Here is a 57,671-nt window from a genome sequence, read left to right as displayed (position 1 = left end):
TTCCATTTCGTTTGGATTGGCTTTTTAGGGGTTGCAAGAGTAAAGACAATCAATCAATATTTCTTTATTTTTCCTTTCCTACTAACGCCTTTGATGCTGCCGCTGCTCAATTTTTTTGGCTTGACAGATTCGCTTTGGCTTTATGTTTTTCCCTTTCAAGCCTGCCTGCTGCTTTTTCAAGCCGCCTTCGAGCCGCTCCAAACTTGGCAGTGGCTCTATGCCCTACTTTACCTCCCTTTGAGTACGGCTTTGATTTATTACGCGGCTGAAATTTTTTATACAAAATATCTTTTAAAATAAAAACAAAAAATCAAGATGCAACATCTTCAAACAATTTTTGCCCTACTCAAACTCGATAACCTCAATATTCTGCGCGATAAAACGCTGCTGATGATGCTTTTTTTGCCCTTTTTGCTTATGTTTGGCTTAAAGTTGGGGATAGATTCTTTACTCGGGCTTGTTCCCCAAATGGAAACGTACTTACCGCTGACGGCGGCGGTATTGGCTACCACAACGGGGCTGCTGGGCGGCTATGTTGTCGCTTTTGTGATGTTGGACGAAAAAGACGAAAATACCTTTGTCGTGATTCGGGTCATGCCCCTCCCTACGTGGCTTTTTTTGCTTTATCGCCTGCTCTATGCTTGGGTGTGGGCATTTGCCTTTACCCTGCTGACCTTCTTGGTTTTTGATGTGTTGGATTATACTTGGGTGCAAAAAGTTTCCGCTGCCTGCCTTTGCGCCCAAACTGCGCCGCTGGCTTTTTTGCTTGTCGTTACTTTTGCAAAAAACAAAATAGAGGGTATGACTTTTATCAAGGGCATCAATTTTATCGTGATGCTGCCTGCGGTGGCGTTTTTTGTTGGTGAAATGTTACAACCTATCTTTTTTATTTTTCCTCATTTCTGGACTTTTCTAAGCCTACAAAAGCCAAATGGGGTTGCGGTGTTTGCTTCAATAATGACACACCTATTGAGTGGGGTTTTTCTTTTTCGCCTTTTTGCTAAAAAAAATAGGTAAAAAGGGCGCGATTTTCTCAAATTCCCTACTTTTATGTAGGGAAAAGCGCACTACTTTTGGGGCTTTTTAATGACAATCTTCTATACTTGTCGGATTTGCCAAAATATTGAGGTAAGATTGATAACCAATATACATCAGCCAAAGCCCCAAGCCTACGAAGGCGAAAGGATAAATTTGGCGAAGCCTTTTGCGCCACTGCTGCGAAAGGCGATTGCCCAGAAAAAAGGCGGTCATCATCAGCGGGAAAGTGCCTAAGCCAAAAAAGAGCATGTAGAGTGCGCCCTGCGTGCTATCGCCTGCCGCTACCGCACCCATCAGCCCCATATACACCAAACCACAAGGCAGAAAGCCATTTAAAACTCCCAGAAAAAGGAAAGAAAAGAGTTGTGTTTTTTGTTTTAAAACTGCGCCGATTCCCTTTTGCACCTGTGCAAAGAGGTAGCGCATGAGGCTCAATTTGGCAACCCAAGTATCTAAATTGATAGAAAAAATGCCAATCAGCACCATCAGCAAGCCCATTAAAACTGCAACATAGGGCTGCCATTCGGCAAAAAGCACCGCTTTTCCTATCCAGCCTACTACCAGCCCCATGCTTGTGTAGGTCAGGAGACGACCTAAATTGTAAAGTAGATTAGAAAAAATACCATTTTGGTTGTTAGATTTGCCAAAAGCAAGTACCAAAGGCGCACACATGCCTAAACAATGCGTGCTGCCCAAGAGTCCTAATAAAAATGCAGACCAAATGACCATCAATTAGTTCTGTTCTTTTTGAATGTCCTTTTCCAATGCTGCCATATAGACGGCATCTACGGCTTCTTCTATGGTGGGTAAAATGGTTAGCACATTGTCTAATTTTGAAATCTTAACTAATTTCAAAACATGTTCGCTAACACCTGCCATCACCAAAGAGCCTTCTACTTGTTCGGAAAGGCGTTTGGCTACCAGAATGGCACTCAAACCCGAAGAATCGACATATTTGACCATCGACATATCCAAAATGAGATTCACCATGCCCGTTTGGTAGAGGGTAAAGAATTCGGTCTTCAACTTTGGTGCGATTGTCGTGTCTAACTTTTCTTCATGAATATGAAAGAGTGTGTATTTATCCTGCTTATCTATGAGATACTTCATTTTTTTGCTTTTTTTGGTTTGATTTTTTTGAATATTTGAGGGGTATAATAGGCTATAAAAAAGAAGGAAATTCGAGGGAACAAAGCAAATTTCTTATGTAGTGCAAGATACAAAAAAAATCATACTCTCGCGCTTTTTTCTCTCGAATTGCGTAATTTTATTTTTTTTTAAACCCAAGAAGCCTCATGTATTACACCGACTCGATTGGACACACTTGCCGGATTGCTACGCCGCCGCAGAAGATTATTTCCTTAGTGCCTTCTCAAACCGAATTGCTTTTTGACTTAGGTTTGGAAGAGCGTGTAGCTGCCCTGACCAAATATTGTATTCACCCGAAGGAAAAAGTGCGGAAAAAGCCAAAAATAGGCGGCACTAAAGATTTTAATATCGACAAAATTTTAAGTTTCAAACCCGACCTTGTCATTGCCAACAAAGAAGAAAACACCAAAGAAGGTATCGCCGCACTCCAAAAGCAAGTTCCCATCTGGACAAGCGACATTTTTAAGCTCGAAGAGGCTCTAAAAATGATAATAGAAATAGGAAAAATTACAAATACAGTAGAAAAAAGCGAAATTTTAAAAAAAGAAATACAAACTAATTTTGAAAATTTGGCACGAAAAATTCCCAAAGAAAAGCCTAAATTGCGCGTTTTGTACCTGATATGGAAAGAACCTTACATGGCGGCAGGTAGCCAAAATTTTATAGATGATATGATTAAAAGGGCAGGATTTGAAAATGCCCTCACTGCGCCGCGCTACCCCATCTTAGAACTATCTGATATAGAGGCACTTAGACCCGATTTGTTGTTTCTTTCCACTGAACCTTATCCTTTCAAAGCCGTTCATTTTGAGGCACTTCACAAGATTCTGCCCTATACCAATTTAGCAACAGATTTCCATTTGGTAGATGGCGAATTGTTTTCTTGGTATGGCAGTCGCCTTTTGAAAAGCCCCGCTTATTTTGCGGAGCTATTTCAAAAAATAAGCTCAAATAGAAGTTAAGAAATTAAAAATATATTTCACAATTTGGCAAAAGCTCACGAATTTTCTCCTTTTCTGCTTCAGAAAAGTTGTTGGACTTTTTCTTATCAGATTCCAGAAATTTGCTATTGCTCAAATGCAAGACCCTTAACTTTTCAAGTCCCAAAACTGCCGTTGGCAGCGTATCAAGCCCCAAATTTCCTAAATGAAGCTCCTCTAATTGTGGCAAAAGGACAAGGGTTTGATTGAGGGCTTCGAGCGGAAGGGGGTTCGCGCTCAAAACAAGGTAGGTAAGATTTTTCAGTTCTCCCATTTCTTTTGGTAGGCTGCTTAGTTGATTATTTCCCAAGCCAAGTGAAGTTAAGTTTTTCAGCTCGCCGATTGCTTTGGGCAGTTGGCTAAATTGATTTGTTCCTAAACTAAGCGAAGTTAGGTTTCTTAATTCCCCAATTTCTTCGGGCAAACTACTTAGCCGATTGCTCCCCAAATTAAGAGTCGTTAAATTTTTCAACTCGCCAATTTCTTTGGGTAAATTATTTAATTGATTTCCATACACATAAAGAATCTTTAAATCTTGTAATGCGCCAATTTGAGTGGGCAGACTGCTTAATTTATTGCTATATAAATAAAGCAATTTTAAGTTTTTTAATTCCCCTATCTCTTTTGGTAGCTCGCTTAGGTGGTTTCCGCCCAAGCCAAGAAACTGCAAATTTTTCAAGTCTTTGATTTCACTCGATAGGCTATGAAATTGATTCCAACCCAAATCAAGCCAAGTTAGGTTTTTCAATTCACTCAATTTTTTAGGCAAACTATTAAATTGATTGAAACTTATATCCAGTTTTTCTAAAAAGTTAAGGTCGCTTATTGCGTTAGGTAGGTGATTGATTTGAGAGTAACGCAACTGCAAAACCTTCAAATTTTTTAGTTGAGCGATTTTGGCAGGCAGAATTTTGAAGTCGTTGTATTTAAGATAGTTGCCATTTAACATCAAAATTTCTAATTGCTGACGTTCTAAAATTTCATCGGGAAAGGCTTTGAATTGTGTATCTGTGAGGTCTAAAGCCTTTGTTTGGGTGCTAAGGTCGGCAATTTGGTAGGCTGCGCTATAGCGATTGCCAGCAGTATCCAAAAGAAAATCTTGGTGGTGGTGCTTCACTTTTGCAAAGCCATATATAAACTGTTCGACTTTGCTCCACTCGCCTAATTTTTCTATTCTCTCGCCTTTTTTATCAATGAAATAAAACTTATCAGAACCGTTTATATAACTGTAAGCTATTGCAAAATTTTCATACGTGAAGTAAATTTTATCCACTAACTTATTTTTTTCACGCAAATCATTTTCAAGTTGATTTTTTTTACGATTTAATTCTTCAAAAATAGCCATAATCCTGACTTGCGCTTGGGGGGCTTTTTCCGAACAATCTGCAAGGGCGGCTAAGTAGGCAGAAATAGCTTCTTGATAGTTTTTGGCATGGTGGTCTTTTTCGCCTTTTTGCATCAGGGCTTCAAAATGCTCGCAGGGTTTGGATTGTCCGAATAGAAAGGCGGTGAAAAATAGGAAGGGGAGGGCAAAAAGTAGTGTTTTCATAAAAGTCTATTGTTTTTTGTTTTGTAAAGGGGATTTGATAAAATTAATCTTTGAAATGAAATAGTAGAAAACAGGGTAAGATTTAAAAAAGGCGTATGATTTTGAAAGTTTGCAGAGAGGCGGACTGATTTAGAAAAAAAGTAAGAGGGAGGTACTGCCATCTTGCTTTTCGTCCTTATTTCTTGTCCTTATTTTTTGTCATTACTTCCTGCCCAACTATCTTAATTTTACTCAAAAAAAGTAAAATGCGGTACTGAAAAGGAAATCAATTAGGCAAATAGAAAGAAAAGCCGTATTTTTGTCTGAATTTAGCCCTTGTAGCTTTCCAAACCTTCACCTTTCTCTCAAAATCTGAATTTTTGCCCGATTTCATACCTCTATATTATGGACAAATTCTCTTATCTCTCTAATGCGGAAGTAGGCTACATAGACCAACTATACCGCAGCTACCAACAAAATCCGCACTCCGTAGAAGAGAGCTGGCGCAATTTTTTCGAAGGCTTTGAGTTTTCACAAGCCGACTATGACGCGGAAAATGGCACACTTGTAGCCAACGGTAGCCCTAAAACAACCTTTGCCAATGGCAGCGCAGTGGGCATAGATGAAGATATGCTCAAAAAAGAGATTTCGGTCAAAAAGCTCATCGACGGCTACCGCTTGCGCGGACACTTGCAAGCCAAAACAAACCCTGTGCGCCCCCGTCGCGACCGAAAGGCGCGTTTGGCGTTGGCAGACTTTGGCTTATCAGAAGCCGACTTAGACACGTCTTTTCGTGCAGGGAATGAAATTGGATTGGGCAAAGCCACACTACGCCAAATCATCGACCACCTCAAAAAGATATACGAGGGCGCAATCGGCTTCGAATTTATGGGGATTCGCGACCCTGATATTCGCTATTGGTTTAGAAAAAAAGTAGAAACAGAATATCCTGCTTTCCAACTTTCTACCCAAGAGAAAGAACGCATCTTGCGCAAACTCAATGAATCTACGATTTTTGAGAACTTCTTACATACCAAGTTTATCGGTCAGAAACGCTTTTCTTTGGAAGGAGGCGAATCTACCATTCCTGCCTTAGACGAAATTATTACCACTGCCGCCGAACAAGGGGTAGAGGAGGTAGTCATTGGCATGGCGCACCGCGGACGTTTGAACGTCTTAGCAAACATCATGCAAAAAACTTACGAGCATATTTTTACCGAGTTTGAAGGGTATGTTTCCGAAGAGAGTTTGGGCTTAGGTGATGGTGATGTGAAGTACCACATGGGCTTTTCTTCTTTGGTAGAAACGCCAAAAGGGAAAAAAGTACATCTCAAACTTGCGCCAAATCCTTCACACTTAGAGGCTGTAAATCCTGTGGTGCAGGGTTTTGTGCGTGCCAAAATAGACCACAATTATAGCCGAAACCCGAAGCGTGCGCTGCCTATTCTTATTCATGGTGATGCCGCCTTAGCAGGGCAGGGAATTGTCTATGAAATTGCGCAGATGTCCGAACTGCCTGCCTATCAGGTTGGGGGTACAATTCATTTTGTCATCAATAATCAGGTAGGTTTCACCACCGACTTTGACGAGGCGCGTTCTTCAAATTATTGTACCGATATTTCGCAACTCACCGAAGCTCCCGAAATTCACGTCAATGGCGACGACCCCGAAGCGGTAGTTTTTGCCGTCCGCTTGGCTACCGAATTTAGACAGCAATTTGGCAAAGACGTGTATATAGATTTGGTCTGTTATCGCAAGCATGGGCATAACGAGTCAGACGAACCCAAATTTACGCAGCCTTTGCTCTACAATCTTATTTCGAAGCACCCCAATACGCGCCAAATCTATATCAATAGGCTCAAAAATGAAAATGCAGCCATGGCGGAGCTTGCCGATAAGATGGAAAAAGAGTTTAAGGCAATGCTGCAAGACCGTTTAGATGATGTTCGTCAGAAGGCACTGCCCTACAAGTATCAGGATTTGGAGCAAGATTGGAAAGCCCTTCGCCGTGCCACACCCGCAGATTTTGAAACTTCGCCCGATACCAGCATTTCGGCAGAGATGATAGAAAAAGTAGGAACAGCCCTCACTACTTTGCCCGAAGGCTTCAAACCTTTGCGACAGATAGAAAAACTCCTTTCCGAGCGCAAGGAACGCTTCTTCGAAACCAAAAAATTGGCTTGGCCTGATGCCGAACTTTTGGCTTATGGTTCTTTGCTTTTAGAGGGAAGCCCTGTTCGTATGAGCGGACAAGATGTGCGTCGAGGCACGTTTTCACATCGCCACGCCGTTTTGGTAGATGCCGAAAAGAATCAGCAGTACAATAGCCTCAATGCTCTTAGTACGGGCAATTTGCCTACTTTCGAAATTTACAATTCCTTGCTTTCCGAGTATGGCGTTTTAGGCTTCGAATTTGGTTATAGCATGGCAAATCCCAACGCCCTTGTGATTTGGGAAGCCCAATTTGGCGACTTTGCCAATGGCGCACAGGTGATGATAGACCAATTTATCAGCAGCACAGAAAGCAAGTGGAACAGAATGAACGGCGTTACGCTTTTGCTGCCACATGGCTATGAAGGACAAGGACCCGAACATTCGAGCGCACGTTTGGAGCGTTTCTTACAGCTTTCGGCGGAATACAACATGGTAGTAGCCAATCTTACTTCGGCGGCAAACCTCTTTCACTTGCTTCGCCGTCAGGTGAAGTGGGAGTTTCGCAAGCCTTGCGTCGTGATGTCGCCTAAGTCATTTTTGCGTCGTGAAGAGTTTTATTCGGATATGACCGAATTTACACAAGGCAAATTTGAAGAAATTTATGGCGATACCTATGCGGAGGCTAAAAAGGTGAAGCGCGTTTTGGTCTGTTCGGGAAAGGTCTATTACGATTTAGACAAAAAACGACAAGAAGACGGGCGAAAAGATGTGGCTATCCTGCGTCTGGAGCAGCTTCACCCTTTCCCCAAAAAGCGTTTCTATGAAGAATTGGCAAAATACAAGAAAAATGTCGAGGTCGTTTGGGTACAGGAAGAACCCGAAAATATGGGCGGCTGGGAGTTTTTCTTGCGTATGCTCTACAAAGAGTGGGAAGGTAGTAAGTTGAAAGTTATCTCACGCAAAGCCAGTGCCTCGCCTGCCACAGGGTATTACAAGGTACACAACAAAGAGCAGGAAACTATCGTCAATACTGCCTTTGCTGAAACCATTTAAACCCAATCGCTTTTCTGATACCCCCAATAGGCGGTGAGCTTATTGGGGGATTTTGAAGTTTTTTGGCTATACTATTCTACCAGAGTTTTACACAATGCAAATCAACGCTACCATAACGGGACTACAATACCAAGTATTTCTTGCCAACGAATTGGAAACAATTAATGGCAAAGATTTTGATATAAATACTTGTCCAACTTCCTGCATTTATTCTGAAAAGAAACTAAATTTTGCGATTTCAAAATGGGTTTCGCCCAAGCGAACAAGGTCGTATCCTTATGAAAGAGTGTATAATACTTTGGCAAATGGCAAGAAAATTACTGTTATTCCTGTGGTGAAAGATGAAGGTTTTGATGGTGATAGGGATTTTATTCAGTGGGATACAGTTTCTATGATGTCCTTGCTTGATGTGTATGTAATTTTAGCGTATTACGACAAAGCAGAAAAAAATGATAATTATGACAACAAAATTACCAACCAAGCGTTTGATAATCAGTATGTTTTAGCCAAAATTCAAGAAATTTCAGTCTATCATAGTTCCGCTCTACACTGGAATTTGCAGGAGTTAAATGATAATTTTTCGGATATAATCGGCAAAGTAAAAAGTAGTTATGCTAAAATAAGCAAGAAAGCAAAAGTGCAAATGCACAGCGAAAAAGGCATAGACGATTTTGCGACAATGATTAGCAAAAGTGCCAAAGAATTTATGGAGTTTTCACGCCAAAAAGCAAAAGACGCACAGAACAGAGAATTTGTAACCCTGCAACCCAAAGAAGTTTTAGAAACTTTGACAAAGGCAAAAATTACGATTACAAACTATTTAGGCGGACAATATTTTTTGACAGTTGATGAAATAAGAATAGACAACAAAGATGTTTATTTAATAGAAGGAAAACACTCAAAATCAAGCCTTCTGCCGAGCAAAAGCGACATTAAAGACGGTTTGCTCAAAATGATTTTATATACCAATTTGAAAAATACAGAAGTAAATGGAAAAGCAAAAAATGCAAGTCCTGTTTTACTTTTGACTTCCTCTAAACTAAAATCAGAAATCAATTCAAATGCTGAAAATGCAAAGCTAGACAAATTTTTCACCAAAAACAAGTTTAAAGACACACAAAAAGAATTAATTACGAATCTATTTGAAGAAGCACAAATAAACAATTTTTTGGTAATTTTAAAAAAAGCATAAAATTATGATAAAAAGCCCACTAAGATACCCTGGCGGAAAAAGTAAAGCATTAGAGCAAATTTTGCCCTTAATTCCTCATTTTGAAGAATTTAGAGAGCCTTTTGTGGGTGGTGCTTCAGTTTTTTTGGCATTAAAACAACTTTATCCTGATAAAAGATATTGGATAAATGATTTATATTTTGAATTATATAAATTTTGGGAGTACGCACAAAAAGACTTACAAAGTGTTGTAAATCAGGTAAATATTTGGAAAAATGAATTTGAAAATGGTAAAGAGTTACATAAATTTTTAGGTAAAAATATCGATACTTTTGATGATATAAAAAAAGCAAGTGCTTTTTTTGTGTTTAATAGAATTACCTTTTCAGGTACGACCGAAGCAGGAGGTTTTTCAGAGCAAGCCTTTCAAAAACGATTTACAGAAAGCAGTATTCAACGTTTAGGACTTTTAAAAAATGTAGTTAAAAATACAAAAATCACCAACTTAGACTACGAAAAAGTTGTAAAAACAGAAGGGGAAAACGTATTTATTTTTCTTGACCCACCTTATTTTTCTGCCACTAAATCAGCACTTTACGGCAAAAATGGAAAATTGCATAAAGGTTTTGACCACGAAAGATTTGCAGAAGTGATGAAAAATTGTCATCATAAATGGTTGATAACTTACGATAATTGCGACTATATCAAAGATTTATTTTCTTTTGCCAATATTACCGAATGGAACTTAATGTATGGTATGCGAAACGTAAATTCGGCAAAGCCAAACCAAGCAGAAAATTCAGACCAATTAGGAAAAGAGGTTTTTATAGCAAACTTTGAACTAAATAATTCGAAGATAGTAACGAAAAAATGCACCGCGCCTAACCTTATCTTTAAATGATAGACCAACAAAGTCTAACCTTGTTAGAGGCGTTTCTTACTACAAAAAATAGCTAAAATATAAAAAATTAGACAAGAGCAAAAAACTTACCCTTGTCTAATTAAACTATGCAGCATTAAATCTGTATTTTTCAAATAAGCATTTATTTCCCTTCTAAAGCCCAATCTTCCATTTTTTCCTCTTTTGCCGAGGGGGTATCGTCGTCTAAATTTGAGGGCTTGGCAAGTGAAAATTTGAGTATGAAATATCCTATTAGACCTGCAATAAAGGAAGCAGATAGGATTCCGATTTTGGCTTGTAGGATATAAGTTTCGTTTTCAAAAGCCAATGAGGTAATAAAAAGCGACATGGTAAAGCCGATGGCGGCTAAAAAAGCAACGCCTATCAGGTGCAAATAGGTCAGGCTTTTGGGCAGTTTGACAATTTTTAGCTTTTCGAAAAGAAAGACGAAGCCTACAATTCCTACCACCTTTCCCAAAATGAGTCCAAACATTACGCCCAAAGCCACAGGGCTTTTAAAGGCAGCTCCAATATCGCCTGAAAGGGCAACCCCAGCATTGGCGAGGGCAAAAATGGGCATCACGACAAAAGCCACTAAGGGGTGCATGGCGTGTTCGAGCTTTTGTAGGGGCGGAATGGCGGAATCGGTTGTGATTTTGATGTCGTCTAAAACCTCCTGCATCTGTGGCGTTATCATCGAGCTTGAAGTAGGGGGGCAGGCTTCAAAACGCGCCAACAGAAATTTCATCTTTTGCTCATACGCCACTTTGGAAATGCGCACCGAGGCGGGAATGGTGAAGGCTGCCAAGACCGCCGCAATGGTCGCATGCACGCCCGAAAGCAAAAACGCCAACCACAAGCCGCCAATACCCAGCACGCCATAGACCAAAACATGGCGAATCCCCAGACGATTTGCCCCAAACATCAGACCCAAAAAGAGCAAGCCAATGCCCACATGTAGGAGTGAAATTTTTGAAGTATAAAAAATAGCAATCACCAAGACTGCACCCAAATCGTCTATTATCGCTAAGGCAGTGAGAAATATTTTGAGAGAAAGTGGCACGCGCTTGCCCAAAAGGAAAAGCACGCCCAAAGCAAAGGCAATATCGGTAGCCATTGGGATACCCCAGCCACTTATTGATTCAAAATTCGCATTAAAACGCCAATAAATCAGGGCAGGCATCAGCATGCCACCTATGCCCGCCACGATAGGCAACAGCGCGTTGCGTGGGCGCGAAAGCTCGCCTTCCAAGATTTCACGCTTCAATTCTAAGCCTACCACAAAAAAGAACATCGACATCAAGCCATCATTTATCCAATACAAAAGCGGCTTGCTCAATTTAAAAGCCCCAATGCCAATGGTAAATTTGGTCTGCCAAAGTAAAGCAAATGTTTCAGATAAAAAACTATTTGCGATAAGCAAGGACAGCAAGGCACTGATAAAAAGCACAATGCCACTAGCCGAAGAGCTATTGATAAACTGTTTTATCGGATTCGTAACCCGACCCACAGCAGGGAAGGAAGCGTTCATGAAAACAAGGGTTTAGGTAGAAAGAAAATGTCAGGAGTAGAGCGCAGTCTTAAAAGTAAAACTTTTTAAAAAGAAAAGTAGTGCGTATTTTTTGGATAGTGTTGCTATCAAAACAAAGGAGAGCAAAAAATGTTTTCTTAAAAAAGTATAAAAAAGTGCCACCGCAAAAAGCCCAAACTACTTTGTATTTAGGCTTTCAGTGTAGATTTTGATGCTTATTATTGAATACTGATAAGAGATTGCTACGAAAGTTTGAAAATAAATTTCAAATAGCTTTTACTTTTTACAATACTGCCCCTATTCCCAACAAAAGGGCAAAAAATAGCGTGCTAAGTGCCAACTTTTTAAGCAAGGGGTCTAAATTTTGTGGTTCGGCGGCTTTGCCAACTGCTATGAGATTGAAAATGAAAAAAGGAAAAGCCAATAGAAAAAGCCACTGCGTCCATTTTTGCGCTTCGAATAGGGCAAAAATAAGGGTGCTGCCCATGCCTGCTATCAAAATGACGTAGTGATAAATCTTACCATTTTCATAGCCCAAGCGGACAGGAATAGACCGCTTGCCTGCTTTTTGGTCGGACTCTATATCGCGCAAATTGTTTAGATTCAGCACGCCAACGGCAAAAAGCCCCAAACTAAGGGCAGGAAGCAAAAGGTTTGGAATAAATTTTCCTACTAATAAAAAATTTGTACCACAAACGCCTACAATTCCGAAAAAAAACAAAACCGAAATGTCGCCTAAGCCATAGTAGCCATAAGGCAAACTGCCTGCGGTGTAGGTAATGGCGGCGGCAATCGCAAAAATGCCCAAGACTAAAAACAAGACCAAGGCTTCCCAACCCCAACGGTATGCCGAAAAGAGGAGCAAACTTAGACCCGTAAAAAAGGATAAGGCGGCGAACAACCAAACGGCGCGTTTCATTTGTGCCGAAGAAATCAGCCCCTGCTGCACAGCCCTTTTAGGACCTTTGCGCTCGCTGCTATCTGCGCCGTGAATACTATCGCCATAGTCGTTTGCAAAATTGGAAAGCACCTGCAAAAAAATCGCCGTCAGGATAATAAGCACGAAGGGCAAGACCTCGAAAGCGGGGTCGGGCATTGCCAGTAAGCCGCCTGCCAAGATAGAGGAAAGCGCAAGAGGGAGCGTCCGCAAACGTGCTGCCGCTACCCAATGTTGTAGAGATGGTTTCAAAGTGATTCTGAAAAATAAGGCAAATGATACAAAATGATTCAAAACAAAACGCTATTTTTAGACTCTGTGCATCAGGCGCACGATGGAGGATTTATCCAGACGGTACTCTTCCATTGTCAGCATCAGAATTTCGAAAGATGTTTCGTATTCGTCTGCAATCACTTCGTCTGCACCTGCTTTGATAAGTTCCTCCGTTTCTTCTTGTAATTGCGTCCTGCCGACAATCAAAATGTCCTTGTTTTCGCCTCTAATTTTTTGCACCACAAGTTTATTTTGCTCCAAATCTACCCCTGTTAGGGCAACTACTCGCGCCTTTTTGATATTGACGTATTCCAAAACTTCGGTATTAGAGGCATCTCCATAGACAACGTGATGGTCTTTATCGTCTAAGGCTACCTGTGCGCTCGATTCTACGATAACATATTGCAAGCCCGTCTGTTTTGCGCCTTCTGCCAATCTGCGCCCCACGATACCAAATCCGACAATGACCAGATGGTCGTTGTATTTCTTTTCCTCACCTGCCAAAAGAGCTAAGGCTTTTGAATTGTTGGCAATGAGTTTTTTGCGCCAAGATTCGGGAAGCGGTGTTTTGAGTAGGATAAAATTGGTAATGGCGCGTGAATATTTGAGCAAAATCGGGGTGAGTATCATCGTGATGATGGCTACGGCTAAAAAGTATTGATAGACCTCGATGGGTAGAATCCCCATATCCATGCCCTGTTTTGCCAATACCAAAGAAAATTCGCCCACCTGACAAACGGCAAAAGCTACCATCAAGATTGTTTTGAAAGGAACGCCCAAAATGCCTGCTGCCAAGCCGCCAATAAGTGCCTTTACTACCAAGACAATCGCCGTTAGTATTAAAATTTCTACCCACTGCTCCATAAGAAAGCTCAAATCTAAGAGCATGCCCACCGAAATAAAGAAGATGCTCGTGAAAATTTCTTTGAAAGGTAGGATATAACCTGCTGCCTCATGGCTATACTTCGATTCGGAAATGATAAGACCTGCCAAAAAAGCACCCAAAGCCAAAGAAAGACCTGCCACAGAGGTAATCGCACCAATGGCAAAGCACATCACCAGCGTAAAGGTGATAAAAAGTTCCTTGCTTTTGGTCTTGACTACCAATTTGAAAATGCGCGGCACAATAAATTTCGTCGCTACCACTAAAAAGAGTAAGACCAGAGCCAATTTCCAACCCAAATCAAAAAGGTCTGCGCCCAAATTTTCCGTACTGCCGATAAGAATAGGGATAGAAAGCATCATGGGTACAACGGCAATATCCTGAAAGATAAGGATTGCTAAAATTATCTGACCATACGCCGTTCCTACCTCGCCTGTTATTTGCATTAATTTTAAGACAATCGCGGTACTACTTAAAGCAAAGAGATAGCCGATAAAAATCGCAATCGGCAAGTAATCATAGCTATAATAGTAGGCTAAGGCGGTAAAGACGGCTATGGTGAGAAAGACTTGTATCGAGCCGCCAAAAAAGACTGCCTTCCATATTTTCATCAGTTTGCCCAAAGAAAACTCTATGCCGATGGAAAAAAGAAGCAAAATCACCCCTATTTCTGCCAACATCTCTACGTCATGGTCGGCTTTAATCAGACTAAAACCATGAGGACCTACGATAACGCCGCTTATCAGAAAGCCGATAATGGTAGGCAATTTAAGGTAGTGCAGCACAATGATAACCAAGATAGAAACCCCTAAGACGACGGTGAGGTCTAAAAGTAAAGGCATTTGTACAGATAGGAGCATAGGCAGGGCGTTTTTTCAGATGGTTTAATAGGGTAAGAATAGAAAAAGTGTAAGCATTGAAACAGTCCCCTATTTCAACGAAAAAAAAGGAAAAGGTATTGTTAGGGCAAGATAAAGTCTTGACAAAGTTTTGATAAAGAAATTATCGCCACAAGTGCAGGCAAGTCATGTTTTTATTGAGGTTGTAGGGCGGCAGTATTATTTTCTGGTAGGTTGTATTTTTTCTGATACCCCTCTATTGCCCAACGGAGCGTTTCTGGAAAGGGGGTGAAGGAAAAGCCCAATTTTTCTATTTTTTTGCTGCTATAAGCGTGCATTTTTCGCGTATTGCGCACCAAATCGGCAGTAATGCGCGGTTCTTGCCCCGTAAAAAAGCTACGCACTGCTTCAAATCGCCATGCCAAACTGCCCAACAAGGGCGTAAGCGCACGTGAAGGCGCACGCTTGCCAAAGCCCAACGATAAGGCTGATAGCAATTCCGAATAAGGCAGATGCGCCCCATTGAGGATAAAACGCTCGCCCTCTATCGAACTTTCCAAAAGAAAAGCCACTGCACGCGCAACGTCGCGCACATCGACACAATTTGCGTACCCTTCGGGATAAAAACGCTTCTGCTCATAGACGTACTTAAAAATAGAACTGCTACTTTTTTCCCAATCGCCCACTCCCAACACAAAAGAGGGATTGACTATCACGACTGAAAGCCCTTCGGCTGCGGCACGCCACACTTCGCGCTCGGCAAAGTGCTTGCTTGTGGCATAACTTGTATGATAAACGCCATTGTCCCAGGTTTGTTTCTCATCTACTTGCAAAATCGCCCGCTTTTCCCCAGCAAGTGGCGTATAGCCCAAGGCGGCTACCGAACTGATAAAGCAAAACTTTTTGGGGGGGTAGGCTAAGGCTACGTGCAGCAGGTGGCGCGTTCCCTCTATATTGGTCTTCAACATCTGTTTTTGCCGCTTGGGAGCAAAACTGACCATCGCCGCCGCATGAATGACATAATCGATGCCTGCTTCAAAGAGCGATTCCAAGAAGACAATATCGTGCAAATCGCCCTCTGCCCAATCTATTTGATGGGCAATATCGGCAACCAAACTCATATCACTATCGGCGCGACGCAGACCCAAAGGGCGAAAACCCTTTTCTACTAAAAGACGAGCGCAGTAGCTGCCCACTAAGCCTGTCGTTCCCGTAATCAAATAACGCATACTAAAAGGGCTTTTCTGAAAATCGCTGATTGAAAAAACACAGACCAGAGGCACGAACACAGACGCACCTCCTACCTCAAAAGGCTTTCCGCTCGCCCCTATACGGCTCAAACAAAAAGGGAAAAGCCTGATTTGTGTGGGTAAAAATACGCTTTATTTTCGTTTTTTCCGCCTTTGGTCGATACTTTTTCCACTTTTCTCGCTTTTTTTTGGTTTTTGGTAGAAAAAAATCCCCTTTGATAGTATGCGTATTGTTTTTTGTGCTATCTTTGCCCTTGTTAGTAGTGATTCTATTTTTAATGATAGCAATGCTATTGTCTGACTTTGTTATACATTTAGCTTCCAACCAGTCTATCGATGTTTCATTTTTTTGTTCTGCTTAAGTTTCAATGGACATAAAAAAAACCCCGCTTCATTTGAAGTGGGGCTTTTTGTTGGTACGAGTTCGAGGATAAAATCTTATTCAAACATAGGAATTAGCCCATGTTACAATCGCATTTTTCTAAACAGGTGAAAAGGTTGAGGATATTGCGCTCTTTGATGCTGTAATAAATGTTTTTTCCTTCTCTTTGACAACTTAAAATACCTTTGAGCTTCATATTCGAGAGGTGGTGCGAGGTTAGGGATTGCTCTATTTGCAATTTTTCACACAATTCACTTACCGAAAGGCGGTCGTCTATTTCCAATAATTTGATGATAGCCAAGCGGACGGGGTGCGCCACCGTTTTAAGAATAAAAGCCGCTTTTTCTAATTTTTCCACATCAATATCTGCGAGTAGGGGAGTTTCTGTCAGGGTTTGGTCTTTCATAGGAAAATGATTAAAGGATAGTCTAAGGAATGGTCTTTGGAAAGAAAAATAGCAACAAGGTGCAAAAAGAAAGCACCGCAGCAGCAGCGAAGGGCTTTCCCAACTAAACAACCTAACGGCAAAAAGCCCTAAAAGGTTAGTCATTTTTTAACCTTTTGTAGGAGATGTTGTGCCTTTCTTGTATTGCCAAGGGCAGTGTTTGCAGCCACTTTTGCAGCAGTAGCCGCGTTTGAGATGGTACTGTTCGGTGAAGACCATTAACCCCTCCTGATTGAAGTAATAGTCGTCTTTGGTGAGCTTGGGTAGGGGTTTTTCGTTCATAAACATTCAAATTGGGAAGGTTAGCCTTTGGGCAGCACAATGCCGTGCAAGGCAATTTTCTGAATCGGATTTTGGGGGTCATTGCTCAAAACGGAGATAACCTTGTGCTGTTTGCCTACCTTATTTTGGCTCTCGAAGCGCACCTTGATTTGAGAACGCCCCTGTGGAGGCAGCGGATTTTTGTCCCACTCTACCAGCGTGCAGCCGCAAGTCGTCCTGATTTCGGCAACTAAAAGCGGTTTTTCGCCCTGATTGACATAGGTGAAAGTGCGAACAAGGCTCTCGCCCTCTGTAATGGTTTCAAAATCTTGTTCGGGGGTTTCGAAAACTAAGGTCTGTGCCTCTGCCGCCGAAAAGGGCAAGCCCAAAAGAAGGAGCAGCAGCATCTTCCGACCCAAAAATCCTAAAAAGCCCAAGAAATAGGGAAAGGTAATACGATTGGTTTGCATATTCGCGAAGTTTTTAGAAAGCAAGTATCTAAATTTACTTAAAAACGCAGAGAAGCCTTTTTTGTTGCTTATCTTTGTCGGTTCAATCCGCTTGGGCGTTCTGCTGCAAAATTTTTGCACCCCCGAATCCCCATTCTTCCTCTTTTCCAGACTCTTTCATTTCTTCTTTCCGCTTTTTGGCATGCAAATTTACCGTCGGCTTTTTGCCTATACGCGCCCTTACCGCTACTATGTGCCGCCTTATGTCTTGGCTGCCATGCTAAGTGTTATTTTTGGGGCTACCAATTTTACCCTCATCATTCCCCTGCTCAATATCCTCTTTGATGCTGAAAGTATCCAAAAACTGCCCGAAGCACCCGTTTTTCGCCTCGATTTGAACTTTATCAAAGAAAGTTTTAATTATCATTTTATCCAAATTGTGCTACAAAAAGGCAAAATGGAAGCCCTCTATTTTGTCTGTGGCGTGCTGATGGTGTCGGTGTTTTGCTCGAATGTCTTTCGCTTTATGGCTGCTTCTATCATCAATAGGACGCGCCTTTTGGGGCTTACGCGCCTGCAAAGGGCAATTTTTAGAAACTTATTAGCGCAGCCTGCCTCCTATTTCACTGATGCCCGCAAGGGCGATTTGATGTCGCGCCTTTCCAACGACGTGCGCGAGGTAGAAAGTGCGCTCTACAACGAACTCAAAACGCTCTTTATCGCGCCCTTCGAAGCCCTTGTTTTTTTCAGTATCCTGATTTTTATTTCGTGGGAACTCACCCTTTTTGCCCTTTTGGTGCTGCCTATTGCAGGAGCTACTATCGGGATTATTAGCAAAAACTTGCGCAAGTATGGCAAAAGCAACCAAGAAAAACTTGCCATGCTGCTCAATCAGATGGACGAAGCCATTTCGGGAATTAAAATCATACAAGCCTTCCAAGCCGAGCAATTTATCATTGCCCAATTTGAAAATGAAAATGAAAAATACCGCCGTTTCAATCTCAAAGCCAACAACTTATTAGACCTTTCCAACCCACTTTCCGAATTTTTGGGAATCCTCACCGTTTCGGGCATCATTATTTTTGGCAGCAGCCTTATTTTTAGTGGTGGAAATGGGCTTGAGGCGGCAGATTTTATCGCCTATGTCGCTGTTTTTTCGCAAATTATACCGCCCCTGAAATCTTTTGCCCTTTCCTTTGCGCGTTTGCAAAAGGCTAAGTCGGCAGCGCAGCGCGTTTTGGAAATTATAGATTTGAGAAGTCCGATTGTAGATGCGCCGCAGGCACAGCCTTTGAAGGCTTTCGAAAAAGAAATCGTTTTCGAAAATGTATCTTTTGCCTATAATGAAAAAGAAGTTTTAAAAAATATCAATCTGACCATCAAAAAAGGGCAAACTGTAGCCTTAGTAGGAGCTTCGGGCGGAGGAAAATCTACGTTGGCAGACCTACTTCCGCGCTTTTTAGAGCCACTTTCAGGTAGGATTCTCATTGACGGGCAAGATTTGAGAGACTATCAAATTCAGTCTTTGCGCGAAAAAATTGGTATCGTAACCCAAGAAGCTATCCTTTTTAATGCTTCGGCTGCCCAAAACATTGCCTTAGGGCTTGAAAATATTTCGCAGCAGGAAATAGAAAAAGCCGCTCAAATTGCGTATGCGCACGATTTTATCGCTGAAAAAGGCTACCAAACGCCTTTGGGTGAGCGGGGCGGCAAACTTTCGGGCGGGCAAAAGCAAAGGCTTAGTATTGCGCGTGCCGTCTTGAAAAAGCCGCAAATCTTGATTTTAGATGAGGCTACCTCGGCACTCGATTCCGCCTCCGAACAGTTTGTGCAGAAAGCCTTAGAAAATTTGATGCAGGGCAGAACCGCCCTTGTCATTGCGCACCGCCTTAGCACTATTCAAAACGCCGATAAAATTGTAGTTTTGCATCAGGGCAGTATCGTAGAAGAGGGCGACCACCAAACCTTAATCGCCAAAAATGGTTATTACGCAAAACTGACCCAGATGCAACAGCTATAGCCCTTTCTCTCATTTCTTTCTTCAAAACTTTACTTCAAAAAATCTTCAAAACCCTATGTACACAGGCTTATTACACACACACCGCTTAGTCGTTACGATTTTCCTACTGATTTATGTCATCAAATTGGGCATGATGCTTTTCTACCCCACAGGATTGGAGCGTTTGCGCGAAAGCAAAGTCGCACGCATTGCCGAAATGGTAGTGAGCGTACTCTTTTTAGCAACAGGTATCGGACTTTGGACACAAACGGCTACCCCTATGGCAAACCTGCTCTTAGTCAAAGTTGCCCTTGTCTTTGCCTCCATTCCTTTGGCGGTTATTGGTTTTAAAAAGGGCAACAAAGTCTTGGCTTCGCTTTCTGTGGTGCTGATTTTGGCAAGTTATGGCTTGGGCGAAATGAACAAAGCACAAAAGGGAAAGGTTATGATTGAGGCTTCTGTTCAGTCGGGCAAAGAAATATACGCCTCCGCAGGTTGCGTGGCTTGTCATGGCGACGACGGCGCATTGGGGCTTTCGGGTGCAAAGAGTTTGCAAGCCTCTACCCTTACCACTGCCGAAATCGAAAACATCATCAGAAATGGCAAAAACGCCATGCCTGCCTATAAAACCCTGACGGACGCACAGGTAAAAGCCTTAGTAGAACACGTAGAAAGTTTGAGAAAATAACAATCTTTCACACTGAAATTTCCTACTAAAACTTTCGCGTTTTGGTAGGAAAAGCCTTCTTACAAACGCCGTTACAATAGCCTATCGCCTCTTCCTGATGTGGCGCAGATAGGGGCAGGCTACAAAAACTCTAACTCTTTGTATCAATTTATATCTTCAAAAAAATGGCAATTATTGGTCTTTTTTATGGTTCGGATACAGGCAATACTGAAAATATTGCGCTGCAAATCCGCGATATGCTCGGCGAAGAAAACGTCGATGTCTTCAATTTTGGCGAACACCCTGCCGAGGCGGTTGTACCTTACGATTTTATCTTCTTTGGCGCACCTACTTGGTATGATGGCGAACTGCAAAGCGATTGGGAAGAAATTTTACCCAAATTTCACGACATAGATTTTAGTGGCAAAAAGGTAGCTATCTTCGGCTTGGGCGACCAATGGGGGTACGGTGAATGGTTCTGTGATGCTATTGGTATGATTGCCGAAGTGGTAGAAAAGCAGGGCGGAACGATTGTCGGACATTGGGACACCAAAGGCTATGACTATGAAAAGTCCAAAGGCGAGCGCGACGGCAAATTTTTGGGAGTCGCCATAGATGAAGACAATCAGCCCGAACTGACCCAAGAGCGGCTTGCCAAGTGGATTCCGCAGGTCTTAGCCGAATTTGGCATGGAGGTAGAATCCTAAAATCGCCATCAGTAGCGCGAAGCTCTAACTTCGCAACTTTCGGCGGTAGAGTGTGGTTCAATTTTGCTTGTTTTCAAATTGCACAGAAAATAAAAATGTTTTTTTCTCATTTTAGGTTTGAAAAAAGCGTTTTATTTCAATCAAACTTAGGACAAGGCACTGCCTTGTCCCTACAAAAACAACCGATTTATCAGAACTTAACCTGAATAGGTTTTGGGGTGAAGTGCGTTCAACGTTTTCGCCTTTGTAACAACGCCTTTTAAGGTCTTGTCGTTTTGAAAATAGGCAAAAAAATAGCCCTAAGTTGGAAACTGCTACTGTCTGCCTTATTTGGGGACAATAACTTGTTTTTCAACTTAGGTCTGATTTAGGAAGTTTTTGTAGGCAGGCTCTAATTTAAAGGGTCTTTAAACCCTTTTCAAACCTACCTCAAAAAAGGAAATGCCTCTCAAATTAGGCTTCCATTGCTTCTTGCTGCATTTTCTGACGATAAGAAGCGCGGATAACTTCATTGCGGCGTGCCACAGAAGGTTTTTCGAAGTAAGTGCGACCGCGATATTCGCGCAAAACGCCTGCCTTCTCAAATTTTTTCTTGAAGCGTTTGAGGGCTTTGTCGATAGATTCGTTTTCTTTTACGTTGATAGAAACCATACGAGATTTGCAAAAGGTGAGGGTAAGAATTGATTTAGAACAGCAAAGATACAACTTTTTTGCAAAAGCGCAAAAAGTTGGCAGGGTAGAAAGGCTATTTTTTCGCAGTTTTCACAGGGAAAAATGGCGAGCAGAAAGGCAGAGAGAAGTAAAACACAAGCCTTCCTACCCAATAAAACACTACTTCGCAGCAGTTTTTGCTTCCTGCCAAAGCTCCCAAGTAAAGAGTTTTTTGATGTGATAGACTTTGAGGGTTTCTTGCTTTTTTTCGTCATTGTCGAAAGTAAGAATGGCTTTATAGATGCCTTCTTCTACCTGCGAAAGCTCGACGTTGGTAACCTCTGACTTATTGAGTAGCGGATTGATGCGTAAAATCAAGCCTTTTTTGATGTTTTCGGGGTCTTTTTTGGGATACCAAAGCAGGTTTAGGTCGGTATAAACGACAAAATCGCCGACTTTACTTTGATTTGCCAAGACTTCAAGTTCGCCTTCGGAGGTAAATTTGATGTTCTTGACCTCTACTGCCGATTTGAGCTGCGCCGAAAGCATCATCGGAACGGCAATGCGTGCCGTTTCCAAGTCGGTAGGAACGCGCCAGCCGTCCATAACGGAAAGGGTAATCGGAAATTCTTTTTCACTTTTGGTAAAAACAGTGCCTTTGTAGATGGCTGTTTTGCCTTCTTCCTTCAAAGCCAGCCTTTCTACGCCATTTCCAAACCATTCGCGCAAGAAATATTTGCCATAGACCTGCATGTCTTCTACGGTATTTTTGGGAATTAAGCCGCGCTGCAAGTCGGCTTGAAACGCCATTTGGTCGTTTTCTTCGAAGGTAATTTTGCCCTCATAGCGCGATTGCTCTGCTTTTTCTATCAAAATTTCCTTCGGGGTAGTAGAAAGTCTTTCGGCGACATAGCGTTTGAAGGTGGATTCTACCGTTTCTACCCAGATAGGTTTGAGCCAGCCTGCATTATCTCTGCCTGCGCGTACAAAAAGTTCGCCTGCCGCGCCTTCTTCAAAGGCGATACTTCCCATAAAGACGGTTTCCTCGTCGGGAATGTTGTCGAAAGATTTGGCGTTGGCAGCCGAAGTGGGCAGGTGAAACTTGCTTTTTACCTCTTTGTAGGCATAAGGTTTGAGTGCTACGCCCTTGACGGTAACGGTTTTGCGTGGTGCTTCCTTTTGTTTGTTCTTTTTGTCTTTCTTTTTAAAGCGATTTGGGTCTTCGTTGTAGGCTTTTGAGGCTTCTATTTGCACCAAACGCGAAAGACGGGCTTCGGCTTTGCCAAGTTTGGCTTCTTTTACAAAGGTAAAACGCTTGTCGGGCGTGGTTAGGATAAGGGTATCGTTGTAACATTTGTAGTTGAAGGTTTCGGAAAGCGAAAGCCATTCGGTTTTGAGTTCGCCTTTGTCGGCGTTGGCAGAAAAACTGCGTTCTTTTTGGTTGTCGAAAATCATCTTTTCGCCATCAAAAAGCAGCGTTTGCGGCTCTAAGGTATTGACTTCAAACCACCAGCCTTTTAGCCGTTCATCTTTCGAGGAGCAGGCAGTTAGGAAAAGCAACGCTAGTAGCACAAAGGCAATTTGGAGCATACGGGTAGGAAGCGGTTTTTTTGTCTTGATAAATAAGGTTTGCATACAAAGTTTTGTATCGTAATAGGGTGAGATATTGTATAATAATTTGGGTATAAAAAATCGTTTTTATGCTCAGGGCATCGAAGGTGATGCAAATCAAGGGGCAAAATTAGGAGTTTTTTCCTTGTGGGGCTAATTCTGCCGCTTTTATTTTCATAGTGGAAGGCTTAAAAAAGTAGAAAGGCAGCACAAAAAGGCGATTTTTGTCAAATTTGCCTGCCTGAAAAGCCTCTGCCTTATTTTTTCCCTTGTCAAAAATTTGCAAAGTAGCGGACTTCTCTCTATCTTTGCAGTCCTAAATGGGAAAGGCAAGCCCTTACGACTTGTCGCTGCCCTTTCCTTTGTAGTATGCTCTTGTAAGATGCTATCTTGGCACTATGCTATCTCGAATGCAGCCCTCGCTACAAGCGTCGCACTTATCCTCTGCCTGTTCTTTTCCGTTGTAAAAACAGTTGAAGCGCGTTTTGTGGAGCAGATTTGGCTCTCTTTCCTCAATTTTATACGAGTTCATAGGGCTTCTGTGCCATTAAGATAGTGTTTGCCTTTGCATCTGCACCCTAAAAAGCGATTGCCTTTTTCAGAAGCAGATGCCACTTGCTTTCGAAATCATCTCCTCAACTCATTTCAAACGTCTTTTTTACACATGGCAAATCATAAATCCGCCCTCAAACGTATTCGCTCTAACGAGGCAAAACGCCTTCGCAATCGTTACCAGCTCAAAACAACGCGCACATTCTTGAAACGCCTTCGCAATACCAGCGAGGTAGCCGAAGCAGAGGCACTTTTTCCAAAGGTAGCCGGCATGTTGGATAAGTTGGCGAAAAGAAACATTATTCACAAAAATAATGCGTCTAACAAAAAGTCTAAATTGGCAAAGCACATCAATAAATTGAAGCAAGCCTAATTTTCGCGCCTTTTTTAAAGGCAAAAGATAAAAGCCATTGCAAAGCACATGCCTTGCGATGGCTTTTTTGTGTTAGGGACAATGATAATCGCTATCTTTGGGCGTTGTTGCAGCAGTCAGAAGGTCAAAAATAAGGTTTTGTGTTTCGAGCAAACCTCCTGCACTCCCACCTTGCCCCAGTGATGTTAAATTCTAAAAATTAGATGCAAATGTAGGGACAAGGCATTGCCTTGTCCGCAGTGAGATTGAAATAAAAAGGTTTTCAGACCCAAAAATAGGGTTCTGTTCAAATTTTATTTCGTTTCTAATTTCACAAAACAAGTCCTTTCATAGAACTTAACATTACTGCCCTTCGGGGAGGGATTTGGGGGCGGGTGCATTTAAGGCTTTTATCGTTGCAACAACATCTATTCTTTGCAAAAAGCCCAGAAAAAAGCTAAAAAAAAGAAGTCTAAAAAAGAAAGCCACATGCTCCGTTCCTTGCTTAGTCGCCCCTTAGCCGCCTATGTAGTGGCACAACAAAATAAGTGGATTGCCCATTCCGAAGCTCTGCAAGCCCAATGGCTGTTCAGATTGCTCAAAGAGGCTGCCCATACGCAGTTTGGGAAAGACCATTTTTTTAACGATTTATTGCACCTTCCTGCCAATCAAAGATACGAGGCTTTTAAAAAAGCCGTTCCCATTGTGGATTACGAAGGACTCAAACCCTACATCGAGCGCATCTTGAAAGGTGAAAAGGACGTGCTTTGGAGAGGAAAGCCTGCCTATTTTGCCAAAACTTCGGGTACTACTTCGGGTACAAAATACATTCCCCTGACGCGCGACTCGATTCCCAACCACATCAATTCGGCGCGAAATGCCCTTCTGACCTACATTCATAAAAGCAAAAAGGCTACTTTTTTAGATAAAAGTCTTATCTTTCTTTCGGGAAGTCCGATTTTGGAGCAAAAGGCGGGGATTCATACGGGCAGGCTTTCGGGCATTGTCAATCATCACGTACCTGCCTACCTTCGCAGCAATCAAAAACCAAGCTACGCCACTAATTGCATCGAGGATTGGGAGCAAAAATTGGAGCGCATCATAGAAGAAACCTTGCAAGCCGACATGTCGCTGATTTCGGGTATTCCGCCTTGGGTGCAGATGTATTTTGATAGGTTGCAAGCGCGAAGTGGCGGCAAAACCATTAGCGAAATTTTCCCCAACTTTTCGCTTTTTGTCTATGGAGGGGTCAATTTCGAACCCTATCGCGCCAAATTGTTCGATTCCATTGGGAAAAAAATAGATAGCATCGAGACTTTTCCTGCCTCCGAAGGCTTTTTTGCGTATCAAGATGAGCAGCAGGATAATAGTTTGTTGCTTTTGCTAAATAGTGGGATATTTTTTGAGTTTATTCCTGCCGAACAATATCATGACCCCAACCCTCCGCGTTTGAGTATTTCGGAAGTGGAATTAAACCAAAATTACGCCCTTATCATCAATAGCAATGCAGGACTTTGGGGTTATAGTATTGGCGATATGGTGCGTTTTGTGTCTAAAAAGCCCTATAAAATTTTGTTTGCAGGCAGAATTAAACACTACATTTCGGCTTTTGGCGAACACGTCATTGGCAAAGAGGTAGAAACGGCGATGCGTCTGGCGATGGAAAAACACAGCGAGGTGCGCATCAGGGAGTTTAGCGTTGCGCCGCAGGTTACGCCGCCCGAAGGGGGCTTGCCCTATCACGAGTGGTGGGTTGCTTTCGAATCTAAACCTGCTGATTTAGAGGCTTTTAGCAAAGATTTAGACCAAGCCCTGCAAAGTCAAAATAGTTATTATTACGATTTGATAAAAGGCTCTATCTTGCGTACTGCCCAAGTTCGCGCCCTGCCTGCCGAAGGTTTCGAACTTTATATGAAAAGTATCGGAAAATTAGGAGGACAAAATAAAGTTCCGCGCCTAACCAACGACAGACAGATGGCAGACCAATTACAAAAGTTGTTTTTTTAAAAAATGACGACTGAAAAGGGCTTTACCGCCCCTTTGCTGGTTTTCTCTTGTATGATTTACTATAAAAAAACGTACTTTTGCAGGGGCAACTTGCGTCCTATCCACTTTCCTATCCGCTTTTTCCAACCCTCATCTACCCGTTTTCCCCTCTTTCGCATGGAGTTTATTCAAAAATTTATAGACATTGTCTTACATTTAGACAAATATCTAACTGAAATTACTTCCCAATACGGGACTTGGACATACCTTATCTTGTTTGGCATCATCTTCTTGGAAACAGGGGTCGTGGTCTTGCCTTTTCTGCCCGGCGACTCGCTTCTTTTTGCAGTGGGTTCTTTGGCTGCCAATCCTGCCAGCGGGCTTAATGTTTGGCTTTTGGCGGCTCTGCTGTTTGTAGCGGCGGTCTTGGGCGATACCCTCAACTATCATATCGGCAAATATTTAGGCGATAGAGTTTTTAGTTTAAATATTCGTTTTATCAAAAAAGAATACCTTTTAAAAACACAGGCTTTTTATGAAAAACATGGCGGCAAGACCATCATCATTGCGCGTTTTATTCCCATTATCCGCACTTTCGCGCCCTTTGTGGCAGGGGTAGGCACGATGTCTTATCGCCAATTTTTGCTCTACAATGTCGTGGGAGCTTTTGTATGGATAGGCTCTTTGCTCTTTGCAGGCTACCTCTTTGGTACGCACCCTTTTGTGCAGAAAAACTTTTCTTCGGTCATTGTCGCTATTATTATCATCTCAATCCTGCCTGCTATCTTCGAGTTTTTGAAAGCCAAATTAAGAAAAAACGCCTGATTATCAGTTTATTATACCCTAAAAAAGAAAATCGCCTTTCTTAGGAATCTCTTTTTTTCAAAAAAAATAGAAACCCATGCAACGCTTTTTTGCTCGCTTGGGTCTTAAAAGAGTAGGCACTGCAAAACTTACAAGGGTAAGACTCGCGTAGCTTTTAAATGCCTACCAAAATAAACTTAACGACTCAATAACTGACCCAAAGGCAACGCTTTATCAGTTCGTTTTTTAATTCATTTTAAATTTCGCCTTGATAAAAAGCAAACCTTTTCAAAAACGTGCTTACTCGTTTTTCTGCCTTGCGATTGGCAAGCAGGAAATTCTTTCCAACTTACAACTTTTAGAAAGTGCAACCCACTTTCTGCCCTATTGATAGAAAAACAAATAACGCTCGAAAGAGAAAAAAACTTCGCTTTCCAAAATAAAGGCTTGCCAAAGGGTGAGCCTTTTGAGAAAGCACCCTTAAAGTCGTTTTGCCAAAAGCAGGGCGCAACTTTGTTAGTGAGTAGAAGGAGATGTTACCGCCTATGGCGGTATTATCTTTTTTAGGGCGGCGCGTTTTTAGAAAGCCGCAAGACTCGAAGTAGAAAAACTCGAAGTAGAAAAATTAGAAATGAAATAAAGTTTAAAACAAAGACTTGTAAATAAACTTCGTAAAAACAATTTTTTGAAAACTAATCATAAAAAATACAGTCCTCCTGTGCGCGTGTAACCGCTACATACAAGATATTGATTTCTTCCTTGATTTTTTCTTGTGTTTTTAAATCTAACTTATTTTCTTTTTTTAAAGTCAAAATTTGTCCTTTGTTAATAAAATCAGCCGTCAGATGTACGCGCCTATACTCATTGCCTTTGGCTCGGTGAGCGGTGGCAAAGACCATCTCCGCCCATTTTTTTTCTTCTACTTTTAGATGATTTTCTTGTAATTTTTTGAGTAAAAAGGGCAATTCGTTTCCATATTTTCGTACAATTTCTAATAAAAATTTGAGTTGTTTTTCATCTGTGCAGTTTGCATAATGGCTCAATTCTTCAAAAGAACGCATCTGTCGGATAATAGGGTCTTGAATCGCCTTTAAATTGTTTTGCCTTAATTGTAATAAGTCCAAGATGGACGCGCCATTTTCGATGTAGGTATAAGAAGCCAAATCGCCTTCAAAATGGTAGCGATTGATGCTTTTTTTGTGGAAAATTTCAGAAATGGCGCGTTCTAAAAGTTCCAAATTCGTGCGAGCTATTAAGGCATCGGGTTGTGTGCTGTTTATCGCTTGCGGTGCGCCTTGAAAGTTTTTACTTTCAAAGTTTGGGTTTCCTATTTTTTTCCAATTTATAATCTCTTGTGCTTTTTCTGCAATTTTGGTATTAAATCTAAAACTTTCTGTAAGAAATTTTCGCTCAAAAGGGCTATCTTGCAGGGCGTTGATGGCATTTCGCCAACTATAAATTTGCTGATTTGAATCGCCCACTAAAATTTTTTTCGCCTTTTGTCTGAAAAAAATATCGAGCATGACAGGCGAGGCATCTTGTCCTTCGTCAAATAAGATATAATCAAAGTTTAAGATAGGATTTGAAAGTTGGTATTTTTTTAAATAAAAATCATGCGTTAGGGGTAATTTCCCCTGCTCCTGAAACGCCAAAATCAGACGCGCTTGTCTTAGGATTTGCGCCTCATATTTACAAACAAAATCAAAGGAATTTCTTTCGCTAAGTCCTTCTAAATAAGGCACTTCTGCTACTTTTTTTTCTTGGCTATGACAAAATGCAGTTGCCCATTGCAGGGCATGATACACGCTGGCATGGTTTTTTGTGTCCAAGGCCGCTTTTAGCTGCCAAAGCGGAAGTGCTGCCACCAAAGGCTGTGCAAATTGTTTTTTCATCAGTCGGTACGCCAAAGCATGTGCGGTTTCTACCCACACATTGTGCAGATTTTTTCGCGCCACCCGCATCTGCGCCTCCTCTTTTGTGATTTTATTGAAAGCCAAATACAAAATTAGACTTTCGGGCGGACGGCTGGCGGCATATTCGAGTAGGGTTGTGGTTTTGCCTGCGCCTGCGGCAGCCTCGATGGTTAGGTCTTGGTCAGTGGCTAAGATGGCTTGCTGCTCGGCGGTAAGTTGCATGTGAAATTTATTTTTATGAATTTTGAGATTGATTTTTTAAAAATAAACATCAGAACTTTAAAATTTCTACCCGCTGGGCTGCCCATTCTAAAAAAGCCTGATAAAACTTTCCTTGTTTTAATAAGTCTAAATTTCCTATCAAAATTAGTTGTTCTCTGCAACGGCTAAGGGCTACATTCAACTTTTTATCCACTGTTTGGCTTTGATTAAAAGCCTGCAAAAAACGCATCTGGGCGGGATAGTTCGTCGCCATAGAAAGGATAATAATATCGCGCTCGCTGCCCTGATAGCGTTCTACGGTATCTATGCTTACTTTTTGGCGCAATTCTTCGTCTAAATGTTTGTAGATTTCCGCAATTTGTGCGCGATAGGGCGTAATTACGCCTACCGTTTCTGCCTGAAAATGAGGCGTGTTTTCATATTTTTTTCTAATTAAGTTTAAAATTTTGACTACGATTTCGGCTTCTTTTTGGTGAAATTTCATATTGCGCTCTGTGGGAACATCAATCAAAAGTAGCCTTTTGGTTACTAATTTTTCTTGTATTTTCTGATAAAAAGTTTTTTCTTTTTCCGAAACTTCTATGCTATCTTGGAGTAGCGTTAGCGGCTTTTCGAGGTGCGGTAGTGGTTCGAATTGGCGTGGCGAACCTGCTTTTAGGGTTTTGTAAAAGGTAGTGCAGATAAATTCGGCGATGTCTTGGTGGGTGCGAAATTGGGTAGAAAGCATGGCATAAGCCTCTGTCCAGCCCTTATTTTCGGCATTTTCTATGAGCCTTTCAAAAACAGAACGCCCCAAATTGTGAATACCGATTTGGTGTAGCGGCTCTTTTTCGGTTGCACAAAGTTTTTCGGGCTGTGCCACAACCGCAGGAAGCTGCTTTTCGTCCCCAATCAAAATAAAACGCTCAAAACGCGACATAATGCCGCAAAGATGAGGCTCTAAAAGTTGGGAGGCTTCATCTACAATTAAGGTCTGAAACTTTTTAAAATCTAAAAGGCGCAAATTGCTATAAAAAGAGGAAACAGTAGAAACAAAGATGCGTGTATCGCGAATTTTTAATTTTAGTTCCTGTAAATTTTTTGCACTTTTCAAACTATTTGTATAAAAATCGTCGCCTTCTTTGAAGTTGCCTAAGCGCACGAAGTCTGCGCCACAGACTTGCTCTACTTTTTGGCAAATTTCGTCGGTGGCGCGGTTTGTAAAGGCAAGCAAGACGACGTTTTCGTTGGTATAATGGTATAAATGATAGACCATATTGCGAAGCATCTTAGAAGTCTTGCCTGTACCCGGAGGACCTTGCAAGAGAAAATAGTCCTTTGCCGAAAGTGCTTGTTTTAAAATTTGGTTTTGTTCCTCACCCAAATTTGCAATCTGACTATAATCTATTGCGGCTAAGGTAGGGGGCGTGGCGAAAGTAGGGCGCGTTTTGCCATAAATCAAATCCTTTTTGGATTTGTCGGCGGCTAAAAAAGTAGCCAAAGAAGCCAAAAGGTCGTTGAAACTGCGTTCCAAAAGGTTCGGCTCGATAGCCCAATGCGAATAACTGCGAAAAAATCCTTCGCTGACGTGCCTGCTCCAAAGGCGCACTTTTACTTTTTGGGCTGAAATTTCTTCGATATTGCCCTTCAAGATTTGGTATTTGAGGGGTTGCAGTTCGCCGTCGGCTTCGGTAGGATAAATGACAACAATATCGCCTTTGCGGAAAGCCGTAATTTCGCCATTCTGTTGATTTCTTTGTAGGTGTAGCAGGTTTTCTTCCGAATCCCACTCTAATAAATACAAATCTGACAACAAAACAAAGTTATCATTTTTTTGCATTTTTGTATTTTTCCAAAGCGTTGCGAAGCCTTCCGCTGGCTCTGTGCCAATCACGCCGCCTACTTTGGCAACCATCGCCTCGCGCATGACCAAGCCCACAAACTCGATAAAATAGGCTCTATCTAAGGGCGAAGCCGTATCCCAAAGGTCTTGAAACTTTTTTGCTTGGTCGATGACGTTTTGAAAAGGCTTGGCATCTTCGATGCGTTTGAGAAAATGGTCGAACACTTTTTCGTCTGCCTGCGCCAGCCAAGTATCCATGGCTACGATTTTATTGCGCATCTCCATAGCTCTTTGTTGTTCAAAGTTTAATTTGCCACAGTCGCGCAAAGGCGTTTGTGCGTCAGCCGAATAAAGCAAGGCACTGATGCCGCGCCTATCGGCAAAGGTGCTATCGAGGAGGAGGTTGTAACAAGCTACCTGAATTAAATCATTTTTCCAACCTGTTTCTTGGGGCGGTTTCCCACTTTTTAGTTCGAGAATGTCCTTTCTTTGGGGCTGTTCTTTGTGTTCAATTAGCACGTCGATACGCCCTTGTAAGCCGTATTGATTAGAAATAAAGGTAGGTTCAGTAGTTAAAATATTGTCTTGATAATTTTGCATAGCGCGAAGCAAAATGCCAAACTGATACTTCGCTTGGTCGCGAATTTCGAGCAGCAGTTCTTTTTCGATAAAGGCAGCGTCTAAGGCATTGTCTTTGAGGGCTTCGCCGAAAGATTTTTCAAAGCTAACGGTAGGATTATCGATAATTTTATCTAACAAATCATTTACAATTTTTCCTTTTAGGGTCTTATCATTTCCTTCAAAAAATTGTAGCCTACTTTGCAAATATAAAAAAGGCGTACCACTTTTGTAGGTAAAACATTTGGCAATAATAGAAGCATCTACTAAATAATCGGGGTTTAGAACCAAAAGCGAAGAGTCGGTAGTGGCAAAATAAGTGTCGTCCATCGGCTCTACGTCGGTTAGGCAAATGGGAACGTAAAGACTTAGGCGGCGCACCTCCTCGCTTAGGCGGTAATGGTGGTGCAATTTGCCCTGAAAATAAATCGTAATATCGGAAACGGCGATACGCACCTTGCCAAATTCTTCGGTGGAAAGCCAAAAATGTGCCGTCGGTTTGCTTTGCGTTTCGCCTTCGGTGGGGGTGCTTTTGCCGTATTCCTCTTTGGCGACTACCGTTCCGAAAAGAAAAGGCACGATGCCCTCGGGCTTTTTGCGACGGATAAGCGAAGGCAATTCTTCACCCTGATAAAGTGCAAGGATTTCTTCGTTGGGTGATACAGTTGTAAAAACTTGCAAGAGTTTCACCACACCTGCCACACAAGCCTTATAGACAGCAGGCGTAGGGTGATAAAATTTACTAAGTACATTGCCTCTCAAAGTCCGACGCAGGGCTTGGAGTTCTTCTTCCCAACTTTCACCTAATCCGTAAGCCTGACAAATGAAATTGATTTTGGCGTGCCAGCCTGTAAAAAGTTGCTTTTGGCGGTCTTCGGTTAGCGTATTGAGTAGGGAAAGAAAGACGTTATGAACGGCATAAAGGCGTTTTTTGAGCGGTGGGTCGTTGGGGTCGGTTACGATATTAAACAATAAATCGTAAAAATAGCGGCTTTCTATTTCATTAAGGCGAACCAGCATGGGAAGAGAATTTGTTTGGCAAAGGTAGCAAAGATACAAAAAAGTATCATTTAAAGCTACTTTTTCGAGTGGCTATGCCTAAATCTTAGGCTTAGTCGCAGATTACGCCTTATCAATTCTTCAAATCTCAAACTTGCAAAGAGGGCTGCTACAAAAATACTTACAAAATAGCATTTTATATTTGTTTCCTGCTATTTTTGTAGTATCTTGCAGCGCAAATCTAAGATTTGCCCTACTGATAGGTCGTAGTTGGAGACTACGCCCAGCAGGGGGGGGCTACATGGCAAGCAATTTGGACAAATTTAATGCAGCATATCAAAGTATTTTAGCACAAGAAGCGGGAATTACTCAGAAAGATGCTATGAAAAAGGCAGCATGGGAAACGCACACAGGTAGTTGGCTTAAATCTAAAGGATTTAAGGAGGCAACTATAACAGGAGCTACTCCTAACGGAAGTGGTTTTTCAAAAATTGAAGTCATATTTTCGAAGCAAAAACAAAACTTACTCAATATGGACAAGTTTGATGTTTCAGGTTTAGAAAAAATAGATATTTTATTAAAAAATAAAAATAGTTTAATTCTTGTATGTATAGAGCCTATATTTAGATTAGAAGAATTAAGTAAAAATATATTTCGTATAGAAGTATATTCTATTTCTGTTTCTGATTCTATAGAAAAATTTTATGATAATGATTTTTTAAGAGAAATATTTGTAAATCAAGAAAAAGTTTTCAATAAAAATATTTTAGATGCAAAAATGATAAGTGGAAGTGTTCTTATTGACATAGAAATAGACAAACACCCAAACAATATAAATCTCATATCATTGATGCGTACTTTAAAAGGAAAATACAACTATATACACAATATTGAACCATTTTACTTTATAATGATAGTACTTATTATACTCAATGATAAAAACTATTCAGCACATCTAAAATATAAAAAAAACGAATCAGATAAAATGTTTGATAAAATATTTGAACTGATTTCATAATCCTGCTGTGCGTAGTTTTCAAATAATTAAAAAATAAAATTAAATGTTAGGCTTAGTCTGCGACTAAGACTTATCAATCCAGCAAATCTTAGATTTGCGAGGGGGGGGCTACAAAAATACTTACAAAATAGCATTTTATATTTGCTTCCTGCTATTTTTGCAGTATCTTACAACGCAAATCAAAGATTTGCCGCACTGATAGGTCGTAGTCGGAGACTACGCCCAACGGGGGGGATGACCATAAAGACCACTTTCATTTTCACAAAAAATAAAATGATAAGATTTATTTGTATTATTACTATTTTGTGTAGTGCATATAGCACAAAAATACCACCCTTTATAGCTTTTAAAGTTTCGTATGATGATAATTCATATTTTTATTATTCTGAGCTATATTATCCTAATAAAGACCAGTTTTTATACTGCATATCTAATGATGACTATACTAAAATAGAGAAATGGCATGAATCTGATTTTGATTATGAGCTACAAAAAAAGGTTTCAGACATTGGATTTGTAGATGGAGTAGAGCGATATATGCATATTCCTTCTGCCTCATTGGTAATTGACAGTGTAGCTGATAAAGCTGTTTTCAAAGATGCGTCATACTTATTACAAACAGCTAGTGAAATAATAAAATATAATAAATATTATACAGAGGAAAAAAACGAAAGACTAAAACTCGCAAATAAATATAATGTACTTAAAATTGTAATGAATGATTTTAAAATTAAGGATAAATTAGAAACTATAGACCCTTTATATTCACATTATACATTAACAACAAAAAATGGTGATGTCTATATCATACAAGATATTATTTTTTATTCTTCATACGGAAAATTATGTGTAACTTCTTTAATCATAAATGATAAGTTGATATATTATTTTCCTACGTTACCATACGATTGTTAAGATAATATTTTTTTCATTGTCATATCCCCAACGCCAACAACAAACTCCTGCTGTGCGTAGTCTTCAAATAATTAAAAAACAAAATTAAAAGTTAGGCTTAGTCTGCGACTAAGCCTTATCAATTCCGCAAATCTTAGATTTGCGAGGGGGGCTGCTACAAAAATACTTACAAAATAGCATTTTATATTTGCTTCCTGCTATTTTTGTAGTATCTTGCAATGCAAATCTAAGATTTGCCCTACTGATAGGTCGTAGTCGGAGGCTGCGCCCAGCAGGGGGGAAGATTTCAGAGAGTCAGTATTTAAACTTACTTTTTAATTTATATAAAAAAACAATAAAAAATAATGAAAAAAATACTAATAATAATTATATCTGTTTTGTTATCTTTTTGTACTTTTGATAAAAAAGACATTGTAAAAAAACAAAATACGCAAAAAATACATATAAATTTAAAAGATTCTAGTAGTCTTGTATCTTGTGCTATAAACAAAATTCTGCAAAATGATACTAATAGTAGCAAGAAAAAATATCAAGTTCTTGTTAAGTTCATGTTTTATATTAAAAATCATTATAATAAGAATATTAGTATAAATGTACTTTCTTCACATATTTCGAAAGAAGAATCAATATTTTTTTTCAAAAAAGAAAATAAAATAATTCAAATATTAAGTAGTAGTTACAAGCCTATTATTATCAAAAAAAACGATATTGAATACATGATGTGTGAAACATCTTTTGAAATGTCTGATACTACAGGACTTTATAACCTTCTAGAAGGCTGGTTTGTAGGCGATAACACTGTTCAAATTCATTCCGTAGAACCAACAACATTACATTATCAAAAGCCAAGTTTATTATATTATTCATTTTATATAGTTGATTATACAACGAAAAATAAGGAAGAAAGAGTAAAAGAATTTTACCTTCCCAGCCGAATCAATCCGCCCGAAGAAGATGAGTAATGTAGGACTTCCCCCTGCCGCGCGTAGTATTCCCCTAACTAAAAAACAAAACTAAATCTTAGGCTTACTAAGACTTGTCCATTCCGCAAATCTCAAACTTGCATAAGAAGGTATCCAAAAGGGCAGTTTCTTTTTTTGCTACCAAATTTAATTTTGTTTTTAGACTGAATAATAATGAAAACTTCATATCATAGCGTTTGTAAACCCTATGATATGAAGTTTTTGAAGCCTTTGAAATAACAAAACCAAGCTTTATTTGGCTACATTTTATGAAAAGGACTTTTTGGACAGCCTCGTTTTAGGCAGTCAGCTTTTTTGTGTTCTTAGTCTTGAAAAAGTTGTTGTTGGTTTATTTTACCAACCTTTTTCTTTTTCTTCGCGCTCTTTGTTTTGGGCTTCTATTTTTTTAATAAATGCCGCTACTTGCCCTTCGAGGGCATTTTTTTGCAGTTTTTCGGTCTGAAAAGTTGGCGTTAGGGACTTCTTTTCGGGAAAATCCTCTATGTGCAGCGTTTGGGTAGGAAAGGCAAAGCGCACACCCAATTCCTCTGCCAAGTGTAGGATTTGCAACATAAGTTCCTGTTTGGCTGCAAATTCGGCAGGGGTATCAGGGGTAATGAAAAAAGTATTTAATAAAACGCCTAAATAAGTGTTTCCAAATTCATTAAAATAAACGGCATAACTATCCTTGCGCGTATGGGGGTGCGCCTCGATAAGTTGCCTCACACCCAAGACAAAAGCCTCTAAAAGGGCAGGGGGCGTGTCGTAGGTTAGGGTGAGCATGGTGCGATAGCGGCGGTACTGGCGCAGTCCCATGTTGTCGATGGTCATATCGGCGAGTTTGCCGTTGGGGATAGAAATAACCGAATCGTAGAAGGTTCTGATGCGTGTGGAGCGAAAACCGACTTCTTCCACCGTTCCTTCCAAGCCCGAAAGATTTATCCAATCGCCTACTTGAAAGGGTCGGTCTATGAAAATCATAATCGAACCAAAAAGATTGCGTATCGTATCTTGGGCTGCCAAAGCGAAAGCCAACGTACCGATAGAAACCCCTGCTAATAGGGCGGTGATATTAAATTCCAAACGCTGCAAGGCATAGATTATCGCTACTGCAACGACGGCAATCTTACCAATTTTTTGCACCAAAGGCACAAGTTGGTCGTCCATCGTGGTAGAAGTGTTTGCCGCTATTCTTTTGAGATGATAACTAACAAAATCTACCAAACGCAGGGCTACCAACATCACAAAAACGGGCAAGGCAATTTCTACCGCCAAGAGAACATAGTAAGTAACCTCCACAGGGAGGGAAAGCACAGGGAAAAGTTTGGAAAAAAGCCAAAAGACTAAAAACAAACTGATGGGGTTCGCGATAGACTGTACCAATTCTTTGATAGAGTCGGTGCGTTCTAATTTGGATATAAATTTGATAAGAATACGACGGAAAAATAAACTGAATACTTTGTGCAAAATAAAAGTCAATAAAATCAGACAAGCCACTGCTACATATTGCCAAAGCCAAACGCCCATAAATTTATTTTTCGCATCTTTTTGCAGCCAATTTACAAGTTTAGACAAGCCCAAAGGATAGGTTTGCTTGTGAAGCAAGGCAATGGCTTCTACACTACTTTTAGAAAAATACCACTTATCGCCTATTTTTTCTACATAAATTTGGGGCAGGCGTTCTGAAATGACATATTGGGCTTTTTTATTAACGCTATCGAGGTGGTCGTTTTGGCGTGGCAAAGTTTCTAAATGCACAAAAATTCCGCGTCCGTCTAAAATTTGAATCAATTTGATAGCTAATTCCGCTTTTTCGGCTTCGGTATAGCCCAAGTTGGGAAAGGTGCGTGCCGCCTCTTCGGGGTTGAAGCTATCCTTTTGTAGATTTGCCAAAAAACTATAAATGGTATGATAGGGGCTGCTCAAATCTACTAAAACTTTTGTGCTTTCTGTTGTATTTTCATTGGGCTTTTCTTGCGCCAAAATGGTAAGAAAAGGCAAAAAGACAAGAAAAAAAGTGGAAATCAGACTAAAAAAGCCTTTTTTAAATGGTTTTTGAATGGTAAAAAAAGAAATAGACTTGTTCTGATAAGACATCTTGTTGGGGTTTTTGGTAATAAAATCTTGAAGTAAATAGGAGCAGAATTGAACCTGCCCCTATTTCGGGCGGTGAGGTCAAGCCCTAAAAATAGGGTTTATGCCAAATTTTATTTCGTCTTAGCTTTGAAAGTAAAACGCCTTTTATCGAACTTGACCCTGCTGCCTTTTGGTTTTATTCCTGTGGTTTCAAATCGGGAAAGACAAAATTATATTCTTTCTGAATTTTAGCCAAAGAAAGTTCTTTTACACTCATTTTCATGAAAATATCTTGCGCAGGAACGCTGGACGCTCTTTGCGGTTGTGCCGCAATGCTGTCGATGACTTCTAAGCCGCGCACCACTTGTCCGAAGACGCTATATTGCCCGTTTAGGTGTTGGCAGCCCATTGCATCTTGTACGATATAAAATTGTGAGCCGCTCGACTCGCGCTTTGGATTCACATTATCGCCCTTTCGTGCCGCCGCCAATGCACCTTTTAGGTGTTTGAGATGTGGCACCATTTCGGCAGGAATGGTATAATTGGGTCCTCCTGTGCCTGCTTGCATGCGCGTGGCAGGGTCTTTCGAGAGCGGGTCGCCGCCCTGAATCATAAAGCCTTTGATGACGCGATGGAAAGTGGTGTTATCATAAAAACCTTCTTTTGCCAGTTTGAGAAAGTTCTCCTTGTGCAAAGGGGTTTCGTTGTAGAGGATTAAATCCATATTCCCAAATTGGGTTTCGATGGTAATGACAGGGGCTTTTTTCGCCTCCATTTCTTGTGGAGAGAGCATAGGAACGGTGGTTTGAGTGGTCGAAGTTTGGGGGTTTTCTTCGTTATTAACATTTTGAGAATGAGTAGATTGGCAACTGCTAAAGGCTACAAAAAGCCCTATCAAGCCAACCCAAAAGAGCAAACTGCATTTTTTCATATCAAAAAGATAAAGGTGAGAAGCCCAATTTTTTTAGAAACCAGAGCCGCAACTTTTACAAGCGCAACCCTGCCCTTTTTCTATTTTTTTTCAAAAAATTAGGCTTTGCCCTGCAAATTTAATAAATTTGGTATTATTTTTCAAGTCCTTAGAGCATGTGGCTACTCACCACATTCGCTTAGATAGGGCATTTTGCTTTTTATCTCGTTACTTTGAGCGCTTTTCTTCTCCATCTGCTTTTGTTTCCAAATTCTCTCACTCGCTTATGATAACTTTGGCTCGCTTCTACCAAACGCTTTTTTTCGGACTTCTTCTCTGGGCTGCCGCCGCCTCTTTTTTGAAGGCACAAAATGTCCCTGCCGACCTTTGTTACACCCCCGAAGAGAAGGCATTGTATGATGCCATTGATGCCTACCGCAAAGAGGCAAAACAGACGACCATTTCCTATTCCAAGTCGCTTTCCTATGTGGCAAAACTGCATGCGCAAGACCTTTTCAATAACCGCCAAGATTCGGAAGCCTGTAGTATGAATAGCTGGTCTGACCAAGGCTTCTGGACAGCTTGTTGCCACGCCGATACGCCCGAAAAATCGCCTTGTATGTGGGAAAAGCCGCGCGAAATTGCCGCTTACGAGGGCTACGGCTATGAATTGATTTACAATGGTGGTGGCAATGCCGAAAAAATTATGGAGCGTTGGAAAAATAGCCGCTTTTTTGCCGACATGTTGGTCAATCAGGGCAGGTGGGCAGATAAAGATTGGGTAGCGATAGGCATTGGCAAGTATGAAAACTATGTAGTGGTCTGGTTTGGCGAAGTCATAGACCCTTTGGGCGCACCTACCGCCTGCAAAGGAAAAGCCGCCGCCTTAGACCCAAAAGCAGGAAAAGCCAACGCCAATGAAGCCGTCCAGAGTGATATGCAGGCTACAAAACAAACTTCGGGCAAATTTTATTTGGTATATGGCAGCTATGGCACAGAAGAAAACGCCAATATCGCTTTAAACGGACTAAAAACCAAAGGTTTCGCTGATGCAAAAGTAATGGTAGGCGATAACGGGCGTTATAGAATTGCCTTAGCACAATACAAAACCAAAGAAGAGGCACGCAAGGCACAAGACGAACTCGATTTTTCCTATGTCGGGGCGTGGGTTTTGGAAGAATAAGAAACCGCTACGCTGCCCCAAAAGGGTAGTAGTGTTAAGTTCTAAAAATCAGAGTCAAATGTAGAGACAAGGCATTGACTTGTTCTATGCCCCAAACCCTAAGGGTCTTGAAGACCCTTAGGGTTTAAGTCCAAATTTCCTTTCGTGTCAAATTTGAAAAAACTGTAATAAAACAAGAGTTTTCACAGAACTTAACATCACTCCCCCAAAAGGGAGCAACTTCAAGGCAATACGTCTTGATTGTGTTTTCTTTCAAATAAAATTGGGCTATCTTTTTTATTTTTTTACTTCAAAATTTTAATGGTATGAAAATCTTTTTTTCTCTTTTCCTTCCTTTTTTTCTTTCTTTCGCCTTTTTGGGTACGATACAAAGGGCAGAGGCGCAAAACAAAGCTCTCGAACCTGTTATCATCGATAAGATGCCGCAAAGTCTGGAAGAGTTTATCCAACTTAGAGATAGGATTGCGACAACACCACAGGGCGGCGTTGCCATCTTCGTTATTGCGATGCACCTTTACACCCAAGACCCCAAATTGGGTGAAGCCTGCCTAACGATTGCGATGGACGCAAGCCGTTTGAAGGCAGGGAACGCCTACAAGGGTTTCGCACCCAACGATTCCGATTTTAGGCTCATCAAATCGCAATTACAACAAAATCCCTACCTGCCACGCGCCTATTTCAAAGGCACTTCACCCGAAAATGGCTACGCCCTGCCCAAAGGCAAACTCGAAATCAACTGCCAAACCAATCCTTACAGCGGCAATGCCAACGAGGGCAAACTCAAAGTATTTACCACTTGTACGGGGGCAGATTCGGCACGTCCGATGCAATTACAGCGCAACGACAAAGGACTTTGGAAAGCTACCGAATGGAGCAGCCTTTTAGTAGGTGCAAGAAGACCTGTCGTCAAGACTTCGGACGATTTGTAGGTACAAAACATTGCCTTGTCCAAACAGTAGCACGAAGCTCCAGCTTGGTCAGAATTAAGTTGGAACTTCGCGCTACATTGATTTGGGTTTCAAAACGCGCCCTCTGAAAAGTAGGCGAGTTTTTTTATTGCGCTTTTTGTAGGTGCAAAGCAGCCCATTTTTCGCCTTGTTCGTTGGCTCTGTATTGAACGGCTACCAAATTAAGCCCTTCTTCTTGTGCTTTTTGTTGTAAAATGGCTACATCTTCCTGATAGAAGCCGCTCAAAAGCAGCGTACCCGCCTTTTTGAGCAAACGCGCATAGAGTGGCATTTCTTCTAATAGCACATGGCGGTTGATGTTGGCTAAGATAAAATCGAAAGCAGGTTGTGCAAGTTGGGTTTCAAAAAGGGCAGACGTTCCCACTTTCGCCTCAAAACTTTCCGCACCAATGCCATTGAGAGCCGCATTTTCGAGGGCATTTTCTACCGACCAATCTTCTATATCGCAGCCATAAACTTTCCGCGCTCCTCTTTTCAGAGCCATAAAGCCCAAAATTCCCGTTCCGCAGCCTGCATCTAAGCCAATTTTATCGGTTTGTAGGGGCAGTTCTAAAAGGAATTGAAGCAGCAAATAGGTAGTTTGGTGGTGTCCTGTTCCGAAGGACATTTTAGGATTGATAAGCAGCGTGTAGGGATATTTTTTTTCTATATGATGAAAGTCGGCATAGACCAAGCACTTATCTTCTACAATAATCGGCTCAAAATTAGATTCCCAAAGGGCGTTCCAATTCTGTTTCTCTTCCCAAGCCGATTCGGTCTTTAATTGTGAGTCTGGAAACTGTTGTGCAAAGTGGCTTAGTAGTTCTTCGAGCGTTTCAGCTTGATAGTTTGTTTCTTCGATGGAGGTTTCGAAGCTATCAGGAGCGGTTTCTAAAAAACTATCAAAACCTAATTCCGATAGATGGTATTGAAGAAGCTCTACCAAAGGAGCAGCAAGATGACAGCGCAAGACAAAATAACGCATAGAAAAGGTATTTTTGGGAGTATCTTTTGAAAAAAGTGCTTCTTTTCAAAGGCATTGTTTTTTTGATAGGAAATCAAGCCTAAGAGGGAAGAAACACAAATTCGAGCAAAGTTTGAAAAAAATTAGATATAAAAACCAAAAAGGGAGTGCCACTTTCCAATTTTTAGCTTTCTTATCCTTAGAAATGCGTTTGATTTGCATTTAACAAGCGAAAAAAACGTTACTTTGTGGCTCTAATTTTGGCTCACTTCTTTCAAATAGGACAAAAATATGTCAAGACGTATCGTCATTAGTGGCGGAGGCACAGGGGGGCATATCTACCCTGGTCTTGCTATTGCGCAGGCTTTGCAGCATTTAGAACCCCAGACCGAAATTCTTTTTATCGGTGCAAAGGGCAAGATGGAGATGGAAAAAGTGCCGCATGCGGGTTTTGCCATCGAGGGGCTTCCCATTCAGGGCTTACAACGCCGTTTGAGTCTTCAAAATTTGGCTTTTCCCTTCAAATTGCTTAAAAGTTTGCAGCAGGCAGGTACGATATTGCGCCGTTTTGGGGCGCAAGTGGTAGTCGGCACAGGCGGTTATGCCAGCGGTGCAGCCCTACAAGCCGCCGTTTGGCAGGGTATTCCTACCCTTATTCAGGAGCAAAACGGTTATGCAGGGCTTACCAATAAACTTTTGGCGCGTCAGGTGCAGCGCATTTGTGTTGCGTATCCCAATTTGGAGGCGTATTTCCCTGCCCAAAAGTTGCGATTTACGGGCAATCCTGTGCGTCAGGACTTAGTGCTTCCTACCACAGAACGCGCCGCCGCTTATGCTACTTTTGGTCTAAGCCCTCATAAAAAGACGGTTTTGGTCATGGGCGGCAGTGGGGGTGCGAAACAAATTAACCAAACCCTGTGGGCAGGTTTGCCACAAATCTTGGGCGCAGGCTATCAGGTTATTTGGCAGTTGGGCGCGTTTTATTATCAGACCTATGCCCCCGAAATTGCAGCCCTACAAGCGCAAAGTGCAGACGGAACGCCGCTATATGCCAAAGATTTTATTTATCAGATGCCACAAGCCTATGCCTGTGCCGATGTCGTGGTAGGAAGGGCGGGCGCACTGACCATTTCCGAATTGGCATTATTGGGGAAGGCGGCAATTTTAGTGCCTTCACCACACGTAACGGCAGACCATCAGAACAAAAACGCTCTCGCTTTGGGTGATGCCATCTATAAAATTGCTGATGCCGATACGCCTCAAAACTTAGTGGAAAAAATATTGTTTCTTTTAGAAAATGACAACCTAAGAGCCGAACTTTCCCAAAAAATACTAAAATTCGCCAAACCGCAGGCGGCTATGGATATTGCAAGGGAGGTTTTGGCGTTATGTCAGTAGGCTATCCCGATAAGTGGGCGAAAGAAGCGATTGAACAAAAAAACGCCTCTTTTTGGGAAAATAAAAATGGCTACTACTACTCAAAACCTATCTCATCTCTTTTTAATATGATGCTTTCCAAATTTCGCGACTTCTCTTTTTTAGGATTTTTCCTATTTTCTATTTTGTCTTTCTCTTTTTTTTGGGTAGGATTTTCGCCTACACCACTTGTGGCACAGCAGGCAGACGATGTCGTCTTGGCGGAGGAATATTTTAAAAATGGCGAAAATGAAAAGGCTTTGAGTTTATATGAAAAGTTAGCCAAACAGCCTATCACTTGGAATCAAATTCATAGCAACTACATGGCACTTTTGGCGCGTATGGAACTGTGGGCTGATGCGGAAAAGTATATGAACAAACGCCTCAAATCCGACCCCAATAGCCCTACTTTGAACGTAGAATATGCCGACCTTTTGCAGCGAATGGGCAAAAAAAAGGAGGCAGATAAGCACCTCGAAACTTACCTCAATACGGTCAAAGGCAATCGCAACCTGATTCGTTATGCGGCTAACGTGCTGACTAATAGCGGCTTATATGAACAAGCCGAAAGGCTTTATTTGGAAGGGCGAAAGGAAATAGGCGAAAATTATTACCTCGAATTGGGGCTGGTCTATGGCTTTTGGGGCAAAAGTGAAAAAATGACCCGTTCTTATTTAGACTACCTGCTCGAATCGCCCCAACAGGTAGAGTATGTGCAGCGACTTCTGGCAAGCCGTTTTTCAGACGAGGAAAGTTGGCAAACGGTAGAGCCTATTTTTTATGAATATGTGCAAAAAAATGCAGATAAAACGGTTTTTAATGAAATGCTACTTTGGTATTTCCTACAAAAAAACAACTTTTCACAAGCCTTCTTACAGGCAAAAGCCTTAGATAAGCGGCTGCGATTAGGTGGTATGAAGGTTTTTGAAATCGGCAACTTGGCGTATGCGAATCAAGACTATGCCGTCGCTCAAAAAGTATTTGAATATTTGGTACAAAATTATCAAAATACTGCTATCTATGGCAGAGCAAAACAGCAACTCATCAAGACAAAAGAGGAGATTGTGCGCAATACCTTTCCCGTAGATTTGGTGCAGATTCAGTCTTTGGTCGCCGACTATGAAAGCACGATTGCCGAATTAGGTTGGAGCGTTTTTACGACTACTTCGGCGCGAAATGTTGCCCTATTGCGGGCTTTTTATTTAGACCAGAAAAGTGAGGCAATCCAAATTCTGACGCGCGTAATAGAAACAAAGGGACTTCCCGCACGCGATTTGGCACAGGCAAAGTTAGATTTGGGCGACATTTATCTGCTCAAAAATGAACCTTGGGAATCTACCCTGCTTTATTCGCAGGTAGAAAAGGCGGAAAAAGAAACGCCCTTGGGTCATTTGGCAAAACTCAAAAATGCCAAACTTTCTTTCTACAAAGGCGAATTTGAGCTGGCAAAGGAGCATCTCAACGTATTGAAATTGGCGACCTCGCGTGAGATTGCCAATGATGCCATGCAACTTGCTATCCTCATTCAAGATAATTTGGGTTTGGATACGACCGACATTCCCTTGCGGCGTTTTGCAGAAGCCGACCTGCTGCTTTTTCAAAGTCAGTATCAAGCCGCTCTCGATGCCTATGATGCCCTGATGAAAGACTATCCAAATCATAGTTTGGAAGATGAAATTTTGCTTGCCAAAGCCCAAATTTTTATCAAGATGGGCAATCCACAGCAGGCAGCCTCCGAACTCGAAACCCTTTTAAAGCTACACAGCGACGACATCTATGCTGACGACGCGCTCTTTTTGGCTGCCACTTTATACGAAGAAAAATTAGCCCTTCCCCAAAAGGCGCAAGAGTATTACAAGCGCATCTTTGTAGAATATGCAGGCAGCGTGTTTGTGGCTGAGGCGCGAAAGCGTTTTCGCAATTTGAGAGGAGATAAAATTTAGAGAAAGGAAAGTGCTATTTTTGAAGCAATTTTTCTTCGGCTCGATTGGAAAAATCAAAAAATAGCATTATCTTGCTTCAGAAAAAGGCTAATATCTATCAAACAATCAAAATACGACTTATTATATGAACAACTTTTTAGAAGACTTAAAAAAATATCTTGTGCAAACTCCTGCGCAAGAGAGAAAGGCGGCTTGGGAACGACAAACCCAAACAAAAAATGTAGTTTCGCCCACAGTAGAACAGTTCCTTTTGTCTGCTTCGATGCCCATTTTAAGCTCGCAAAGCTCAAAATACACTACTTATCAATTTATTTCAGAGCATAGCCAACTTTTCTCGGCTGATGCCTCTTTACCTTACACCTGCGCATAAAAACATGGAAGAGCCTATTTTTATGATTGAAAACTACTTTTTTGACCAAGTTTACATGGACTTGAATCGTCAGAATGGTACGGAGCGTTCATTTTGAGGCAGTGCGTGCCGTAGGAATTGGGTCAATTAATCAAAATTCAACTTATTATCAAACTGTAAATTTCGAAAAAAATAAATATCCTCATCTTGACCTAAAACCGCCTATTCAAATTTGTTTCTATAAAAAAAATAGCCTAAATTTAAGAAATTATAGGGTAGTGTTTCCCGAATCTTATCGCGAGTAGTAGGTCGCTTAGTTTTAAAAGTTTCACCCATGCCCATCATCACCAAAGAAAATTTCGCTTTCCAGAAGTGGATAGCTTTTATTGGCGTTCTTTTATTTTTTGTCAAATTATTGGCTTGGTATCTGACGCAATCTGTCGCCATTCTGACGGATATGCTCGAAAGTATCGTCAATGTGGCAAGCGGCTTTATCGGACTTTATAGCCTCTATTTGGCTTCCATTCCCAAAGACCGCAATCACCCTTACGGGCATGGGAAGGTAGAGTTTGTGTCCGCAGGCATCGAGGGGGGGCTTATCACTGCCGCAGGTATCTTGATAATCTTTGAAGCGGTGGGGCATCTGAAAAATCCGCACCCTTTACAGCAGCTCGATAAAGGCATGGGCTTGGTTTTGCTTACCGCAATAGCCAACTATTTATTGGGATTTTTTGCCGTAAAAAAAGGAAAGAAAAACAAATCATTAGCACTTATTGCAGCAGGAAAGCACTTGCAATCAGACACTTACACCACGATAGGCATTGTTTTAGGTCTGATTTTGATTTATTTTACCGACATTATTTGGCTTGATGCTGCCGTTGCTATTTTCTTCGCGCTGGTCATTATCTTTACAGGCTACAAAATTTTGAGAGAGTCTTTGGCAGGCATCATGGACGAGGCTGATTCGAATTTATTAGAAGACGTAGTAGATATTTTACAAAAAAATAGGAAAGAAAATTGGATTGATATACACAATTTCAGAATTATTAAGTACGGGACTACCCTACATTTCGATTGCCACCTAACGCTCCCTTGGTATTTTGACGTGCGTGAGGCGCATCAAGAAATAGACCAATTAGAAGACTTAGTGAAGGCGCGTTTTGGGCAGGATTTAGAACTTTTTGTCCATGCCGATGCTTGTCAATCCTATTCCTGTGTGCTTTGTCAGAAGAAAGAATGTACGCAAAGGGCGCGACCCTTCGAGCAAAGTATTGTCTGGACGGTAGAAAATATTGTTGAAAATAAAAAGCACCAGTAGTATTTATTTTTAGTATTTATTTTTGAGTAAAAATTTTATAGACTGTCCAAAAAAGCCCTGCAATGGCTAAAATGCTTAGGGTCAGACTTAGCATCTGTGCCTGACTGAAACCCTGCTCTACTTGACTTTCTAATAAGTTTTTCAAATAAGGGGCTTGCGTTCCTATCCAAAGGGTAAGTAGCATGCGCGGTGGCGAACCCAAACTGCTTCCCCAAAAATAGTCGCGAAAATTTATTTTTTGTGAAACTAAAAAAAGATTCATAACAGCAAAGGGAAGTAGGGGAGAAAGTCGCGCCCAAAAGACCAGTTTCAAGCCTTGTGCATGTAAGTTTTTTTGCCAACTTTCCCATTTTTTATGTTGAGATAATTGTACTGCTACCTTGCCGCCTTCTATCTTTTTAGAAAAAAAATAGCCTACTGTGGCAGCCAAAAGATAGGTAAGCCAAAGGGGAAAGATTGCCGTCAGACCTAAAAAATAACCTGCAATAAGGCTTATAAAGGTATTAGAGATAAAGGAAAAGGTCATCAAAATTGCCATAAGTAGGAAAAAAAGCGACCAAGCCAGCACTCCCCAAGTTCCAATCTCTGCCTCGTAATAAAGGGCTAATCCTGCTGAAAAGAAGTTTCCTATCATAGAAAGCACCCCTAAAAAGAAGCCCCATGAGAGCGTTGGTAGCAAGGATTTGAGCCGCATAGACAAAAAGGATAATTTTTTTGAAGTAAGATTTTTCCCGAAAAGCCACTTTATTGTGCTTTAAAGATGCGATAACCGCGATAGCCGCGCCAAAATTCGAGTCCCGAAACGCGCAAAATGGTATAAACAGGGATAGCCGCAATCATACCCAAAGCACCTGCTAAGGCTGCACCCATAAAGACGACGATGAAAATTTCTAAGGGGTGCGCTTTTACACTACGCGAAAAGATAATAGGTTGAAGTAGAATATTGTCGGTAAGTTGAACAATTCCAAATACAATCGCAATTTTGACAATGACAAAGAGCAATAAATTATCTCCTGCATTAAAATCAGTAGTGGAAAGACCTACCAATAAGCCAAAACTTGCGCCCAAAATAGGTCCTGCATAGGGAATCAGGTTTGCCAAAGCCGCAAAAACACCAATCGTAAGGGCATATTTTACCCCCGCCAATAGCAATCCTACCGAAACAATGCTAAAAATGGCTATCATTTGTAGTAATAAACCTACTAAATAATTAGAAAGAAGTTTATCTATTTTATACATGGCATTGATACTCATCTCAAAATAAGCGTTGGGTATGAATGAAATGGGGAGCAGCCACCAACTTGAACGTTCATAGAGTAGGAAAAAACTAATAAAAGAAACAGCTAAAATTCCAACAAAAACATTACCTGTAATAGATAAAATATCATTTAAAAGATTGCCAATCTTAAAATCGCTAAAAAGAGATAGTCCGTAGTTTCCTATTTCGTTGAGCAGAAAGCCTTTTTCGCCTTTCATCAATCCATGAGTCAGGACAAAATTTTCTATCGTTTCAATCGGAACGGTGATTTTATCGAGTAACATTTCGTAGTTGATACTCGAAAGCACCTCTACTTGTTCGGATATCAGGGGTACGAAAAGCAAGACAAATAAAGAAATTACACTAATAAGAAAACCAAAGGAGAGCAAAATCGCCGCCGAGCGTGGCAGTGAGAGATTGCCAAAATGCAGGTTATTGAGGTAGTTGGTTGGGGTGCGCAAAATTGCCGACACAATTAAGGCAATGACAAAATAAATGACAATGTCAGAAAAGTACCAAGCCATTGTACCAAAAAAAGAAATAATAAGACTCAAATAACCGACGATTCTTTTCATATTTTTGATTTTTTAGAGAATAAAAATCTGTATTGTCTTTACTTTTCAGCCTTTTCGCCTGCGTAATAAAGCGAACAGATGGGGCATTTTTCTACCACATGCCCACGTGCAGGGCAGTATTCGCGTCCAAAAAAAATGATTTGCAGGTGCAATTTATTCCATTTTTCTTCGGGGAAAAGTGCCTTCAAATCGCGTTCTACCTGCACGACATTTTTCCCTTCGGAAAGCCCCCACCGCTTCGCCAAGCGATGAATGTGCGTATCGACGGGAAAGGCAGGAAAGCCAAAGCCTTGCGACATGACTACGGAAGCCGTTTTATGTCCCACACCCGGTAGGGCTTCCAAATCTTCAAAATTTTGTGGCACTTCACCTGCATATTTTTGAATCAAAATTTTAGATAAATCAGAAATAGCCTGCGATTTGCGCTCTGAAAGCCCACAGGGGCGGACAATTTGGCGAATTTGTGCCACAGGCACTTTTGCCATTTCCCAAGGCGTTTGAGCCAAAGCAAAAAGGGCAGGCGTAACTTTATTGACGCGCTCGTCTGTGCATTGCGCCGAAAGCAAGACCGCAATCAGGAGCGTATAAGGGTCTTGATGTGCCAAAGGAATGGGCGTTTGGGGATAAAGCTCTTCCAAAATTTGGGCAATGTGAGCGGCTTTTTGCATGCGTATCTGTTTTTATTTTTAACTTGTTATAGATTTCAATACATGTCCCAATTTCCTGCATTGTAGTATTTATACAAGACAGGATTGTGCAAAGTATTGATTTCTACTTCATCAGAAGGGACAAAATCTTTTCCAAATGCGCTAATATGGAGCAGAGCCTCGCGATTGAGCCAACGGTATTCTATCGGTGCAAGTGGCATTTGGCGCAAAGCCGTTTTGAGATTTTGAGAATTTAGCCCTTTTGCACCGATTACATAACCCCACTGCCCCATCGTAATGACTTGATTATGAAGGGGTAGCGTGCCAAATCCTGCTGAGGCAATGGTTTTTTCGATGCTCTTGAAGGCGCGTGTAGCAAAGTAAGGGCTTCCTGCCTGCGTGATGAGAAACCCTTGTGGGCGAAGGTGTTGGTAACAAAGTTTGTAAAATTCGAGCGTATAAAGGCGGTTGAGTTCGATGGTCTTGGGGTCGGGAAAATCTATAATAATGGCATCATAAAAAGAAAGACTATCAGCCAAAAAATTAAAAGCATCTTTGTTATAGATTTTTACTTTTTTATTGTGCAAAGCATCTTGGTTGATTTCTCTAAAAATAGGGTTGTTTTTACCTAAATCCGTCATGGCAGGGTCTAAATCTACCAGCGTAATGCTCTTGACGGTTTCATACTTCAAGACCTCGCGCACTGCACAGCCGTCGCCGCCGCCCAAAATAAGCACATCTTGGGGGTGGCGCACCAAATTGAGAAGCGGATGCACCAAAGGCTCATGGTAAAGCCATTCGTCGAAAGAATTAAATTGTAGGTGAGTGCTTAAATAAAGGGCGTAATGATTTTTGTATTGTGTTACGACAATTTTCTGATATTGAGTTTGCTGCTCGAAGACAATTTTATCGCGGTATCGCTGCTGCTCGCCATACAAAATAATGGGGTTGGCAGCAAAAAGCCCTGCGGTGATAAGGGTAAAAGTAGCGACAAGTAAGATTTGAAAAAGCTTTTTTTGGCTCGTTTCTATCATATTTTCTAATTGAATATAAACCAAAACTGCCACTAAAAAATTGATACTGCCCAAAATAAAAGGGGTGTAGGTAAGTCCCAAATAAGGCAGCCCGACGTAGGCAAAAAACACACCTCCGACCAAACTGCCGAAATAGTCCTTTTCCATGACACTCGAAATATTGAGCCGCAGGTCTTCGTATTGGTCATTTAGGCGCGTAACCAAAGGAATTTCTAAGCCAATGAGCATGCCAATTACGATACTAAAACTATAAATAATAGGTTCTATCCAATCAATATAAATGGCAAAAGTATAAGTTGCTAACGCACAAAAGGAAACCAAAATGGAAAGCAAAAATTCGCAGAGGATAAACTTTTCTAATAAGTTTTTCTCGAAATACTGGCTCACACGGCTACCAAGCCCCATAGAAAAGAGCATCACCGAAAGTATCAGCGTCCATTGTTTGACCGAATCGCCGATAAAATAAGTGGCTAAGGTAGAGAGAATGTACTCGGCTACAATACCCGAAAGCCCTGTGGCAAAGAGGGCAATTTTAAGAATTTGCGAAGGATAACGCTTAGAAGTTAAAAAATTCATATCTTGGGGGCTATTACGACGACAAAAATAACAATAAAATTCAGATTCTTATGCGTCTCCGCTTTTTCCTCGTAGCCTTATTTCTTTGGATAGGCACTTTTTTTTCACTTTCGGCACAAAGGGACAACCTTCAAAAAGATAGTATCCAGAAAGTTCAAAATCCTAAGCACCTGCATGCCTTCGTTGCCCTCGCGCCTTTGGGCTACAAAGGCGATTTGGGAAACCCCTACCACAAATGGGACAGAGCCTTATGGCTGGGGATTCAGAAAAGAAAGGCAGGCAAACGCCTCCAAACACAGGCGCAAATAGGTATCGGCAGAATTTCAGGCAGCGACGCTTTCTTTCGCCCCGATTTGCCCGATTCTTCGGGTCTGAACCCAAATAGAAGCTTTCAGACCTCGCTTCTTGCCCTGCAAATAGGCGGACAATATGTGTTTTTAGAAACCGAACAACTGCGTCTTTCGGCAGGCTTGGGCTTGGGCTTGTTGCGTTTTTCGCCAAAAGATGAAGCAGGCAATTTATTGGTAGAGCAGAATGGTACGCGCTTTTTTACCGAAGACTACGCCAACACAACGCTTTATTTGCCTATCGAGATGAATTTGCAATATCATTTTAAAAACCGAATGGCTTTTGGATTTTCAGCAGGTTTTCTCAATCCTTTTACCAAATATTTAGATAATATCGCCCTTTTGGGGAACGATAAAAACGACAACATACTCAAAATGGCATTTTCTTTTTTTGTGCCACTAAATCATTCAGACCACTAACAAAGCGTTTTCAAACTTGATGCAAAATAAAATTTGGTTTTGAAACCTTCCCTTTGGGGGAGTAGTGTTAAGTTCTTTGAAAAGCCTTGTTTGATTACAGTTTTTTCAAATTAGAAACGAAATAAAATTTGGACTTAAACCCTAAGGGTCTTGAAGACCCTTAGGGTTTGGGGCATAGGACAAGGCACTGCCTTGTCCCTACATTTGACTCTGATTTTTAGAACTTAACATCACTGCCCCTTTGAGGGAGTAATGTTAAGTTCTTTGAAAAGCCTTGTTTGATTATAGTTTTTTCAAATTAGAAACGAAATAAAATTTGGACTTAAACCCTAAGGGTCTTCAAGACCCTTAGGGTTTGGGGCATAGGACAAAGCAGTACCTTGTCCCTACATTGGTAAATCGTTGCTAAAACTTAACATTGCCACCTTGAAATAGCAGCATAGACTTTTTCCCTTCGTAAAATTTCTTAACAGGGCAACGGCGCACCTTTTTTTTCGTATCTAAAAACATATCTTGTTTTTTTCATAAGTTGTAAAATTGATGGTACAGAAAATATATCCCGTTTTAGAGATGAGTTGCGCCGCCTGTGCTTCCAGCGTGGAAAGCATTTTGAAGGCGCAAGCAGGTGTCGATTCGGCAGAGGTCAATTTTGCCACTGCCAGCGTGCAGGTAAAGTATGAGCCGCGCGAAATTTCGCCTTTGCAGATGCAAAAAGCGTTGCAGGCTTTGGGTTATGATTTGCTTGTGGAGGAGCAGGAAGGCGAGGGTTCGCCTTCGGAAACGCCTTTTTTTAATTCACAATTAGACCAAAAGCAACAAGCCCTACAAAAAGCGCACTATCAGACCCTAAAACGCAAAACAATTTGGGCAATCGCCCTTTCGCTGCCTTTGGTCGTGATAGGCATGTTTTTGATGGATATGCCCTATGCAAACCCAGTAATGGCACTTTTGGCAAGTCCTGTGGTATTGATTTTGGGTAGCAGTTTTTTCCGAAATGCGTGGAAGCAGGCGCGTCATGGCACTGCCAATATGGATACCTTAGTGGCTTTGAGTACGGGTGTAGCCTATCTTTTTAGCCTCTTTAATCTTTTTTTTCCTCATTTTTGGCATCAAAAAGGGCTTTCACACCAGAGCGGACACGTTTATTTTGAAGCGGCAGCAGTGGTGATTGCTTTTATTTTGTTGGGGAAATTATTAGAAGAAAAAGCCAAAGGCAATACCGCTTCGGCACTTCGAAAGTTAATAGGTTTGCAGCCTAAAAAAGTTACGCTTTTGCAAGAGAATGGCATAGAAGTACAAATTCCAATAGAAGAAGTACAAAAAAACGACTTGCTTTTGGTGCGACCCGGTGAAAAAATTGCCGTAGATGGGCGCGTCGTGCGTGGTAGTTCGTATGTAGAAGAAAGTCTTTTGAGTGGCGAACCGCTGCCTATTTTGAAAGAGGCGGGGGCGCAACTTTTTGCAGGCACACTTAATCAGAAGGGTAGCTTGGAAATGCGAGCTGAAAAAGTAGGAAATGCGACACGATTAGCCCAAATCATTCAATTAGTACAGCAGGCGCAGGGCAGCAAAGCTCCTGTACAGAAGTTGGTGGATAAGATAGCGGCTATTTTTGTGCCTATCGTACTATTTTTAGCCTTTCTGACCTTTGGCGCATGGTTTTTTTGGGGTGGCGAAAATGGTTTTGTGCAGGGACTTTTGTCTATGATTACGGTTTTGGTGATTGCCTGCCCTTGTGCTTTGGGCTTGGCTACGCCTACCGCCTTGATGGTAGGGATAGGAAAAGGGGCTGAAAATGGTATCTTGATTAAAGATGCGCAAAGTTTGGAAGTGGCAAGCAGAATAGAAGTCTTGGTATTGGATAAAACGGGTACGATTACGGAGGGCAAGCCGCGTGTTACTGATTTTGCGCCATTAGAGCGTTTGGATAATGAGCAACTTGCGTCTGTACTTTCTTTTTTGGTAGGCATGGAAAAGCAATCGGAACACCCTTTGGCGGCGGCGATTGTGGAGTTTTGTCAGCATCATTTTTCCCTTCAAAACCCAAAAATATCAGACTTCCAAAGCCTTACTGGAAAAGGAGCAAAGGCAACCTTTGCAGACCAGACTTATTATGTAGGCAATCTTAAACTTTTGGCAGAAGAAAACATAAAAATTGCTCCTTTTTTTCAAACTTTCATACAAAAATGGAGCGCAGAGGCGAAAACCGTCGTGGCTTTTGCCAACACAGAAGAAACTTTGGCTCTTTTTGCGATTACCGACCCTATCAAGCCTACTTCAAAAGAGGCAATTTCTACTTTGAAGCAAAAAGGCATCAAAATTTATATGCTAACGGGCGATAGCCTTAGTACGGCACAAGCCATTGCCCAACAGGTAGGCATCGAATCCTATCAGGCAGAGGTTTTGCCCGACCAAAAAGCAGATTTTGTTAAGAAATTAAAACAAAGCGCAGATAAAAATGTGAAAATTGTCGCCATGGCAGGCGACGGCATCAACGACAGCGCAGCCTTAGCCGAAGCGCAGGTCAGTATTGCGATGGGGCAGGGCAGCGATATTGCGATGGACGTGGCGCAAATGACCATTATTTCTTCTGATTTGGCTAAAATTGCACAAGCGATAGAACTTTCCAAACAGACCGTAGGCACGATTAAGCAAAACCTTTTTTGGGCTTTTATCTACAATCTTATCGCGATTCCGATTGCGGCAGGGCTATTTTTTCCCTTCAATGGCTTTTTGCTCGACCCAATGTGGGCGGGTGCAGCTATGGCACTTAGCAGTGTGAGCGTTTTGCTCAATAGTTTGCGTTTGAAGTATCGCGCTTAGGATTTTACATTTCAGACAAGAAAAAACCTAAGAGTTTTTAAAGCTCTTAGGTTTTTCAGTTTTTCAAATTGATACGAAAATTATATCAAGTATCCTATCACAACCAAAATCAGACCTACAATTACCGTTGTCAGTCCAATTCCTGTACCAATGCCCAAAGTGGCGAAGACCAAACCTATCAGACCCAAGATAATCAAGATAATACCAACAATTTTGAAGATACCACCCAAATCAGAGGCTAAGGTTTTTTTGCCTTTTTTGATGTCTTGCTTCTTTTTCACTTTCTCAATTTTATTTTTCAAAAGTTTGGTAGCAAAACGTTCTTTTTTAGAAAGTTCGATTTCACCGCGTTCGGCTTTGCGCTCGATTTCGGCTAATTTACTTTCAAGACTCTGATTTTCAACCGCTTTCGGCTCGATGCGCATTTCACTTGTAGGCAAAGTCAGGTCTTTAGTTTTTAAAGTCTTGACTTCGCGCTTGGCATTTTCAGCCACATTCACGCCTGCCGCAAAAAGGCTATTGCCCAAAAATAGGGCAATGAGTAAGAAAAGTGGAGTAAATACATTTTTGGTTTGCATAGAAATAGAAAATTAAGGGTTAAGAAATAATAAAACAAAAAACATTTAAAAAACACAGCTTAAAGTTCAAAGAGTTGATTGCCCGTTTGGGGCGGACGTAATTGAAGATGCAAATATGCCTTTTCGGTTGCTTCCCTACCGCGTGGCGTGCGTTTGAGATAACCCTCTTTGATAAGAAAAGGCTCATAGACTTCTTCTATTGTTTCGGCTTCTTCGGCGCAAGCGGTTGCGATAGTGGTTAGCCCTACGGGACCGCCCTTAAATTTCTCGATAATCGTCCTCAAAATGCGATTATCCATTTCGTCTAAGCCATTTGCATCTACTTCAAGGGCTTGGAGCGAAAGGTGGGCAATTTCTAAGTTTATCGTGCCTGTGCCTTTCACCTGCGCAAAATCGCGTGTGCGTCTAAGTAGGTTATTGGCGATACGAGGCGTTCCCCTGCTACGCCGCGCAATCTCAAAAGCGGCTTGTGTTTCTATCGGAACATTCAAAATCTTACATGAGCGTTCTACAATTTGCGCCAACAGTTCTGCGTCGTAATATTCCAAACGGGTATTGATGCCAAAACGCGCCCTTAATGGTGCAGTAAGTAATCCTGAACGAGTGGTTGCGCCAATGAGAGTAAAGGGATTGAGTTTGATTTGGATAGAACGCGCATTAGCACCCGATTCCAACATAATATCAATCTTGTAATCTTCCATTGCGGAATATAAATATTCCTCTACGATTGGATTCAAACGGTGAATTTCATCTATAAAAAGTACATCTCCCGATTCCAAATTTGTGAGCAGCCCTGCCAAATCGCTGGGCTTATCCAAAACGGGTCCGGAAGTGGTCTTGATATTGGCGTGAAGTTCGTTGGCGATAATATGAGAAAGGGTCGTTTTTCCCAACCCCGGAGGACCGTGTAGCAACACGTGGTCTAAGGGTTCGCCCCTTTGTAGGGCAGCCTCGACAAAAATTTTGAGGTTGTCCAATACTTTTTCTTGCCCCGTAAAATCTTGAAAAGAGAGCGGGCGCAAGGCTCGCTCAATTTCTACTTCCGAAGGGCTTTGTCCGCCTTTGTCGGCGCGAAGGTAGTCTTGTCGCATAGTTTGAGGGTAGGGAAAACTATTTTTGGAGTTGTGAGATGGTTTTCTGCAACTCTGCTATTTGCTTGCTTTTTTCTTCTAAATCGCCTTTGCCTTTTTCCAAATCGGTTTCGGCTTGGGCTATTTTTTTCTTGTAATCTTCGATGCTTTTTTGTAAAGATTCCTGATTGCTTTGGATTTTCTTTTGCTCCTTTTCCAAATCCGCTAATTGAGCCATGGCTGCCTCAAGTTTCATTTGTCTTTCCAAATCCGCAACTTTGGGTGCAAATTCATTGAGCCATTTCTTGATATTGCTTGCTTCCGCAGGATAGTCCTTCGAATTGATAGCCAAATCATAACCCAAAGTACCCACAAGGGCAAGGGTGATTTTCCCTTTTTTTTCTGTTAGGAAGAAATATAAATCCATTGTTTTGGCGGAAAAATCGGGCAACATTGCCGCCGTAACGGTGTATTCGCCTTTCTTGCCCTTGTATTTGAGCTTCTTTTCTTTGAGCCAATTCAAAAGGGCAGCTTCTGCCGTTTCTGAAGCTGCCGTTATTTCTATTTCAAAACCATTGAGGGCTTTCTTTTTTTCTACTTCTATCAGGCGTTCGGTCGCTTCCTGTGCCTGCAAAGCCTGCCCCAGCGAAGACGCGCCCAATAGCAAGCAAACAAATATAAGTAATTTCACAACAGAAAACAACCTTTGCGACAAAAGAAAGGCTGCCGAAAGATGGGAGGTTTCTCTAAATGTAGAAAATTGTAACATAACGAAGGGTTTTTGGGTAAAATATTTGAAAAAGAGAAAGACCAAAGCAAAAATGCACAAGTGGCAAAGTCTAAGAAATGCCACTTTTTGTAAGTCATAAATAGGGCGGGGTACTACACCTTGCTATTTATACAATTTAAAAAAAACACTTTTTTCTATCCTTTTCTGTGTCTTTTTTGTGCCTTTTTGCGCTTTATTTGATGCCATTGTTACAAAAACCATGCACTTTTTTCGTGCTTTGCCCCAATAGCTTTAAAACGGACATAAAAAAAGTTGCGCGTCTTGACGCGCAACCCTAAAAGGCATAGTTTTTATGATTGTTCTTTTTTATAATTGACGCTTACTCAAAATATTTGTAACGTATTGATGAAAGGATTTCTTAGTTCTATCTTACCATTTGGTTCTGTGGCAAACGCTCTAAATGGCGCGTACAATTATTGATAACAAGTTCAAACTGATTTTCACCTACATAATCAACACGATACAGACAGGTATTGCTATGACTAAAATCGTCCATCTTGGAAAGGTCTATGCCTAAAAGCAGGCAGAGAAAAATTTTCATGGCTCGCCCATGCATACAAACCAAAACTTTTTCCTCCTTCGGGTTTGCCATAATAATCTCTAAGGCTTTTTGCTGCCTTTCATAGACCTCCAAAGGCGTTTCTCCGTCAGGTATTTTCAGGTGCAGCAAGCCACTACGCCAGCCCTCTATCATCTTAAAATAGGCTCGGTCTTCTTCGGGCGTTACGGCTCTGCCTTCTTTATTGCCCCAAGAAATTTCATTCAGCCCTTTAAGTGGTTGCATCGGAATTTGCTGCTCCACTACAAAGGGGGCTACCGTTTGGTGCGTCCTGCGCAAGGCAGAGGTATAAATTTTATCGAAGCCAATATGTTGATAGTGTTGATAGAAGTGTTGTGCTTGTTTTCGTCCTATCTCGTCTAAGTCGGAATCCACACCGCTACCTTGCACAAGCCCTAAATGGTTGTACTCGGTGCGCCCATGGCGAATGATATAGAGTTGTTTGGGGGAATGGGAATAGGTTTTCATTTTTTTTGTTTTTTTAGATTTGTTTTCAAATGTTTTCTTTAAAAGTTGTAGTCTGTTATAGTTCAAACGCAAAACTTTGTAAAAAGTTTAAATTCCCCTGCCCAAAAATCGTACTAAAAAAAAATGCCCGCGCTTTTTCTTAAAGCGTATTAAAAAAATAGACAAAAAAATGCTCGCCTCGCCGCTTTAAAATTCTTCTTCCTCTTCAAAAATTTCAGACAAGTCAATTTGCAGGTCGGGAAAAATATGAGCATTGAAAATTTCGTCTTCTACAAAACTACTTTTTAGCTCATATTTTTCGTTTTCATTCAGAACATACTGCTGCAAAACATGTTCGGAAGGAAACACCACCCAATATTCTTTTACGCCACTTTCTTCATAAAGGGCGTATTTGGTTC

The 57,671-nt window shown here is 41.3% G+C and carries 51 protein-coding genes (1 of these 51 only partly in view); 24 read left to right on the top strand and 27 right to left on the bottom strand.

The window, feature by feature from the left end; genetic code table 11:
• Both G500_RS0117635 and G500_RS0117630 read left to right on the top strand, forming a co-directional pair.
• Positions 1-300 carry the final stretch of a fluoroquinolone export ABC transporter permease subunit gene (locus G500_RS0117635; RefSeq protein WP_027003507.1) on the top strand. The gene continues 384 nt to the left of window position 1, outside the view, so only the last 300 of its 684 coding nucleotides appear in the window; its start codon lies off the left edge, out of view; its stop codon occupies positions 298-300.
• A 15-nt stretch (positions 301-315) separates the two neighbouring features.
• Positions 316-1,017, top strand: a complete 702-nt coding sequence (locus G500_RS0117630) for a hypothetical protein (protein ID WP_027003506.1) — start codon at positions 316-318, stop codon at positions 1,015-1,017.
• A 66-nt stretch (positions 1,018-1,083) separates the two neighbouring features.
• Here G500_RS0117630 and G500_RS24055 read toward each other — a convergent pair whose 3' ends face one another.
• Positions 1,084-1,767, bottom strand: coding sequence for a sulfite exporter TauE/SafE family protein (locus G500_RS24055; protein WP_051203821.1), 684 nt, complete (start codon positions 1,765-1,767; stop codon positions 1,084-1,086).
• 3 nt (positions 1,768-1,770) lie between these two features.
• Positions 1,771-2,148, bottom strand: coding sequence for an STAS domain-containing protein (locus tag G500_RS0117620; protein WP_027003505.1), 378 nt, complete (start codon positions 2,146-2,148; stop codon positions 1,771-1,773).
• A gap of 185 nt (positions 2,149-2,333) precedes the next feature.
• On the opposite strand from G500_RS0117620, the gene G500_RS0117610 reads away from it, so the two are divergent.
• Positions 2,334-3,149 (top strand): ABC transporter substrate-binding protein, encoded by an 816-nt coding sequence (locus G500_RS0117610; protein ID WP_035757905.1) that lies wholly within the window; start codon positions 2,334-2,336, stop codon positions 3,147-3,149.
• Between the two features lie 4 nt (positions 3,150-3,153).
• Here the strand turns inward: G500_RS0117610 and G500_RS24050 are convergent, their stop codons facing one another.
• The gene (locus tag G500_RS24050; protein WP_051203819.1) at positions 3,154-4,716 is read right to left on the bottom strand and encodes a leucine-rich repeat domain-containing protein; all 1,563 of its coding nucleotides are present in this window, start codon (positions 4,714-4,716) and stop codon (positions 3,154-3,156) included.
• A 384-nt stretch (positions 4,717-5,100) separates the two neighbouring features.
• On the opposite strand from G500_RS24050, the gene G500_RS0117595 reads away from it, so the two are divergent.
• The 3 genes from G500_RS0117595 to G500_RS24040 all read left to right on the top strand — a co-directional run bounded on the left by G500_RS0117595 (position 5,101) and on the right by G500_RS24040 (position 9,974).
• Positions 5,101-7,902 (top strand): 2-oxoglutarate dehydrogenase E1 component, encoded by a 2,802-nt coding sequence (locus tag G500_RS0117595; RefSeq protein WP_027003503.1) that lies wholly within the window; start codon positions 5,101-5,103, stop codon positions 7,900-7,902.
• A gap of 151 nt (positions 7,903-8,053) precedes the next feature.
• On the top strand, positions 8,054-9,094 hold the full coding sequence (locus tag G500_RS24045; RefSeq protein ID WP_154657213.1) for a hypothetical protein: 1,041 nt from the start codon (positions 8,054-8,056) through the stop codon (positions 9,092-9,094).
• 4 nt (positions 9,095-9,098) lie between these two features.
• Positions 9,099-9,974: a DNA adenine methylase gene (locus tag G500_RS24040; protein ID WP_035757900.1), complete on the top strand. Its 876-nt coding sequence runs from the start codon at positions 9,099-9,101 to the stop codon at positions 9,972-9,974.
• A gap of 142 nt (positions 9,975-10,116) precedes the next feature.
• Here the strand turns inward: G500_RS24040 and nhaA are convergent, their stop codons facing one another.
• The 7 genes from nhaA to G500_RS0117550 all read right to left on the bottom strand — a co-directional run bounded on the left by nhaA (position 10,117) and on the right by G500_RS0117550 (position 17,245).
• On the bottom strand, positions 10,117-11,505 hold the full coding sequence (nhaA, locus tag G500_RS24035) for a Na+/H+ antiporter NhaA (RefSeq protein WP_086047955.1): 1,389 nt from the start codon (positions 11,503-11,505) through the stop codon (positions 10,117-10,119).
• Between the two features lie 283 nt (positions 11,506-11,788).
• Positions 11,789-12,694, bottom strand: coding sequence for a 1,4-dihydroxy-2-naphthoate polyprenyltransferase (locus G500_RS0117575; RefSeq protein ID WP_086047957.1), 906 nt, complete (start codon positions 12,692-12,694; stop codon positions 11,789-11,791).
• A 57-nt stretch (positions 12,695-12,751) separates the two neighbouring features.
• On the bottom strand, positions 12,752-14,458 hold the full coding sequence (locus tag G500_RS24030) for a cation:proton antiporter (RefSeq protein WP_086047954.1): 1,707 nt from the start codon (positions 14,456-14,458) through the stop codon (positions 12,752-12,754).
• Positions 14,459-14,631: 173 nt separating this feature from the next.
• Positions 14,632-15,666 (bottom strand): NAD-dependent epimerase/dehydratase family protein, encoded by a 1,035-nt coding sequence (locus G500_RS24025; RefSeq protein ID WP_035757897.1) that lies wholly within the window; start codon positions 15,664-15,666, stop codon positions 14,632-14,634.
• Positions 15,667-16,142: 476 nt separating this feature from the next.
• Entirely contained in the window at positions 16,143-16,475 is a 333-nt protein-coding gene (locus G500_RS0117555) for an ArsR/SmtB family transcription factor (RefSeq protein WP_051203833.1), read from the bottom strand.
• A 147-nt stretch (positions 16,476-16,622) separates the two neighbouring features.
• Positions 16,623-16,796: a C1orf53 family protein gene (locus G500_RS26075; RefSeq protein ID WP_161626154.1), complete on the bottom strand. Its 174-nt coding sequence runs from the start codon at positions 16,794-16,796 to the stop codon at positions 16,623-16,625.
• Between the two features lie 20 nt (positions 16,797-16,816).
• A complete protein-coding gene (locus G500_RS0117550; RefSeq protein ID WP_051203815.1) occupies positions 16,817-17,245 on the bottom strand; it encodes a DUF1573 domain-containing protein in 429 nt (142 codons plus the stop codon).
• 181 nt (positions 17,246-17,426) lie between these two features.
• On the opposite strand from G500_RS0117550, the gene G500_RS0117545 reads away from it, so the two are divergent.
• The 3 genes from G500_RS0117545 (at position 17,427) to G500_RS0117535 (ending at position 20,597) form a co-directional block, all read left to right on the top strand.
• Positions 17,427-19,244: an ABC transporter ATP-binding protein gene (locus tag G500_RS0117545; RefSeq protein WP_027003498.1), complete on the top strand. Its 1,818-nt coding sequence runs from the start codon at positions 17,427-17,429 to the stop codon at positions 19,242-19,244.
• Positions 19,245-19,299: 55 nt separating this feature from the next.
• Positions 19,300-19,911, top strand: a complete 612-nt coding sequence (locus G500_RS25245) for a SirB2 family protein (RefSeq protein WP_027003497.1) — start codon at positions 19,300-19,302, stop codon at positions 19,909-19,911.
• A 164-nt stretch (positions 19,912-20,075) separates the two neighbouring features.
• Complete coding sequence (locus G500_RS0117535; RefSeq protein WP_027003496.1) at positions 20,076-20,597, top strand: flavodoxin; 522 nt, start codon at positions 20,076-20,078, stop codon at positions 20,595-20,597.
• A 453-nt stretch (positions 20,598-21,050) separates the two neighbouring features.
• On the opposite strand, the gene rpsU is transcribed toward G500_RS0117535, so the two are convergent.
• From rpsU to G500_RS26070, 3 genes are all read right to left on the bottom strand, one after another.
• A complete protein-coding gene (gene rpsU / locus G500_RS0117525; protein ID WP_027003495.1) occupies positions 21,051-21,248 on the bottom strand; it encodes a 30S ribosomal protein S21 in 198 nt (65 codons plus the stop codon).
• A gap of 180 nt (positions 21,249-21,428) precedes the next feature.
• Positions 21,429-22,883, bottom strand: coding sequence for a hypothetical protein (locus G500_RS0117520; protein WP_027003494.1), 1,455 nt, complete (start codon positions 22,881-22,883; stop codon positions 21,429-21,431).
• A gap of 106 nt (positions 22,884-22,989) precedes the next feature.
• The gene (locus G500_RS26070) at positions 22,990-23,145 is read right to left on the bottom strand and encodes a hypothetical protein (protein ID WP_161626153.1); all 156 of its coding nucleotides are present in this window, start codon (positions 23,143-23,145) and stop codon (positions 22,990-22,992) included.
• On the opposite strand from G500_RS26070, the gene G500_RS0117510 reads away from it, so the two are divergent.
• The 4 genes from G500_RS0117510 (at position 23,140) to G500_RS0117490 (ending at position 26,574) form a co-directional block, all read left to right on the top strand.
• Positions 23,140-23,415: a hypothetical protein gene (locus G500_RS0117510; protein WP_027003493.1), complete on the top strand. Its 276-nt coding sequence runs from the start codon at positions 23,140-23,142 to the stop codon at positions 23,413-23,415. The genes G500_RS26070 and G500_RS0117510 overlap by 6 nt on opposite strands.
• A 108-nt stretch (positions 23,416-23,523) precedes the next feature.
• On the top strand, positions 23,524-23,784 hold the full coding sequence (gene rpsT / locus G500_RS0117505; protein ID WP_027003492.1) for a 30S ribosomal protein S20: 261 nt from the start codon (positions 23,524-23,526) through the stop codon (positions 23,782-23,784).
• A 468-nt stretch (positions 23,785-24,252) separates the two neighbouring features.
• Entirely contained in the window at positions 24,253-25,770 is a 1,518-nt protein-coding gene (locus G500_RS0117495; protein WP_027003491.1) for a GH3 auxin-responsive promoter family protein, read from the top strand.
• A 3-nt stretch (positions 25,771-25,773) separates the two neighbouring features.
• A complete protein-coding gene (locus tag G500_RS0117490; protein ID WP_342664616.1) occupies positions 25,774-26,574 on the top strand; it encodes a DedA family protein in 801 nt (266 codons plus the stop codon).
• 671 nt (positions 26,575-27,245) lie between these two features.
• On the opposite strand, the gene G500_RS24015 is transcribed toward G500_RS0117490, so the two are convergent.
• Complete coding sequence (locus G500_RS24015; protein WP_051203813.1) at positions 27,246-28,688, bottom strand: UvrD-helicase domain-containing protein; 1,443 nt, start codon at positions 28,686-28,688, stop codon at positions 27,246-27,248.
• A gap of 49 nt (positions 28,689-28,737) precedes the next feature.
• Positions 28,738-32,148, bottom strand: coding sequence for a DEAD/DEAH box helicase (locus G500_RS0117480; protein WP_027003489.1), 3,411 nt, complete (start codon positions 32,146-32,148; stop codon positions 28,738-28,740).
• A gap of 181 nt (positions 32,149-32,329) precedes the next feature.
• On the opposite strand from G500_RS0117480, the gene G500_RS0117475 reads away from it, so the two are divergent.
• The 3 genes from G500_RS0117475 to G500_RS0117465 all read left to right on the top strand — a co-directional run bounded on the left by G500_RS0117475 (position 32,330) and on the right by G500_RS0117465 (position 35,022).
• Entirely contained in the window at positions 32,330-33,145 is an 816-nt protein-coding gene (locus G500_RS0117475) for a hypothetical protein (RefSeq protein ID WP_154657212.1), read from the top strand.
• A 141-nt stretch (positions 33,146-33,286) separates the two neighbouring features.
• The gene (locus G500_RS0117470; RefSeq protein WP_027003487.1) at positions 33,287-34,060 is read left to right on the top strand and encodes a hypothetical protein; all 774 of its coding nucleotides are present in this window, start codon (positions 33,287-33,289) and stop codon (positions 34,058-34,060) included.
• 344 nt (positions 34,061-34,404) lie between these two features.
• Positions 34,405-35,022, top strand: a complete 618-nt coding sequence (locus G500_RS0117465; protein ID WP_027003486.1) for a hypothetical protein — start codon at positions 34,405-34,407, stop codon at positions 35,020-35,022.
• A gap of 354 nt (positions 35,023-35,376) precedes the next feature.
• On the opposite strand, the gene G500_RS0117455 is transcribed toward G500_RS0117465, so the two are convergent.
• A complete protein-coding gene (locus tag G500_RS0117455; RefSeq protein ID WP_051203811.1) occupies positions 35,377-37,119 on the bottom strand; it encodes a mechanosensitive ion channel family protein in 1,743 nt (580 codons plus the stop codon).
• A gap of 175 nt (positions 37,120-37,294) precedes the next feature.
• On the bottom strand, positions 37,295-38,029 hold the full coding sequence (locus G500_RS24010; RefSeq protein ID WP_245574505.1) for a peptidylprolyl isomerase: 735 nt from the start codon (positions 38,027-38,029) through the stop codon (positions 37,295-37,297).
• A 265-nt stretch (positions 38,030-38,294) separates the two neighbouring features.
• Between G500_RS24010 and G500_RS25240 the strand changes: the two genes are divergently transcribed.
• Together G500_RS25240 and G500_RS23995 are read left to right on the top strand one after the other, a co-directional pair.
• Positions 38,295-39,191: an SPOR domain-containing protein gene (locus G500_RS25240; RefSeq protein WP_051203807.1), complete on the top strand. Its 897-nt coding sequence runs from the start codon at positions 38,295-38,297 to the stop codon at positions 39,189-39,191.
• Positions 39,192-39,496: 305 nt separating this feature from the next.
• A complete protein-coding gene (locus G500_RS23995; RefSeq protein ID WP_051203805.1) occupies positions 39,497-40,120 on the top strand; it encodes a DUF6935 domain-containing protein in 624 nt (207 codons plus the stop codon).
• A 124-nt stretch (positions 40,121-40,244) separates the two neighbouring features.
• Here G500_RS23995 and prmA read toward each other — a convergent pair whose 3' ends face one another.
• Positions 40,245-41,123 (bottom strand): 50S ribosomal protein L11 methyltransferase, encoded by an 879-nt coding sequence (gene prmA, locus G500_RS23990; RefSeq protein WP_051203803.1) that lies wholly within the window; start codon positions 41,121-41,123, stop codon positions 40,245-40,247.
• A 270-nt stretch (positions 41,124-41,393) separates the two neighbouring features.
• Between prmA and murG the strand changes: the two genes are divergently transcribed.
• The 4 genes from murG (at position 41,394) to G500_RS0117395 (ending at position 46,128) form a co-directional block, all read left to right on the top strand.
• On the top strand, positions 41,394-42,500 hold the full coding sequence (gene murG, locus G500_RS0117420; RefSeq protein ID WP_027003483.1) for an undecaprenyldiphospho-muramoylpentapeptide beta-N-acetylglucosaminyltransferase: 1,107 nt from the start codon (positions 41,394-41,396) through the stop codon (positions 42,498-42,500).
• Positions 42,491-44,461, top strand: a complete 1,971-nt coding sequence (locus G500_RS0117415; RefSeq protein ID WP_051203801.1) for a tetratricopeptide repeat protein — start codon at positions 42,491-42,493, stop codon at positions 44,459-44,461. The genes murG and G500_RS0117415 overlap by 10 nt, the downstream gene beginning before the upstream one ends.
• A 124-nt stretch (positions 44,462-44,585) precedes the next feature.
• Entirely contained in the window at positions 44,586-44,831 is a 246-nt protein-coding gene (locus G500_RS0117410; protein WP_027003481.1) for a hypothetical protein, read from the top strand.
• 313 nt (positions 44,832-45,144) lie between these two features.
• Positions 45,145-46,128, top strand: coding sequence for a cation diffusion facilitator family transporter (locus G500_RS0117395; RefSeq protein WP_027003480.1), 984 nt, complete (start codon positions 45,145-45,147; stop codon positions 46,126-46,128).
• 16 nt (positions 46,129-46,144) lie between these two features.
• Here the strand turns inward: G500_RS0117395 and G500_RS0117390 are convergent, their stop codons facing one another.
• Genes G500_RS0117390 through G500_RS0117375 form a run of 4 tightly spaced genes read right to left on the bottom strand, consistent with a single transcriptional unit; the run spans position 46,145 to position 50,218 of the window.
• Positions 46,145-46,822, bottom strand: a complete 678-nt coding sequence (locus G500_RS0117390) for a TVP38/TMEM64 family protein (RefSeq protein ID WP_027003479.1) — start codon at positions 46,820-46,822, stop codon at positions 46,145-46,147.
• Between the two features lie 50 nt (positions 46,823-46,872).
• Positions 46,873-47,961 (bottom strand): AI-2E family transporter, encoded by a 1,089-nt coding sequence (locus G500_RS0117385; protein ID WP_027003478.1) that lies wholly within the window; start codon positions 47,959-47,961, stop codon positions 46,873-46,875.
• A gap of 38 nt (positions 47,962-47,999) precedes the next feature.
• Positions 48,000-48,629: an endonuclease III gene (gene nth, locus G500_RS0117380; RefSeq protein ID WP_035757889.1), complete on the bottom strand. Its 630-nt coding sequence runs from the start codon at positions 48,627-48,629 to the stop codon at positions 48,000-48,002.
• A 35-nt stretch (positions 48,630-48,664) separates the two neighbouring features.
• On the bottom strand, positions 48,665-50,218 hold the full coding sequence (locus tag G500_RS0117375; protein WP_027003476.1) for a polyamine aminopropyltransferase: 1,554 nt from the start codon (positions 50,216-50,218) through the stop codon (positions 48,665-48,667).
• A gap of 50 nt (positions 50,219-50,268) precedes the next feature.
• Here G500_RS0117375 and G500_RS25235 point away from each other — a divergent pair, with 50 nt between their 5' ends.
• Together G500_RS25235 and G500_RS23980 are read left to right on the top strand one after the other, a co-directional pair.
• A complete protein-coding gene (locus tag G500_RS25235) occupies positions 50,269-50,985 on the top strand; it encodes a hypothetical protein (protein WP_051203799.1) in 717 nt (238 codons plus the stop codon).
• Positions 50,986-51,525: 540 nt separating this feature from the next.
• Positions 51,526-53,808 (top strand): heavy metal translocating P-type ATPase, encoded by a 2,283-nt coding sequence (locus G500_RS23980; RefSeq protein WP_051203797.1) that lies wholly within the window; start codon positions 51,526-51,528, stop codon positions 53,806-53,808.
• Between the two features lie 80 nt (positions 53,809-53,888).
• On the opposite strand, the gene G500_RS0117355 is transcribed toward G500_RS23980, so the two are convergent.
• The 5 genes from G500_RS0117355 to G500_RS23975 form a co-directional block, all read right to left on the bottom strand.
• Entirely contained in the window at positions 53,889-54,386 is a 498-nt protein-coding gene (locus G500_RS0117355; protein ID WP_027003475.1) for a hypothetical protein, read from the bottom strand.
• 59 nt (positions 54,387-54,445) lie between these two features.
• A complete protein-coding gene (gene ruvB / locus G500_RS0117350; protein WP_027003474.1) occupies positions 54,446-55,477 on the bottom strand; it encodes a Holliday junction branch migration DNA helicase RuvB in 1,032 nt (343 codons plus the stop codon).
• Between the two features lie 19 nt (positions 55,478-55,496).
• Positions 55,497-56,225: a hypothetical protein gene (locus G500_RS0117345; protein WP_154657211.1), complete on the bottom strand. Its 729-nt coding sequence runs from the start codon at positions 56,223-56,225 to the stop codon at positions 55,497-55,499.
• A gap of 385 nt (positions 56,226-56,610) precedes the next feature.
• Complete coding sequence (locus G500_RS0117330; RefSeq protein ID WP_027003472.1) at positions 56,611-57,273, bottom strand: histidine phosphatase family protein; 663 nt, start codon at positions 57,271-57,273, stop codon at positions 56,611-56,613.
• Positions 57,274-57,459: 186 nt separating this feature from the next.
• Positions 57,460-57,671, bottom strand: a 212-nt coding sequence (locus tag G500_RS23975; protein WP_035757886.1) for a Uma2 family endonuclease, incomplete at its 5' end; no start/stop codon positions are given.

It is taken from the genome of Hugenholtzia roseola DSM 9546, from assembly GCF_000422585.1.
In the GTDB taxonomy this organism is placed as follows: Bacteria; Bacteroidota; Bacteroidia; order Cytophagales; family Bernardetiaceae; genus Hugenholtzia; species Hugenholtzia roseola.
Note: the sequence above shows the minus strand (reverse complement) of the source record. Positions and strands in the feature narration are given on the sequence as shown.

Coding starts and splice junctions, on each gene's coding strand:
- G500_RS0117495 (WP_027003491.1), top strand. CDS start 24,253: ATGCTCCGTTCCTTGCTTAGTCGCCCCTTAGCCGCCTATGTAGTGGCA.
- G500_RS0117595 (WP_027003503.1), top strand. CDS start 5,101: ATGGACAAATTCTCTTATCTCTCTAATGCGGAAGTAGGCTACATAGAC.
- G500_RS0117395 (WP_027003480.1), top strand. CDS start 45,145: ATGCCCATCATCACCAAAGAAAATTTCGCTTTCCAGAAGTGGATAGCT.
- nhaA (WP_086047955.1), bottom strand. CDS start 11,505: ATGAACGCTTCCTTCCCTGCTGTGGGTCGGGTTACGAATCCGATAAAA.
- murG (WP_027003483.1), top strand. CDS start 41,394: ATGTCAAGACGTATCGTCATTAGTGGCGGAGGCACAGGGGGGCATATC.
- G500_RS0117345 (WP_154657211.1), bottom strand. CDS start 56,225: ATGTTACAATTTTCTACATTTAGAGAAACCTCCCATCTTTCGGCAGCC.
- G500_RS0117520 (WP_027003494.1), bottom strand. CDS start 22,883: ATGCAAACCTTATTTATCAAGACAAAAAAACCGCTTCCTACCCGTATG.
- G500_RS0117535 (WP_027003496.1), top strand. CDS start 20,076: ATGGCAATTATTGGTCTTTTTTATGGTTCGGATACAGGCAATACTGAA.
- G500_RS23995 (WP_051203805.1), top strand. CDS start 39,497: ATGAAAATCTTTTTTTCTCTTTTCCTTCCTTTTTTTCTTTCTTTCGCC.
- G500_RS24010 (WP_245574505.1), bottom strand. CDS start 38,029: ATGAAAAAATGCAGTTTGCTCTTTTGGGTTGGCTTGATAGGGCTTTTT.
- G500_RS24015 (WP_051203813.1), bottom strand. CDS start 28,688: ATGCAACTTACCGCCGAGCAGCAAGCCATCTTAGCCACTGACCAAGAC.
- G500_RS24030 (WP_086047954.1), bottom strand. CDS start 14,458: ATGCTCCTATCTGTACAAATGCCTTTACTTTTAGACCTCACCGTCGTC.
- G500_RS25240 (WP_051203807.1), top strand. CDS start 38,295: ATGATAACTTTGGCTCGCTTCTACCAAACGCTTTTTTTCGGACTTCTT.
- rpsT (WP_027003492.1), top strand. CDS start 23,524: ATGGCAAATCATAAATCCGCCCTCAAACGTATTCGCTCTAACGAGGCA.
- G500_RS0117545 (WP_027003498.1), top strand. CDS start 17,427: ATGCAAATTTACCGTCGGCTTTTTGCCTATACGCGCCCTTACCGCTAC.
- G500_RS25235 (WP_051203799.1), top strand. CDS start 50,269: ATGCGTCTCCGCTTTTTCCTCGTAGCCTTATTTCTTTGGATAGGCACT.
- G500_RS24040 (WP_035757900.1), top strand. CDS start 9,099: ATGATAAAAAGCCCACTAAGATACCCTGGCGGAAAAAGTAAAGCATTA.
- G500_RS0117610 (WP_035757905.1), top strand. CDS start 2,334: ATGTATTACACCGACTCGATTGGACACACTTGCCGGATTGCTACGCCG.
- nth (WP_035757889.1), bottom strand. CDS start 48,629: ATGCAAAAAGCCGCTCACATTGCCCAAATTTTGGAAGAGCTTTATCCC.
- G500_RS0117550 (WP_051203815.1), bottom strand. CDS start 17,245: ATGCAAACCAATCGTATTACCTTTCCCTATTTCTTGGGCTTTTTAGGA.
- prmA (WP_051203803.1), bottom strand. CDS start 41,123: ATGCGTTATTTTGTCTTGCGCTGTCATCTTGCTGCTCCTTTGGTAGAG.
- G500_RS0117415 (WP_051203801.1), top strand. CDS start 42,491: ATGTCAGTAGGCTATCCCGATAAGTGGGCGAAAGAAGCGATTGAACAA.
- G500_RS26075 (WP_161626154.1), bottom strand. CDS start 16,796: ATGAACGAAAAACCCCTACCCAAGCTCACCAAAGACGACTATTACTTC.
- G500_RS0117490 (WP_342664616.1), top strand. CDS start 25,774: ATGACGACTGAAAAGGGCTTTACCGCCCCTTTGCTGGTTTTCTCTTGT.
- G500_RS24050 (WP_051203819.1), bottom strand. CDS start 4,716: ATGAAAACACTACTTTTTGCCCTCCCCTTCCTATTTTTCACCGCCTTT.
- G500_RS23980 (WP_051203797.1), top strand. CDS start 51,526: ATGGTACAGAAAATATATCCCGTTTTAGAGATGAGTTGCGCCGCCTGT.
- G500_RS0117390 (WP_027003479.1), bottom strand. CDS start 46,822: ATGCGGCTCAAATCCTTGCTACCAACGCTCTCATGGGGCTTCTTTTTA.
- G500_RS0117330 (WP_027003472.1), bottom strand. CDS start 57,273: ATGAAAACCTATTCCCATTCCCCCAAACAACTCTATATCATTCGCCAT.
- G500_RS25245 (WP_027003497.1), top strand. CDS start 19,300: ATGTACACAGGCTTATTACACACACACCGCTTAGTCGTTACGATTTTC.
- G500_RS0117385 (WP_027003478.1), bottom strand. CDS start 47,961: ATGAAAAGAATCGTCGGTTATTTGAGTCTTATTATTTCTTTTTTTGGT.
- G500_RS0117620 (WP_027003505.1), bottom strand. CDS start 2,148: ATGAAGTATCTCATAGATAAGCAGGATAAATACACACTCTTTCATATT.
- G500_RS24055 (WP_051203821.1), bottom strand. CDS start 1,767: ATGGTCATTTGGTCTGCATTTTTATTAGGACTCTTGGGCAGCACGCAT.
- G500_RS0117355 (WP_027003475.1), bottom strand. CDS start 54,386: ATGCAAACCAAAAATGTATTTACTCCACTTTTCTTACTCATTGCCCTA.
- G500_RS0117465 (WP_027003486.1), top strand. CDS start 34,405: ATGAAAAAAATACTAATAATAATTATATCTGTTTTGTTATCTTTTTGT.
- G500_RS0117480 (WP_027003489.1), bottom strand. CDS start 32,148: ATGCTGGTTCGCCTTAATGAAATAGAAAGCCGCTATTTTTACGATTTA.
- rpsU (WP_027003495.1), bottom strand. CDS start 21,248: ATGGTTTCTATCAACGTAAAAGAAAACGAATCTATCGACAAAGCCCTC.
- G500_RS0117455 (WP_051203811.1), bottom strand. CDS start 37,119: ATGTCTTATCAGAACAAGTCTATTTCTTTTTTTACCATTCAAAAACCA.
- ruvB (WP_027003474.1), bottom strand. CDS start 55,477: ATGCGACAAGACTACCTTCGCGCCGACAAAGGCGGACAAAGCCCTTCG.
- G500_RS0117630 (WP_027003506.1), top strand. CDS start 316: ATGCAACATCTTCAAACAATTTTTGCCCTACTCAAACTCGATAACCTC.
- G500_RS0117375 (WP_027003476.1), bottom strand. CDS start 50,218: ATGAATTTTTTAACTTCTAAGCGTTATCCTTCGCAAATTCTTAAAATT.
- G500_RS0117410 (WP_027003481.1), top strand. CDS start 44,586: ATGAACAACTTTTTAGAAGACTTAAAAAAATATCTTGTGCAAACTCCT.
- G500_RS0117555 (WP_051203833.1), bottom strand. CDS start 16,475: ATGAAAGACCAAACCCTGACAGAAACTCCCCTACTCGCAGATATTGAT.
- G500_RS24025 (WP_035757897.1), bottom strand. CDS start 15,666: ATGCGTTATTTGATTACGGGAACGACAGGCTTAGTGGGCAGCTACTGC.